Genomic DNA, 55186 nt, shown 5'->3' with positions numbered 1-55186 from the left:
CAACAGTCAGAAACCAGCCTAGTCCCTCCTCCTCCCTTCAAGTACCAGCATACAAGCCAGCCTGCTGGCGATGGCGGTCTGACAGCCGACCAGATCTTGTGAGAATGCAGCCCGGGACGCTCCGCGTTCCATTTTCGAATGTTTAAAGATGTGTGGGATTTACCGAACCTTCCCACATTGTTTTCAGGTTGTCCGTCGGAAGTGCGGTCTCTAGTCTTTGGTTGTCGCTGCCAATTCAGCGACCGGGAGTGAGATCCCGGCTATTCATTTGGATACTTGTGCGAGCCCCTTCATAATCGCCGCCAGCTTAGACTGTCAGCGATTCTCTATGGCGGCTGTGTACGGGTGGACGAATGTCCTGCCGGGTATCCATACCGGTGATCTCACCCCGTACATAGCTGCCACCTCTTCTTCGAGTGAGATCGGGAAAAGTGGCTCCATAACATGGAGAAATTGCTACATGGACAAGCTGATACCCCATCCACCCCTCGAATCAAACACACCCCTCGCAGAAGCCATGCGCGCCGAAGACCTCGCTCGCAACCGCGAAGCCATCAAACGCGCCCTCGATTTCTATCTCTGCCCCAATCCTTCCAAACCGAGCCCGAGCACGATGTATATGGTCACTCCCAACATCGACACCGAAAGCCTGCTGGCCAACGCCTGCGAGTCTCGGCGTCGGCCAGTACCATCGCCAGCAATTTCGCCAATGAGCTTTCGGGCCCGCAGCGCAGTACGGCGCTCGGTATCCAGCAGATCATCATGCTGGCCGAGCTCGCAGTGAACCGGGCGCTGGATCGGGTTGATCCGCAAACCTGACGACCGCGTCATCGTTCATCGCGGGCAAGCCCGCTCCCACAGGCTCCTGCGCACTTTCAGTAAATCTGGAGATCCTGTGGGAGCTGGCTTGCCAGCGATGGCGGTGGATCGTTCACCGCAAATCCCGGGCACAAAAAAACCGGCGATCATTCACTGATCGCCGGTTTCTTATCCAGCCGTCACTTAATCACTGCATCAACACTTCAATCGAGCCATCGGCGGTCAGGCTGACCTGGCTGGTGCCGGCTTCGACTTCAGGCGTGACGGGGGCTGCGTCCATGCCGGCGGCTTTCATCATCATCGGGGCGCGCATGTACGGTTGCGGGAAGCCGTTGCTGTTGAGGTTCAGGTTGACGATTTTGTAGCCCTTGCCGCCCAGGGCGTCGGTGGCCAGTTGGGCGCGGGCCTTGAAGGCGGTGACGGCTTCTTTCAGCAGTTTGTCTTCGCTGGCCTTGCGGGTCGGGTCGGCGATGGCGAAGTCCATGCCGCCCATTTTCAGGTCGGTCAGCAGTTCGCCGGTGAGTTTGGACAGGGCGGCGAAGTCGGCGCTTTCCAGGCGCAGTTCGGCGCGTTCGCGCCAGCCGGTGATTTTCTGGCCTTTGGTGTCGTAGATCGGGTAGCTGTTGCGGCTGCCCTGGCGCAGGGTGATGTCTTTGACTTGCTTGGCCTGGGCCAGGGCCTTGTTCATGGTGGTGCTGATGTCGGCGGCGAGTTTGGCCGGGTCGGTGTTCTGTTCTTCGGTGTAGAGGGTCACGATCATCAGGTCGTGGGCCACTTCCTGGCTGACTTCGGCGCGCAGGGAAATCTGGTTGTAGTGCAGCTCATCGGCGGCCAGGGCCGGAAGGCTGGCGATGCTGCCGACGGTCAGGGCGAGAAGGGCGGCGCTGCGGCGAAATGTGTGCATGAAAGCTCCTTGATGAGGGCGCAGGTGATGGTTCGGGGGCCTGCGTGAAACCATCAGACTCTAGCTTTTATGATCCGGTTCGCCCAGTTACAACTTCTATACAGATGGCCGGTGGCTGCTGCGCAGCCAATCGCGAGCAAGCTCGCTCCCACATTTGGGACGCGTTCCCTGTGGGAGCGAGCTTGCTCGCGAAGGGGCCCTTATAGCCGCAGAAAAACTTTGCGCCATGTGGTCGTTTGCCGCACTTTCGCCTCTCAAGCCCGTGGCTTGGTTATACTCCGTGCGATCCGCCTGGAGCGCTCATCAGGAGAGCTCATGCTCGCCCCCGTACAACTGACTTCCGCCACTCGCCAGAACCTCTGGCGGCTGACTTTCATCCGCACCCTGGTGCTCGCCGCGCAGGCCGGCTCCGTGGGCCTGGCCTATTGGCTGGAGCTGTTGCCGTTGCCGTGGGTGCAACTGGTAATGACCCTCGGCTGTTCGATTCTGCTGTGTGTGTTCACCGCCGTGCGCCTGCGCACTTCGTGGCCGGTCACCGAGCTCGAATACGCGCTGCAACTGGCCTGCGATCTGGTTATCCACAGTGCCTTGCTGTATTTCTCCGGTGGTTCGACCAACCCGTTCGTTTCGTATTATCTGGTGCCGCTGACCATCGCTGCGGTGACGCTGCCATGGCGTTATTCGGTGGTGCTGTCGGGCATTGCGCTGGCCTTGTATACGCTGATGCTCACGCATTTCTATCCGCTGGAAACCCTGCCGGTTGCCCGGGAAAACCTGCAGATCTACGGCATGTGGCTGAGTTTTGCCCTCGCGGCAGCGGTGATTACCTTCTTCGCCGCGCGCATGGCTGAAGAGCTGCGCCGCCAGGAAGAATTGCGCGCGATCCGCCGTGAAGAAGGCCTGCGCGATCAGCAATTGCTGGCCGTGGCGACTCAGGCCGCCGGTGCCGCTCATGAACTGGGCACTCCGCTGGCGACCATGAGCGTGTTGCTCAACGAAATGCAGCAGGATCACCATGACCCAATGCTTCAGGAAGACCTGAAGGTGCTGAAGGATCAGGTGAAGCTCTGCAAGGAGACCCTGCAACAACTGGTGCGCGCCGCCGAAGCCAATCGCCGGATGGCGGTGGAAATGCAGGACGTCACCGAGTGGCTCGACGAGGCGCTCAACCGCTGGCACCTGATGCGTCCCGAGGCCAGTTATCGCTTCCAACGTCTGGGCCAGGGCCCGCTGCCGCGTGTGGCGCCGCCGCCGGATCTGACCCAGGCCTTGTTGAATCTGTTGAACAACGCCGCCGACGCCTGCCCGGAAAACCTTCAGGTGACCCTGGACTGGACCGCCGAAGATCTGACCATCAGCATTCGCGACCATGGCGCCGGTGTGCCGCTGGCCATCGCCGAGCAGATCGGCAAACCGTTTTTTACCACCAAGGGCAAAGGTTTCGGCCTAGGCCTGTTTTTGAGCAAGGCCAGCGTGACACGCGCCGGCGGCTCAGTGAAACTCTATAGTCATGAGGAAGGCGGCACGCTCACCGAGCTGCGCCTGCCCCACGGCGCCCGAGGAGAGCAACATGAGTGACGAAATCCAAGTCGAAGGCGAAGAACTGCCGCATTTGCTGCTGGTCGATGACGACGCGACCTTCACCCGGGTGATGGCCCGCGCCATGGCCCGCCGTGGTTTCCGCGTCAGCACCGCCGGTTCCGCCGAGGAAGGCCTGACCATCGCCCAGGCTGATCTGCCGGACTACGCCGCGCTGGACCTGAAAATGGACGGCGATTCCGGTCTGGTCTTGCTGCCCAAACTGCTGGAACTGGACCCGGAAATGCGCGTGGTGATCCTCACCGGTTACTCGAGCATTGCCACCGCGGTCGAGGCGATCAAGCGCGGCGCCTGCAATTACCTGTGCAAACCGGCCGATGCCGACGACGTGCTGGCGGCGCTGCTGTCCGAACACGCCGACCTCGACAGCCTGGTGCCGGAAAACCCGATGTCGGTGGATCGCCTGCAATGGGAGCACATCCAGCGTGTGCTGACCGAGCACGAAGGCAACATCTCCGCCACTGCCCGCGCCTTGGGCATGCACCGCCGCACCCTGCAGCGCAAACTGCAGAAGCGCCCGGTTCGTCGCTGAACCTGCGCTGAACGACCATCGCCAGCCCTCGCGATAAAGCGCACCGATCATCTATGATCGGTGCGTGTCTGTTCTTTTCTTTATCGAGCCTTTTCCATGAATCAGAACGCTGAATATTCCGCGGTCAACGATACTGTGCGCGGGCAGTTTTTTCGCAAGGTGTGGGCCATGACCACGCCTTACTGGCGCAGCGAAGAGAAGGGCAAGGCCTGGACGTTGCTGATCGCCGTGATCGCGCTGACGTTGTTCAGCGTGGCGATCTCGGTGTGGATCAACAGTTGGTACAAGGATTTCTATAACGCCCTGCAAAAGAAAGACGAGGCGGCGTTCTGGCAGTTGATCCTGTATTTCTGCGGCATTGCGGCGGTGGCGATCCTCGGCGCGGTGTATCGCCTGTACCTGACGCAGATGCTGACCATCCGTTGGCGGGCATGGCTCACCGAGAACCATTTCAAACGCTGGCTCGGGCACAAGAATTACTACCAGCTGGAGCAGGGCGGCTACACCGACAACCCTGACCAGCGGATTTCCGAAGACCTCAATACCTTCACCAGCAACACCTTGAGTCTGGCCCTGGGCTTGATTCGCACGGTGGTCAGCCTGGTGTCGTTCTCGATCATCTTGTGGGGCGTCTCCGGCAGCATCGAGGTGTTCGGCATCGAGATTCCGGGCTACATGTTCTGGTGTGCGCTGCTGTATGCAGCGGTTGGCAGCTGGCTGACGCACCTGATCGGTCGACGCCTGATCGGCCTGAACAACCAACAACAACGCTTCGAAGCGGACCTGCGTTTTTCCATGGTGCGGGTACGTGAGAATGCGGAGAGCATTGCGCTGTACAACGGCGAGCCGAACGAGAATCGTCGTCTGAGCAACCGCTTCGGTCTTGTCTGGCACAACTTCTGGGACATCATGCGGGTGTCCAAGCGCCTGACGTTCTTCACCTCGGGTTACGGCCAGATCGCAATCATCTTCCCGTTCATCGTCGCGGCCCCGCGTTACCTGACCGGAAAGATCGAGCTGGGTGAGCTGATGCAGATCAACTCGGCATTCGGCAACGTGCAGGAGAACTTCAGCTGGTTCATCAACGCTTATGCGGATCTCGCCGCGTGGCGCGCCACGTGTGATCGTCTGCTGAGTTTCCGCCAGGCCATGACCGACAACGAAGAACGTGCGCCGGCCATTGACGTGCAGAATCAGGGCGATGAGCTGAAGGTTCATAACCTGGGTCTGGATCTGGCCGACGGTCGTCACCTGCTGACCAGCGCCGACATGACCGTGGAGCAGGGCGACCGCGTGATGCTCAGCGGTCGCTCCGGCAGCGGCAAATCCACGCTGCTGCGGGCGATGGGCCATTTGTGGCCGGCGGGGCATGGCAGCATTCGCTTGCCGGCTTCGCGTTATCTGTTCCTGCCGCAAAAACCGTATCTGCCGATCGGCACCCTGCGCGACGCCTTGAGTTATCCACAACCGGGCGACACGTACGCACCTGAGCGTTATGCACAAGTGCTGGAAACCTGCCGTCTGCCGCATCTGGTGGCTCGACTGGACGAGGCCAACCACTGGCAGCGCATGCTCTCGCCGGGTGAACAGCAACGTCTGGCCTTCGCCCGCGCGCTGCTCTATGCACCGCAATGGCTGTACATGGACGAAGCGACGTCGGCGATGGACGAAGAAGACGAGGCCACGCTGTATCAGGCGTTGATCGATCAGTTGCCGGGGCTGAGCATTGTCAGCGTTGGTCACCGCAGCAGCCTCAAGCGCTTCCATCCACGGCATGTGCGGATCGATGGCGGGCACTTGGTGGAACAGACCGTCACGGCCTGATCACACACCCTTTGTGGGAGCGAGCTTGCTCGCGAAGGCGTCATTTCAGACGACAAATCTGTTGCCTGAAAAACCGCTTCGCGAGCAAGCTCGCTCCCACAGAGATGGTGTGACAAGTGATCGTACAACCCGCTTGCGCTATCATGCTCCCCAAGCCGATTTTTCGAGACAAACGCACACCATGGAAAACCCGATCGACACCCCGCGTCTCCCTCGCAAGCGCCGCAGCCTGGCACAGGAACTGGTGACGGTGCTGACCGAGCAAATTCGCGACGGCCTGCTCAAGCGCGGTGACAAGTTGCCCACCGAATCGGCGATCATGGAAGCCCATGGCGTCAGCCGCACGGTCGTGCGCGAGGCGATTTCCCGGCTGCAGGCAGCAGGGCAGGTGGAAACCCGCCACGGCATCGGTACCTTTGTCCTCGACACGCCGAGCCCGAGCGGTTTTCGTATCGACCCGGCCACTGTGGTGACGCTGCGTGATGTGCTGGCGGTTCTCGAATTGCGCATAAGTCTGGAAGTCGAGTCCGCCGGTCTCTCGGCGCAACGCCGCAGTCCGGAGCAACTGGCCGCCATGCGTGCCGCCCTCGATGCACTGAATGAAAGTGTCGCCCATGCCAGCGATGCGGTGGCCTCGGACTTCCAGTTCCACCTGCAAATCGCGTTGTCCACCGGCAACCGCTACTTCACTGACATCATGACGCACCTGGGCACCAGCATCATTCCGCGCACGCGGCTGAACTCGGCGCGCCTGGCCCATGACGACCAGCAGCACTACATGAATCGCCTGAGCCGCGAGCACGAGGAAATCTACGACGCCATCGCCCGTCAGGATTCCGATGCCGCCCGTGCGGCCATGCGCCTGCACCTGACCAACAGCCGTGAACGGCTGCGTCAGGCCCATGAAGAGGCGCAGGCACAGGGTTGAGAAATCAGGCTTCGATGTAGAGTTTCAGCGGTTCCGAACACGGTTCCATACTGGACTCGTCGGCGAACTTGTAGCGCAGCTCAACGGTGCTGTTCAGGTACTTTTCCAGCTCGAATCTGGGGATGCTCAACTCGATTCCGGTCAGGCCGACCATGTCGTCGAGTGCGTCATCCCAGACGCCGGTCGGTTCCGACAAACCGTGCCATTCAGGCTCTTCAGGATCGTCACCGAGGATCGGGTACACATCCCAGTTCGGCGGTGTGTCCTGGCCATCGGGTACCTGAACGATCAGGTCGTCATCCAGATTCGATAACCGCAGGATGATCGAGTCGCTGGCGTGATCGGAGAATTGCGGAAGGTGTGCAGCGGCAAACGTCATGCTTCGTTCTCCTTGAAAGATCTGCCGCGATCCTTCGCGGCAGTCGTCGCACTTTACCCGGCGAATCGGTGAGGCGCGCCGGGGCAATCTTGTCCGGGCATTTCAGCTTTTGGGCAGAATCGAACGATCCACCCTGACGGCCAGTTTGCCCGGGGCGGGCGTAACGTCGAACGTCGCCTGGCCCTGAGCGTCAACCGACGTCCGGGCGATAGCCACGCCGTCGCACAGCAATTGCAGCGGTGCGCCTTTCAACGATTGGCCGGAGGCCAGTTCCAGCTTCAATTTGAGGGTCATCGAATCGCTCCTTGATTCGTGTTGCCGGTTGGGTGGTAGTCCTTGAGCAGCAAGTAAGTGCTCCAGCCCCACCAGTCGTCGACGGTGGCGGTGTCGTTGAGATTGTTGACGTCCTTGCGCCGCAGGACTTTGTTGCCTTGAAGGCGGAACAGTGGCGAGAAGTTGTTCGCCAGATTCATCACGAAAGTCAGATCCGGCAACCGTTGCAGCGCGTTGAAGGTGGTCGGCACATTGCCGCTTGAATACGCGGCATACACCTCGTCCGCCGAATCCTGTACCGCCCGATTCACCTGATTTCGGTTGTCGGCGTCCGTGGCATCGAAGTAGCGCTTGTCACCGAACGCGCGCCATTGCTCGCCATGTCCGTTGCGTACCTTGAGCCCGAATTTGCTGTCTTCGTCGTGCATGAAACGGGTGATCAACGAGCCCAGGTCACTCGGCGTCACGGCGGCGGCCATGGCCTTGCGCGGCACCCGCAGATGCCCGGAAGAGAACAGGTCGGTGAGGTAGTGGTCGGCGAATGCGTTCATCGCGTAGGCCCGCTCCAGTTGCAGCTCGTCCTGACTGGCGTGGGCGGCTGCGGCGGTTTGCAGGGCGGCGGTGTGCCCGGCGATGTAGGCCTGGCGAGCCCATTCGCCGAAGTGGTCGGCGTTGTTCGCCGCCAGTTTCAGGTAGCGACCGAGTGGGAACAGCGACGAGACAAAACTGCCGCCGCCGGTGATCTTGTTCCACTCTTCCGACAACGTATCTCCCAAAGCATCATAAGCCTCATGGGGTTGCTTGCCGTCCTTGATCGCGTGTTTAACCGCGTCGATCTCTTTTTGCATGATTGCGAGAATTTGAATCGCTTCAGCCTTTGAAGCGGGCAGTGCGGCGAGGCTGTCGAAGGCCGTCGTGAAGCGCTGAAGGCGATCAGCCGGGGTCGCGCCTTCGTTGATCGGACGGTCGACGATTCCATAGAAATCACCACCCAGCGCGAGCACCTGGCCGTAGGTCAGCGCTAACCCGTTCGGCAGATGCAGCGGCACATTTTGCGCGAGCACCGGATCGGCATTTTCAACGAAGCGCAGCCGGGTGTTGTCGCCGATAGCCGTGTGTTCCGAGCCTTCGAAGCGTAACTGCGGTTTTCCTTTCAGGGTTCGAACGGGCAGGGCGGTCACGGGTTCGACATCGCTGTGCGAGTCGGCGATGTGCAGCAGCAGATGCGGATTTTCAGCACTGAAGGCGATGCCGCCGGGGGTGAAAAGATCATCAAAACGGGCGATGACCGGTGTGGGTTTTTCAAGGCATTTTGTTTGTAGACCGGACATTTCTTTCTCCTTGATATGTCGTCGGTGGATTTTTATTTAGCTGTATGTATGTACAGTTAAATCGAGCCTAGTCGAGAAATCTCCTACGTCAAAAAGAAATCTTGTCCGACAAAAAATGCCCTCCAGCGATGAAATGCAGTTGACGGTTATCTTTTAAGTTGTACGATGACCTACAACTTCGGCGAAGGCTGAACGGTCCACTCACAAAAAAACGTTGCTACCAGGGTGTTCGAATAATGAATCCACAAGAACTGAAGTCCATCCTCTCCGCCGGCCTGCTGTCGTTCCCGGTGACCGATTTCAATGCTCAGGGCGATTTCAACCGCGCTGGCTACATCAAACGCCTGGAATGGCTGGCCCCGTATGGTGCTTCGGCCCTGTTCGCCGCCGGCGGCACCGGTGAGTTCTTCTCCCTGGCTGCCAGCGAATATTCGGAAATCATCAAGACTGCCGTCGACACCTGCGCCAGCAGCGTGCCGATCCTCGCCGGTGTCGGTGGTTCGACCCGTCAGGCCATCGAGTACGCACAGGAAGCCGAGCGTCTGGGCGCCAAAGGCCTGTTGCTGCTGCCGCACTACCTGACCGAAGCCAGCCAGGACGGCGTTGCCGCCCACGTTGAAGCGGTGTGCAAATCGGTCAACATCGGTGTGGTGGTTTACAACCGCAACGTCTGCCGCCTGACCGCGCCGCTGCTGGAACGTCTGGCCGAGCGCTGCCCGAACCTGATCGGCTACAAGGACGGTCTGGGCGATATCGAACTGATGGTGTCGATCCGTCGTCGCCTCGGTGATCGCTTCAGCTACCTGGGTGGTCTGCCGACCGCCGAAGTCTACGCCGCGGCCTACAAGGCACTGGGCGTGCCGGTCTACTCCTCGGCAGTGTTCAACTTCATCCCGAAAACCGCGATGGACTTCTACCACGCGATTGCCCGCGAAGATCACGCCACTGTCGGCAAGATCATCGACGACTTCTTCCTGCCGTACCTGGACATCCGCAATCGCAAGGCCGGTTACGCCGTGAGCATCGTCAAGGCAGGCGCCAAGATCGCCGGCTATGACGCAGGCCCGGTGCGTGCGCCACTGACCGACCTGACCCGCGAAGAGTACGAAATGCTCGCCGCGCTGATCGACAAGCAAGGTGCGCAGTAACACAAACCTATAAACAAGGCCGCTGAGCAATCAGCGGCTTTTTGCGTCAGGAGAATGATTCGTGACCAAGCGTTATGACAACTACATCAACGGTGAATGGGTCGCCGGCAACGATTACTCGGTCAACATCAACCCGTCCGAGCTGAGCGACACCATCGGCGATTACGCCAAGGCTGACCTGGCTCAGGTCAATGCCGCCATCGACGCCGCTCGCGCTGCGTTCCCGGCGTGGTCGACTTCGGGTATTCAGGCCCGTCACGACTCGCTGGACAAAGTCGGTACGGAAATCCTCGCCCGCCGCGAAGAACTCGGCACCCTGCTGGCCCGGGAAGAGGGCAAGACCCTGCCGGAAGCCATCGGTGAAGTGACCCGCGCCGGCAACATCTTCAAGTTCTTCGCAGGCGAGTGCCTGCGTCTGTCCGGCGACTACGTACCGTCGGTGCGTCCGGGCGTCAACGTTGAAGTCACCCGCGAAGCCCTCGGCGTGGTCGGCCTGATCACCCCGTGGAACTTCCCGATTGCCATCCCTTCGTGGAAAATCGCCCCGGCCCTGGCCTACGGCAACTGCGTGGTGTTGAAACCGGCGGATCTGGTGCCGGGTTGCGCCTGGGCGCTGGCCGAAATCATCTCCCGCGCAGGCTTCCCGGCCGGCGTGTTCAACCTGGTGATGGGCAGCGGTCGCGTAGTCGGTGAAGCGCTGGTCAACAGCCCGAAAGTCGACGGCATCAGCTTCACCGGCTCCGTCGGTGTGGGCCGTCAGATCGCCGTCAACTGCGTGTCGCGCCAGGCCAAGGTTCAGTTGGAAATGGGCGGCAAGAACCCGCAGATCATTCTCGACGACGCCGACCTCAAGCAGGCGGTCGAGCTGTCGGTGCAGAGCGCGTTCTACTCCACCGGCCAGCGTTGCACGGCATCGAGCCGACTGATCGTCACCGCCGGGATTCACGACAAGTTCGTCGAAGCCATGGCCGAACGCATGAAGTCGATCAAGGTCGGCCACGCTCTGAAGGCCGGCACCGACATCGGTCCGGTGGTCTCGCAAGCGCAGCTTGAACAGGACCTGAAATACATCGACATCGGTCAGTCCGAAGGTGCACGTGTGGTCAGCGGCGGCGGTCTGGTGACCTGCGACACCGAAGGCTACTTCCTTGCGCCCACCCTGTTTGCCGACAGCGAAGCGTCGATGCGCATCAGCCGCGAAGAGATCTTCGGCCCGGTGGCCAATATCGTCCGCGTCGCCGACTACGACGCCGCGCTGGCCATGGCCAACGACACCGAGTTCGGTCTGTCGGCGGGTATCGCCACCACGTCGCTGAAGTACGCCAACCACTTCAAGCGTCATTCCCAGGCCGGGATGGTGATGGTCAACCTGCCGACCGCCGGTGTCGATTACCACGTTCCGTTCGGTGGTCGTAAGGGTTCATCCTATGGCTCACGTGAGCAAGGCCGCTATGCGCAAGAGTTCTACACGGTCGTGAAGACCAGCTACATCGGTTCCTGATCCACGCAATACCTGTGGAAGCTGGCCTGCCAGCGATGGCATCACTGCGGTGTAACTGAAACACCGAGGTGGTTGCATCGCCGGCAGGCCAGCTCCCACAAAAAACCAAAGAAGATTCACCCGCGCATAAAAATAATCAGTGGGAGTACATCTACATGCAATCGTCCAAGCCGACTCACGTCCGCTATTTGATCTTGCTCATGCTGTTCCTGGTGACCACGATCAACTACGCCGACCGCGCCACCATCGCGATCGCCGGTTCCAGTTTGCAAAAAGACCTCGGCATCGACGCGGTCACCCTCGGCTACATCTTCTCTGCATTCGGTTGGGCCTACGTGGCCGGGCAAATTCCCGGCGGCTGGCTGCTCGATCGTTTCGGCTCGAAAAAAGTCTACGCGCTGAGCATTTTCACCTGGTCGCTGTTCACCGTGCTGCAGGGCTTCGTCGGTGAGTTCGGTATGTCCACGGCCATCGTCGCGCTGTTCATGCTGCGCTTCCTGGTCGGTCTGGCCGAGGCGCCATCATTCCCCGGTAACGCACGCATCGTGGCGGCCTGGTTCCCGACGGCTGAACGTGGCACCGCTTCGGCGATCTTCAACTCGGCGCAATACTTTGCGACCGTGCTGTTCGCGCCATTGATGGGCTGGATCGTTTACACCTTCGGCTGGGAACACGTGTTCATCGTCATGGGCCTGCTCGGCATCGTGTTCTCGCTGGTCTGGCTGAAGGTTATCCACAGCCCGCGCCAACACCCGATGGCCAACGAAGCAGAAGTGAAGTTCATCGCCGACAACGGCGGCATGGTCGACATGGACCAGAAACAAGGCAAAAAGGCAGACGGCCCGAAATGGGATTACATCCGCCAGCTGCTGACCAATCGCATGATGCTCGGCGTGTACCTCGGCCAGTACTGCATCAACGGCATCACCTACTTCTTCCTGACCTGGTTCCCGGTGTATCTGGTGCAGGAACGTGGCATGACCATTCTCAAGGCCGGTTTCATTGCCTCGCTGCCGGCGATTTGCGGCTTTATCGGCGGCGTCCTCGGCGGGGTGATTTCCGATTACCTGCTGCGCAAGGGCCATTCGCTGACTTTCGCTCGCAAGGCGCCGATCATTGCCGGCCTGCTGGTTTCGAGCAGCATCGTGGCGTGCAACTATGTCGACGTTGAATGGATGGTGGTCGGCTTCATGGCCCTGGCGTTCTTCGGCAAAGGCGTGGGGGCGCTGGGCTGGGCGGTGGTGTCCGACACCTCGCCGAAACAGATCGCCGGTCTCAGTGGCGGCCTGTTCAACACCTTCGGCAACATCGCATCGATCACCACCCCGATCGTCATCGGCTACATCATCAGCTCCACCGGTTCGTTCAAATGGGCGCTGGTGTTCGTCGGCGCCAATGCGCTGGTGGCGGTGTTCAGCTATCTGGTGATCGTCGGCCCGATCAAACGTGTGGTCCTCAAAGAGCCGCCAACCAATGGCGGTTCTGAAGCCACCGGTAAATTGTCTCAAGCGCATTCCTGAGGAGCGGCGTCATGCAGTTGATTGAACATTCCGACTCGCCGCGCTACATCCGCCTGCACGAGCGGGACAACGTAGTGGTAGTGGTCAACGACCAGGGCGTGCCTGCGGGCACTGAATTCGCCGATGGCCTGGTGACGGTGGACTTTGTTCCGCAGAGCCACAAGGTCACCCTCGAGGACATTCCCGAGGGCGGCACGGTGATTCGCTATGGCCAGATCATTGGCTACGCGTTGCAGCCGATTCCCCGTGGCAGTTGGGTCAAGGAAGATCAACTGCGCATGCCGACCGCGCCGCCGCTGGACAGCCTGCCGCTGTCCACCGATGTGCCGGACGCTCAGGCGCCGCTGGAAGGGTTCACCTTCGAGGGTTACCGCAATGCCGACGGCACCGTCGGCACGCGCAACATCCTCGGGATCACCACCACCGTGCAATGCGTCACCGGGGTGCTGGATCACGCGGTAAAACGGATCAAGGACGAGTTGCTGCCGAAATACCCGAACGTCGATGACGTGGTGGCGCTGACTCACAGTTACGGCTGCGGTGTGGCCATCACGGCCACCGATGCGTACATCCCGATCCGTACCGTGCGCAATCTGGCGCGCAACCCGAACCTCGGTGGCGAGGCGCTGGTGATCAGCCTGGGCTGCGAGAAATTGCAGGCCGGGCAGGTGATGCACGAGGACGATGCGTCGGTGGATCTCAGCGAGCCATGGTTGTATCGCTTGCAGGATTCCAGTCACGGTTTCACCGAGATGATCGAGCAGATCATGGAACTGGCCGAAGTCCGCCTGAAGAAACTCGACCAGCGCCGCCGGGAAACCGTGCCGGCGTCCGAGCTGATCCTCGGTATGCAGTGCGGTGGCAGCGATGCGTTTTCCGGGATCACTGCCAACCCGGCGCTGGGGTATGCCTCGGATTTGCTGCTGCGAGCGGGGGCGACGGTGATGTTTTCCGAAGTCACCGAAGTGCGCGATGCGATTTACTTGCTGACTTCACGGGCCCAGACCAAAACCGTTGCCGAAGAACTGGTGCGCGAGATGGACTGGTATGACCGTTATCTGGCCAAGGGTGAGGCGGATCGCAGCGCCAACACCACGCCGGGCAACAAGAAGGGCGGGTTGTCGAATATTGTCGAGAAGTCCCTGGGCTCGATCGTCAAATCCGGCAGCAGCGCGATCAGCGGTGTGCTTGGCCCTGGGGAACGGTTCAAGCAGAAGGGTTTGATTTTCTGTGCGACGCCAGCGAGTGATTTTGTCTGCGGTACGTTGCAACTGGCGGCGGGGATGAACCTGCACGTTTTCACTACCGGACGTGGCACGCCGTATGGGTTGGCCATGGCGCCGGTGGTGAAGGTTTCGACCCGTACCGAGCTGGCGCAGCGCTGGCCGGATCTGATCGATATCGATGCCGGGCGGATAGCAACCGGGCGCGCGACCATCGAGGAATTGGGCTGGGAGTTGTTCCACTACTACCTGGATGTGGCGAGCGGCAAGCAACAGACGTGGGCGGAGAAGCACAAGCTGCATAACGACATTACGTTGTTCAATCCGGCGCCTATCACCTGAGACCGAGTCGCCTGCATCGCGAGCAGGCTCGCTCCCACCGAGATCTTCTTCGTTGCACAAATTGTGTGTGCACCGAAGATCAATGTGGGAGCGAGCCCGCTCGCGATAGCGTTCGACCAGACGCCGGAGAACTTGTGGCTTATCATTAGCCCCCTAACGACGCTCACCTCCAAGGCTCCCCGGCATGCTGGCTATCTTCCTCGAAACCCTGAACATCACCGCGCCGGTGTTTGCCATGCTGTTTCTCGGTGTGCTGCTCAAGCGCATCGACTGGATCAACGACAACTTCATCCACACAGCTTCGTCGCTGGTGTTCAACGTCACCATGCCGGCGCTGCTGTTTCTCGGCATCCTGCATGCCGACCTGCACGCCGCGTTGCAACCGGCGCTGCTGATCTATTTCGCACTGGCCACGCTGGTCAGTTTTGCCGTGGCCTGGGGCTGGGCGATTTTCCGTTGTCCGCGTGAAGATCGCGGCATCTACACCCAAGGCGCGTTTCGCGGTAACAACGGGGTGATCGGCCTGGCGCTGGCGGCGAGCATGTACGGCGACTACGGGATTTCCCTCGGGGCGATTCTCGCGGCGCTGGTGATTCTGTTCTACAACACCCTGTCGACCATCGTACTGGCGGTGTACAGCCCGGTGATCAAGTCCGATCCGTGGAGCATCTGCAAAAGCGTGGTCAGCAATCCACTGATCATCAGTGTGATCGCGGCGGCGCCGTTCGCCTATTTCAAGATCGGTCTGCCGGGCTGGCTGGAAACCTCCGGCCAGTATCTGGCGCAGACCACGCTGCCGCTGGCCCTGATCTGCATTGGCGGCACGCTGTCGCTGGCGGCGCTGCGCAAGAGCGGCAACATGGCGCTCAGTTCGAGTCTGGTGAAGATGGTCGGCCTGCCGGTGATCGCCACGCTGGGTGCATGGCTGTGGGGCTTTCGCGGGGCGGAGCTGGGGATTCTGTTTCTGTACTTCGGCAGCCCGACTGCTGCCGCCAGTTTTGTCATGGCCCGTGCGGCGCAGGGCAACCATGAGCTGGCGGCGGCGATCATCGTGCTGACCACGTTGATGGCGGCGATCACCACCAACATCGGGATCTTCTTCTTGCAGTGGGGCGGGTGGATCTAGCCTGAGAACTGGTTTGATCTTTCGGGCCTCTTCGCGAGCAAGCCCGCTCCCACAGGGTTATCAGGTGTTATTGGAATCTGACTAACAACGCCAAAAACTGTGGGAGCGGGCTTGCCCGCGAAGGCGTCAGATCAGGCAGCGCAAATTTCAATCAGTCACTTGGGATTTTCGTAGGTATCGATCACTTCCTGCGCCGCGCGGAACGCATCGATTGCCGCCGGTACGCCGGCATACACCGCGCAATGCAGCAGCGCTTCGCGGATCTCATCGACAGTGCAGCCATTGTTCAACGCACCGCGCACGTGGCCCTTCAATTCCTGCGGGCACTTCAACGCGGTCAGCGCAGCGAGGGTGATCAGGCTGCGGGTCTTCAGCGGCAGACCTTCGCGATTCCACACGCCGCCCCAGGCGTGTTCGTTGACGAAATCCTGCAAGGGTTGAGTGAACTCGGTGGCGTTGCCCAGCGCGCGGTCGACAAACGCGTCGCCCATTACCTGACGGCGGACTTCAACCCCGGATTTCTTCGATTCGGTCATGGCACATCCCTCTTGTGGTGTTGGCGGCGCCAGGCGCGTACGGACGTGAAAAACAGAAACGCCAGCAGCGTCGGCAGCACATAAAACAGCATCAGTCGCTCGAGCTTGCCGGCCAGTGGCATGCCGGTGGTGAACGACACCACATGCAGCCCATAAGCCAGATACAAACCGAGTAGCAACAGGCCTTCAGCGCGGGTTACGCGGTAACCGGAATAGAACACCGGCAGGCACAACGCCGCGACGCCGAGCATCACCGGCAGGTCGAAATCCAGTGCGTTCGGCGAGACCGATAACGGCGTCGGCGCGATCAGCGCGGTGAGGCCCAGCACCCCGAGCAGGTTGAACAGGTTGGCGCCGATCACGTTGCCCACGGCAATGTCTCGCTGACCGCGCAGCGCGGCTATCAGCGAGGTGGCTAGTTCAGGCAGCGAGGTGCCGACCGCGACCACGGTCAGGCCGATCACCCGTTCGGAGAATCCCAGGTCGGTGGCGACGACCACGGCTGCACCCAGCAGCAAGTGCCCGGCGAACACCAGCATGCCCAGACCGCCGACAATCATCAGCAGGCTGGTGAACCACGGCGCCTGCGGATCGTGCGGTTGATCGGAGTGCGGGCGGGTCGAGTGCCGCGACTGGCGCAGCAACAATCCGAGGTAAAGCGCAAGGGCACCGAGCAGCAGAATGCCGTCGAGGCGCCCGAGTTCTTCATTCCAGGCCAGCACGAACACCAGCAGGCTGGCGCCGATCATCAACGGGATGTCGAGGCGCACCAGTTGCCGCGACACCCGCAGCGGGATGATCAGCGCCGACAGGCCGAGGGTGACAAGAATGTTGAAAATGCTGCTGCCGATCACGCTGCTGACGGCGATGTCCGGCGTGTGCGCCTGCACGGCTTGCAGGCTGACGGCCATTTGCGGGGCGCTGCTACCGAGGGCGACGATGGTCAGGCCGATGATCAGCGGTCGTACATGCAGGCGCGCGGCCAGGCGCACGGCGGCGCGCACCATCAGTTCGGCGCCGGCGATCAGCAGGAACAGCCCGCTGAGCAATTCGATCACGCTGATCAGGGGTAAGTCGGTCAGTCCGAAAATGGTGGACGCTCCATCAGTCGTCGAGGGCCTGGATCCTGACCCGTGCGGTTCCACTGCGCAGCATACCGAGCTGTTCGGCCGCCGCACGTGAAACATCGATCAGGCGGCCACGGGTGTGCGGGCCACGGTCGTTGATGCGGACCACGACGGATTCATCGTTTTTCAGGTTGGTGACCTTCACCCGCGTGCCGAACGGCAACTGGCGGTGGGCGGCGGTCAGGGAATTCTGGTTGAACGCTTCGCCGCTGGCGGTGCGTTTACCGTGGTGCTTGGCACCGTAATAGGAGGCGACGCCGGTCTGGTCGTAACCGTGCGGGTCGATGGTGTCGGTGCTGGCGCAACCGGCCAGCAAAGAGAGCAGGGCGCAGCTGATGAGTAGACGCTTCATTCAAAGGTTTCCCGAAACCATTGTGGGAGCGAGCTTGCTCGCGAAGGGGGCGTGACATTCAGCATTAATGTTGAATGTCACAACGCCTTCGCGGGCAAGCCCGCTCCCACAGGGATCAGAGCCAGGCTTTGGATCTGGCTCCATTGTGGTCAGCCTTCGAGCTTGCTTTTCAGCAGTTCGTTCACTTGCTGCGGGTTGGCCTTGCCTTTGGAGGCTTTCATGGCCTGACCGACGAAGAAACCGAACATCTTGCCGCGCTTGGCTTCGTCTGCCGCACGGTATTGCTCGACTTGCTCGGCGTTGGCCGCGAGCATTTCGTCCAGCACCGCCGAGATTGCGCCGGTGTCGGTAACCTGCTTCAGGCCGCGCTTTTCGATGATCTCGTCTGCGCTGCCTTCGCCGTTGGCCATTGCTTCGAACACGACCTTGGCGATTTTGCCGGAAATGGTGTTGTCCTTGATGCGCAACAGCATGCCGCCCAGTTGCTCGGCTGAAACCGGCGAATCCTCAATGTCCAGGTTCTGCTTGTTGAGCAGGCTGCCCAACTCGACCATCACCCAGTTCGCCGCCAGTTTGGCGTCGCCGCCGATGGCTGCGACCTTCTCGAAGTAGTCCGCCTGCTCACGGCTGGTGGCCAGCACGTTGGCGTCGTACGCCGACAGACCGAAAGCACTCTGGAAGCGCTCGCGCTTCTGCGGTGGCAGCTCCGGCAGGGTGGTGCGCACGTCATTGAGGAACGAATCCTCGATGACCACCGGCAGCAGGTCCGGATCGGGGAAGTAACGGTAGTCGTTGGCTTCTTCCTTGCTGCGCATCGGACGGGTCTCGTCCTTGTTCGGGTCGTACAGACGGGTCTGCTGGATCACTTTGCCGCCGTCTTCGATCAGGTCGATCTGACGCTGGATCTCGGAGTTGATCGCCTTCTCGATGAAACGGAACGAGTTGACGTTCTTGATCTCGCAGCGGGTGCCGAACTCGGCCTGGCCTTTTGGACGGATCGACACGTTGCAGTCGCAACGCAGCGAACCTTCGGCCATGTTGCCGTCGCAGATGCCCAGGTAACGCACCAGCGCGTGGATCGCCTTGACGTAAGCCACGGCTTCCTTGGCGCTGCGCATGTCAGGCTCGGACACGATTTCCAGCAGCGGCGTGCCGGCACGGTTCAGGTCGATGCCGGTGGCACCGCTGAATTCTTCGTGCAGGCTCTTGCCGGCGTCTTCTTCCAGGTGCGCACGGGTGATGCCGACGCGTTTGACCGTGCCGTCTTCCAGGGCGATGTCCAGGTGGCCCTTGCCGACGATCGGCAATTCCATCTGGCTGATCTGGTAACCCTTCGGCAGGTCCGGGTAGAAGTAGTTCTTGCGGGCGAACACGTTGTGCTGGCCGATCTCGGCGTCAATCGCCAGACCGAACATCACCGCCATGCGCACCGCTTCCTGGTTCAGCACCGGCAACACGCCGGGCATGCCCAGGTCGATCAGGCTGGCCTGGGTGTTCGGCTCGGAACCGAACGTGGTGGAACTACCGGAAAAGATTTTCGACCGGGTGGTGAGCTGGGTGTGAATCTCCAGCCCGATCACGACTTCCCATTGCATGTGTGTCTCCTCAGAAGCCGGTTGGGGTGCGGGTGTGCCAGTCAGTGTTCAGCTGATACTGGTGCGCAACGTTGAGCAAACGGCCTTCCTGGAAATACGGCGCGAGCAGCTGTACGCCAACCGGCAGACCGTCGACAAAACCGGCCGGCATCGACAGGCCCGGCAGGCCCGCGAGGTTGGCGGTGATGGTGTAGACGTCTTCCAGGTAGGCAGCGACCGGGTCGCTGTTCTTGGCGCCGAGTTTCCAGGCCGGGTTCGGCGTGGTCGGGCCGAGGATGATGTCGACTTCATTAAATGCCGTCATGAAGTCGTTCTTCACCAGGCGACGGATCTTCTGCGCTTTCAGGTAGTAGGCGTCGTAGTAACCGGCGGACAGCGCGTAGGCACCGACCATGATCCGGCGCTGTACTTCAGGCCCGAAACCTTCGCCGCGGGAGCGCTTGTACAGGTCTTCCAGGTTCTTCGGATCTTCGCAGCGGTGGCCGAAGCGCACGCCGTCGAAACGCGACAGGTTGGAGGAAGCCTCTGCCGGCGCGATCACGTAATACGCAGGAATCGCGTGCTGCATGTTCGGCAGGCTGATTTCCTTGATCACGGCACCGAGCTTCTGCAGCTCTTTGATGCTGTTCTGGATCAGGTCGGCGATGCGCGGGTCGAGACCGGCGCCGAAGTATTCCTTCGGTACGCCGATGCGCAGGCCCTGCAGCGAGCCGTTCAGACCGGCGGCGTAGTCCGGCACAGGCTCATCGATGCTGGTGGAGTCGTTCGGATCGAAGCCGGCCATACCTTGCAACAAAATCGCGCAGTCTTCGGCCGTGCGAGCCAGAGGGCCGCCCTGATCGAGGCTGGAGGCGTAAGCGATCATGCCCCAACGCGACACGCGACCGTAGGTCGGCTTCAGGCCGGTGAGGTTGGTGAACGCAGCCGGCTGGCGGATCGAGCCGCCAGTGTCGGTGGCTGTGGCGGCTGGCAGCAGACGTGCGGCAACAGCGGCAGCCGAACCACCGGACGAACCGCCCGGTACGTGTTCCAGGTTCCACGGGTTTTTCACCGCGCCGTACCAGCTCGACTCGTTGGCCGAGCCCATGGCGAATTCGTCCATGTTGGTCTTGCCCAGGGTCACGGTGCCGGCAGCAGCCAGTTTGGCGACCACGGTGGCGTCGTACGGGGCCTTGAAGTTGTCGAGCATCTTCGAGCCGCAGCTGGTGCGGATGCCCTGGGTGCAGAACAGGTCCTTGTGGGCGATCGGCGCACCGAGCAGGGCGCCGCTCTCACCATTGGCCCGGCGCGCGTCGGCGGCTTTCGCCTGCTCGAGGGCCAGCTCTTCGGTGAGGCTGATGAAACTGTTGAGCTGTGGATCGAGCTGGGTAATACGCGCCAGCAGGACTTTGGTCAGCTCTTCGGAGGAAAACTTTTTATCGGCGAGACCGCGGGCGATCTCGGCCAGAGTCAATTGATGCATTGCAGGCTCTTTCCCTTTAGTCGATGACTTTCGGAACCAGATACAGGCCGTTTTCGACCGCTGGTGCGATGGACTGATAAGCCTCGCGGTTATTGCTTTCGGTCACGACGTCGGCGCGCAGGCGCTGACTGGCTTCCAGCGGGTGGGCCAGCGGCTCGATACCGTCGGTATTGACCGCCTGCATTTCGTCGACCAGCCCGAGAATGCTGTTGAGGGCCGAAGTGATGTGTGGAAGATCGGCGTCATTCAGGCCAAGGCTGGCCAGATGAGCGATTTTTTCCACGTCGGAGCGTTCTAGCGCCATCGGGTTTCTCCAGTGGAAAACAGGACGGACGGCGTCCGTGTGTTAGATTGTCGGAACACTACCGCACTTCTACGGTCATAAGGCCGCGATTGTGGGGCTTGGTGCACAGAAAAGCGGCCAATTTAACATATTGGCGCCTTGCCCAAAATCCCTGTCGTTGTTAGAGTTTGCCGCACTTTTTTACCCACGCGTTGCCTAGGGTCCCTTTCCCATGTTCAAGAAACTGCGTGGCATGTTTTCCAGCGATCTCTCCATTGACCTGGGCACTGCCAACACCCTTATTTACGTGCGCGAGCGCGGTATCGTCCTGAATGAGCCATCGGTTGTGGCCATTCGGACACACGGTAACCAGAAAAGTGTCGTCGCTGTCGGCACCGAAGCCAAGCGCATGCTCGGTCGTACGCCGGGCAACATTGCTGCCATTCGTCCGATGAAAGACGGCGTGATCGCCGACTTCAGCGTCTGCGAAAAGATGCTGCAATACTTTATTAACAAGGTTCACGAAAACAGCTTCCTGCAGCCCAGCCCTCGTGTGCTGATCTGCGTTCCATGCAAGTCCACCCAGGTTGAGCGTCGTGCCATCCGTGAATCGGCCCTTGGTGCCGGTGCCCGTGAAGTGTTCCTGATCGAAGAGCCAATGGCTGCTGCGATCGGTGCCGGCCTGCCGGTTGAAGAAGCGCGCGGCTCGATGGTCGTGGATATCGGTGGTGGTACCACCGAAATCGCGCTGATCTCCCTGAACGGTGTGGTCTATGCCGAATCCGTACGCGTTGGCGGCGACCGCTTCGATGAAGCGATCATCACCTACGTGCGTCGCAACTACGGCAGCCTGATCGGCGAATCCACCGCCGAGCGCATCAAGCAGGAAATCGGTACGGCCTACCCGGGCGGCGAAGTTCGCGAAGTCGACGTTCGCGGTCGCAACCTGGCCGAAGGCGTTCCACGCGCATTCACCCTGAACTCCAACGAAGTGCTGGAAGCTCTGCAAGAGTCCCTGGCTACCATCGTTCAGGCCGTGAAAAGTGCGCTGGAGCAATCGCCGCCGGAACTGGCTTCCGACATCGCAGAGCGTGGCCTGGTGCTGACCGGTGGCGGCGCGCTGCTGCGTGACCTCGACAAGTTGCTGGCCCAGGAAACCGGTCTGCCGGTGATCGTTGCCGAAGATCCGCTGACCTGTGTCGCTCGCGGCGGTGGCCGTGCACTGGAAATGATGGACAAACACACCATGGACCTGCTCTCCAGCGAATAAGTCGCGGATAGCAATACGTGGGTGAGCGCACAGGCAGCACTTTGCAGTGCTGCCTGTTGGCGTTTATCTTCTGTCAGTCTTCATCCAGGCCGGTTTGATGCCGTATGAATAAACAGAACATTTGCCTGGGAGGAGCGGCTTATTAAACCGCTTTTCGCCAAGGGCCCCTCACTGGGCGTGCGCTTGTTGGTGCTGGCCGTGCTGTCGGTTGCGCTAATGGTCGTCGATGCGCGCTTCAGCCTGCTTAAACCCGTACGCAGCCAGGCCTCGCTGGTGCTGATGGACGCCTACTGGATCACTGACCTGCCTGGGCGGCTGTGGGACGGTATCGCCAGCCAGTTTGGCAGTCGCACCGAGCTCGTCGCCGAAAACGAAAAACTCAAATCCGAGAACCTGCTGTTGCAGGGGCGCATGCAGAAACTTGCAGCCCTCACCGAGCAGAATGTCCGGCTGCGCGAGTTGCTCAATTCCTCAGCGCTGGTCAACGAGAAGGTCGAAGTGGCCGAGCTGATCGGCATGGACCCCAACCCTTTCACCCATCGCATCATCATCAACAAAGGTGAGCGTGATGGCGTGGTGCTCGGTCAGCCGGTGCTTGATGCCCGGGGGCTGATGGGGCAGGTGGTCGAGTTGATGCCGTATACCTCCCGTGTGCTGCTGCTGACCGACTCGACTCACAGTATTCCTGTGCAAGTGAATCGTAATGGTCTGCGGGCGATTGCCAGCGGCACTGGTAACCCTGAGCGTCTGGAGCTGCGGCATGTTGCCGACACGGCCGACATCAAGGAAGGCGATCTGCTGGTCAGCTCCGGTCTGGGTCAGCGTTTCCCGGCCGGTTATCCGGTGGCGACGGTCAAGGAAGTGATCCACGATTCCGGCCAGCCATTCGCAATCGTCCGCGCCGTGCCGACCGCCGCATTGAACCGCAGCCGCTACCTTCTGCTGGTGTTCAGTGACAACCGCACCGCCGAAGAGCGTGCCAACGATGCCGCACAGGCGCAGGAAAACCTGGATGCCTTTGGTGGCGGACCGGTGATTCCGGCGACGGTGCCGAAAATCGTCACCCCGCCTGCCGCAGCAGCCCCTGCCACGGTGACACCGCCGGCTGCGCCTGCCGCCACCACTCCGGCCAGACCCGCTGCAAGCAAACCGCCTGCAGCCACACCAGCGGCCAGCAAACCACCGGCGAATCAGCCGGCAGCGAGACCTGCGGCCAAACCGCCTGCCACCGCGCCGGCGACCACCGGGAGGCAAGAGTAATGGTCGGGGCTACCGCATCGCGTAACGGCTGGATTGTATGGCTGACGTTTATTGTCGGCATTCTGCTCAGCGTGTCGCCACTGCCCATTTTCATGGAGATCCTGCGCCCACTGTGGCTGGCCTTGCTCCTGACCTTCTGGGCTTTGTATTTGCCGCATACGGTCGGCATGGTCACGGCGTTCTGCCTGGGACTGGCCGAAGACGTGCTGCAGGGCGATCTGCTCGGTCAGAATGCCTTGATCCTGACCCTGATCACGTTCCTGGTACTGTCATTGCAACAACGCCTGCGAATGTTCCCGATGTGGCAGCAGAGCCTGGTGATCCTGGTGATCTTCGGCCTCGCCCAGCTTGTACAGCTCTGGCTCAGTGCCTTGACCGGCAACCGTCAACCAACCCTCGCGCTGGTACTGCCGGCACTGGTCAGTGCCTTGCTCTGGCCTTGGGTCAGCTTCGCTTTGCGTGGATTGCGCCGACGCTACAAAATCAACTGATTCGGTCAGGTATGGGCCCCCACCGGTGCCATGAGGCAGGGCACTCAACAGGGAGATGTTTGGATGAAGCCGCTTTACCTCGCCTCAGGATCGCCGCGTCGGCGTGAATTGCTCACGCAGATCGGCATCCCGTTTACCGCCATCAGCGCGGATATCGATGAAACCCCTCTCGCCCATGAATCCCCATCGGCCTACGTCGAGCGCCTGGCGCGCGGCAAGGCCGAGGCCGGGCGGCGCACCGTCACCTTCGACCTTCCGTTTTGCGTACTGGGCGCCGACACCGCCGTGGTGCTGGACGGCAAAATTCTTGGCAAACCGGTGGACGAAGCCGATGCTTGCGCCATGCTGATGATGTTGTCCGGCAAGGAGCATGAAGTGCTGACGGCGATTGCCGTGCTCGACGGCGAGCGTTGCGAGTCTCGGGTGGTGCGCAGTCTGGTGCGGTTCCGGTCGATCAGCCGTGAAGAGGCCGCCGGCTACTGGGCCAGCGGCGAACCCCGGGACAAGGCGGGTGGCTACGGCATTCAGGGGCTAGGCGCGGTATTCGTCGCCGGCCTCAATGGCAGTTACTCGGCGGTCGTCGGCTTGCCGGTGTGCGAAAGCGCAGAACTGCTCGGCCATTTCGGCATACCCTGTTGGCAAACCCTGAACGCGCAATGAGCGTCGAACTGACAAGATGCGGCCATTATCGTGAACATGCCTGAACGAGACCCTGCCATGAGTGAAGAGATTCTGATCAACATCACGCCGATGGAATCGCGCGTGGCGGTGGTCGAAAACGGTGTGCTGCAAGAAGTGCACGTCGAGCGTACGCAAAAACGCGGGATCGTCGGCAACATCTATAAAGGCAAAGTGGTGCGAGTGCTCCCGGGTATGCAGGCGGCATTCGTCGATATCGGCCTGGATCGCGCAGCCTTCATTCACGCTTCGGAAATTTCCCTGCGGGAAGGCCCGGCGGTGGAAAGCATCAGTTCGCTTGTGCACGAAGGCCAGAGCCTGGTGGTGCAGGTCACCAAGGATCCGATCGGTTCCAAAGGTGCGCGGCTGACCACACAACTGTCGATCCCGTCGCGCTATCTGGTGTACATGCCGCGCACTGCCCACGTCGGCATTTCCCTGAAAATCGAAGACGAAGCCGAACGCGAGCGCCTCAAGCAGGTGGTCAGCGATTGCGTGGCCAAAGAAGGTATCAAGGAGGCCGGCGGTTTCATTCTGCGCACCGCCGCCGAAGGTGCCGGTGCCGATGAGATCCTGATGGACATCCGCTATCTGCGCCGCCTGTGGGATCAGATCAACGAACAGATCAAGACCATCGGCGCACCGAGTGTGATCTACGAAGACCTCGGCCTGGCGCTGCGCACCCTGCGCGATCTGGTCAGCCCGAAGATCGAGAAGATCCGCATCGACTCCCGGGAAACCTTCCAGAAGACCACGCAGTTCGTCGCCGAACTGATGCCGGAAATCGCCGATCGTCTGGAGCACTACCCGGGCGAACGGCCGATTTTTGACCTGTACGGCGTCGAAGACGAAATCCAGAAAGCCCTGGAGCGCAAGGTGCCGTTGAAGTCCGGCGGCTATCTGGTGATCGATCCGGCGGAAGCCATGACCACCATCGACGTGAACACCGGGGCGTTCGTCGGTCATCGCAACCTCGAAGAAACCATCTTCAAGACCAACCTCGAAGCCGCGACCGCGATTGCCCGGCAGATGCGCCTGCGCAACCTGGGCGGGATCATCATCATCGACTTCATCGACATGGAAGACGAAGAGCACCAGCGTCAGGTGCTGCGTACCCTGGAGAAACAACTGGAGCGCGATCACGCCAAGACCAACATCATCGGCATTACCGAGTTGGGCCTGGTGCAGATGACCCGCAAGCGCACCCGCGAAAGCCTAGAACAAGTGCTGTGCGAACCGTGCAGCAGCTGTCAGGGCCGGGGCAAGCTGAAAACCCCGGAAACCATTTGCTACGAGATTTTCCGCGAGATCCTGCGTGAAGCCCGGGCTTATCAGGCCGAGGGTTATCGGGTGCTGGCGAACCAGAAAGTGGTGGATCGCCTGCTCGATGAAGAGTCCGGTAACGTTGCCGAACTTGAAGGTTTCATCGGGCGCACCATACGCTTCCAGGTAGAAACCATGTATTCCCAGGAACAATATGACGTGGTGCTGCTCTGAACCCCTGCGTCACCCTTTTCCTGAAACGGCTGGCCTCAGCTTTTTGCAGTATTTTTGCCATGGGAGCCAACTGACATGGAACGTCTGACACGCATTTTGGCCGCACTGACCCGCTGGGGTCTGGGCCTGTGCGCGTTGGTTCTGGTATTGATGGCGTTGTACGTCAGTCTCGGCCGGGAACTCACGCCACTGGTGGCCGAATACCGCACCGATATCGAAGACAAGGCCAGTGCTGCCTTGGGCATGCCGCTGCAGATCGGCGAGCTGGAAGGCAACTGGAGCGGATTCGCGCCGATCCTGCTGGCTCACGACGTGATGGTCGGCAGCGGCGCCAATGCTCTGCGCCTGGATCGGGTGCGCGCAGTGCCGGATCTGTGGGCCAGTTTGCTGGCCCGTGAAGTGCGCATCGCCCATCTTGAACTCAACGGCCTGAAGATCAGCCTCAAGGAAGGCGAAGACGGAAAGTGGGCGCTGGAAGGGTTGCCGGTGCAACAGGATCAGCCCATGGATCCGGAGCAGTTGTTCAACCGCATGCAAATGATTCAACAACTGTCGGTGCTCGACAGTCAGGTGACGTTGCAACCGCTGGAGCAGAAGCCGCTGACCCTCACTTATGTCGGCCTCAATCTCAAGACCGGCACCAGCCGCCAGCGCCTCGATGCACGGTTGACCCTGCCTGACGGCCAGCCCGTGGCGCTGAGCCTGCGCACGCGGATTCGTCCGAGTCAGTTACAGAACAGCGAAGTGGAAGGTTATGTCAGCCTGCCGCAGAGCGACTGGTCGAAATGGCTGCCCGAGCGTCTGACCCAGCAATGGAATTTCTCCGAGATCAAGGCCGGTGGCGAGCTGTGGGTCAACTGGCGCGAGGGGGCGTTGCAGAGCGCTGCGATCCGTCTCAACGCGCCGCAATTGAACGGTGCCTATGCTGAACGCAAGCCGATCCAGATCAACAATCTGGCGCTCAACGGCTACTTCCAGCGCGGTCCCGAGGGGGCTACTGTCACGCTTGATTCGCTGGCGATGAATTTCGGCGAAACCCGTTGGGAATCGCATGTCCAGATCAAACAGACTGCCGCCACCGACAAGACCGAAGAGCTCTGGCATTTGCAGGCCGATCGACTTGACCTGACCCCGATCACTCCTTTGCTCAATGCCCTCGGCCCGTTACCCCAAGGTTTCGCCACAGTGGTCGAACGCCTGAAGGTGACCGGCGGCCTGCGTAACGTGCTGCTGGATTTCCGGCCGAACGCCACCGACGACAGCAAATTCAGCTTCGCCGCCAACCTTGATCAAGTCGGGTTCGACGCCTATCACGGCGCTCCGGCAGCGCGGAATGTCAGCGGCAGTCTCAGCGGCAATCTGGGCGGCGGCGAGCTGCGCATGGACAGCAAGGATTTCGTCCTGCACCTCGATCCGATTTTCGCCAAGCCGTGGCAATACATTCAGGCCAACGCCCGGTTGACCTGGAAGCTCGACAAAGAAGGTTTCACCCTGATCGCGCCGTACCTGAAAGTGCTGGGCGAGGAAGGCAAGATCGCCGGCGACTTCCTGATCCGGCTGCATTTCGATCACAGCCAGGAAGATTACATGGACCTGCGGGTCGGTCTGGTGGACGGCGACGGTCGCTACACTGCCAAGTACCTGCCGGAAGTCCTGAGCCCGGCTCTCGATGAATGGCTGCGCACGGCGATTCTCAAGGGCGCAGTGGATCAGGGCTTTTTCCAGTATCAGGGATCGTTGAACAAGAACGCCGGGGAAGCGGATCGCAGCATCAGTCTGTTCTTCAAGGTGCACGACGCCGAGCTGGCGTTCCAGCCGGGCTGGCCGCATGTGAGCAAGGTCAGCGGTGACGTGTTCATCGAAGACAGCGGGGTGCGGATTCTCGCCAGTAAGGGCCAGTTGCTCGACACGCAGGTCAGCGACGTCTTCGTCAACATTCCCCATGTGCCGAGCGGTGAGCACAGCCATATGTTCCTCGACGGCAGCTTTGCCGGCGGGCTGGGCGATGGTCTGAAGATTCTTCAGGAAGCGCCGATCGGCACCGCCGACACCTTCGCCGGCTGGGAGGGTGAGGGTGATCTGCAGGGCAAGCTCAAACTCGATGTGCCGCTGGCCAAGGGCGATCAGCCGAAAATCCTCGTCGACTTCAAAACCGCCAATGCGCGATTGAAACTGGCGGAGCCGAAACTCGAACTGAGCCAGCTCAAGGGTGATTTCCGCTTCGACAGCGCCAAGGGCCTGAGCGGGCAAAACATCAGTGCCCGGGCTTTCGACAAACCGGTCACCGCACAGATCTTTGCTGACGGCAGCCCCGGCAAACTCAAGACCCGGGTGGCCGCGTCGGGACAGGTTGAGGTCAAAAAGCTCACCGAGTGGCTGGGCGTGACTCAGCCGTTGCCGGTGTCCGGAACCGTCCCTTACCAACTGCAAGTCAATCTGGATGGCGCCGACAGCCAGTTGATGGTCAGTTCAAGTCTGAAGGGCGTGGCGGTGGATCTGCCGGCGCCATTCGGCATGGCGGCCGATGTGGGGCGAGACACAGTGTTCCGCATGACGTTGCAGGGGCCGGAGCGACGTTATTGGGTCAACTACGACCAACTGGCCAACTTTACCTTCGCTGCGCCACCGACCAGTTTTGCCGAGGGACGTGGGGAACTGTTCCTGGGCGCGGGTGAGGCGGTATTGCCCGGCAGCAAGGGTTTGCGAGTACGCGGCGCGCTATCCGAGCTGGACGTCAAACCCTGGCAGGATCTGGTAGACAAGTACGCCGGACAGGATCCGGGGGGCAACGCCAAGCAGTTGTTAAGCAGTGCGGACGTCAAGATCGGCAAGCTCACTGCCTTTGGCACCACACTGGATCAGGCGGCGGTACAACTCAACCGTAAGCCGGGGGCGTGGGCCTTGGCCCTCGACAGTCAGCAAGCCAAGGGGACCGTCGGGATTCCCGACGCCAAAGCTGCGCCAATAGCGGTCAATCTTCAATACGTGCGCCTGCCGGCGCCGGACCCGACGGTGCAGGCCGACGAAAATGCGCCCGATCCTCTGGCTTCGGTCGATCCGACGAAAATTCCGGCGCTGGATATCAGCATCAATCAATTGTTCCAGGGCCAGGATCTGGTCGGTGGCTGGTCGCTCAAGGTGCGACCGACCGCCAAGGGTATCGCCTTGAACAATCTCGATCTGGGCCTCAAGGGCATTCTCTTGCAGGGCAGTGGCGGTTGGGAAGGCACGCCGGGCGCCAGCAGCAGTTGGTACAAGGGGCGGATCGGCGGCAAGAATCTCGCTGATGTGCTCAAGGGCTGGGGTTTTGCTCCGAGTGTGACCAGCGAAGAGTTTCATATGGACGTAGACGGCCGTTGGCCGGGCTCGCCGGCGTGGCTGGCGACCAAACGCTTCTCCGGCACGCTTGATGCCTCGCTCAATAAAGGCCAGTTCGTCGAAGTCGAGGGTGGGGCCCAGGCGTTGCGGGTGTTCGGTCTGCTCAACTTCAACTCAATAGGCCGGCGCCTGCGTCTGGACTTCTCGGACCTGTTTGGCAAAGGTCTGAGCTACGACCGGGTCAAAGGCCTGCTTTCGGCGAACAATGGTGTTTACGTGACGAAAGAGCCGATCAAACTGACCGGGCCGTCGAGCAATATCGAGCTCGACGGCACACTGAATCTCGTCGGCGATCAGGTCGATGCGAAATTGCTCGTGACCTTGCCGGTGACCAACAACCTGCCGATTGCCGCGCTGATTGTCGGCGCGCCGGCAGTCGGAGGGGCGCTGTTCCTGATCGACAAGCTGATCGGTGATCGCGTGGCACGCTTCGCCAGCGTGAAGTACACCGTCAAAGGCCCTTGGAAAGAGCCGAAAATCACCTTCGACAAGCCTTTTTGATCAGCCAGTCTCTGAACCGATGGAGTAGCATGGCCGCATACCTCTTGCGGAGTGCGCCATGTCTTTAGCGGTGATTCAAATGGTCAGCCAGAGCGATGTTCTGGCCAATCTGCGCGATGCCCGGCGTTTGCTCGAACAAGCGGCCAACGCCGGCGCGAAGCTGGCGGTGCTGCCGGAGAACTTCGCCGCCATGGGGCGTCGCGACATCGCCGACATCGGTCGCGCCGAAGCGCTCGGCGAAGGCCCGATCCTGCCGTGGTTGAAACAGACCGCCCGCGACCTCAAGTTATGGATTGTGGCCGGAACCCTGCCGCTACCACCGTTGGGGCAACCCGAGGCCAAGTCCCATGCCTGTTCGCTGCTGGTAAACGAACAGGGCGAAATCGTTGCACGCTATGACAAGCTGCATCTGTTTGATGTGGATGTGGCGGACAATCGCGGCCGTTACCGCGAATCCGATGACTATGCTTATGGCAGTGGCGTAGTGGTCGCGGACACGCCGGTCGGGCGATTGGGCCTGACGGTGTGCTACGACCTGCGCTTCCCGGAGCTGTACAGCGAATTGCGCGCGGCCGGTGCTGAACTGATTACCGCACCGTCGGCTTTCACCGCAGTGACGGGGGCGGCGCACTGGGACGTGTTGATCCGCGCGCGGGCCATTGAAACCCAGTGCTACGTGCTGGCGGCAGCCCAGGGCGGAACGCATCCGGGGCCCCGGGAAACCTTTGGCCACGGGGCGATTGTCGATCCGTGGGGCCGTGTGCTGGCGCAGCAGGAACAGGGCGAAGCCGTGCTGCTGGCCGAGCGCGACAGCAATGAACAGGCGTCCATCCGGGCGCGAATGCCGGTGACCGGTCATCGGCGGTTTTTTTCGCAGGGCGCGCAGCGACCTGCTTCAGAACACGAATTTAAGGCGTAAAACCTATGAGCGAGTTGTTGTCCTCAGTCAGTGATCACCTGTTGGCACCCGGCGGCGTGACGATCGAAAGCCTGCAAGGTGTGCTCGGTGATCTGGCGGGTCCAGGCATCGATGCGGCCGACCTGTATTTCCAGGGGCAGATTTCCGAGTCCTGGTCGCTGGAAGACGGCATCGTCAAGGAAGGCAGTTTCAACCTCGACCAGGGTGTCGGCGTGCGTGCGCAGTCCGGGGAGAAAACCGGTTTCGCCTACAGCAACGCGATCACCCTCGAAGCCCTCGGCGCAGCGGCCCGTGCAGCTCGTTCGATTTCCCGCGCCGGGCAGAACGGCACGGTGCAGGCGTTCAGCACGCAGGACGTTGCCCAGTTGTATGCGCCGGACAACCCGCTGGAAGTGCTGAGCCGCGCTGAAAAAGTCGAACTGCTCAAGCGCATCGACGTTGCGACCCGCGCCCTCGATCCGCGTATCCAGCAGGTCAGCGTGAGCATGGCCGGGGTCTGGGAGCGGATTCTGGTGGCCTCGACCGACGGTGGCCTGGCTGCCGACGTGCGTCCGCTGGTGCGCTTCAACGTCAGCGTGATCGTCGAGCAGAACGGCCGTCGCGAGCGTGGCGGTCATGGCGGCGGCGGGCGTACCGACTACCGTTATTTCCTCGCCGAAGACCGCGCCATGGGTTATGCCCGTGAAGCGTTGCGTCAGGCGCTGGTGAATCTGGAAGCGATTCCGGCACCGGCCGGCACCTTGCCGGTGGTTCTGGGCTCGGGCTGGTCCGGCGTGCTGCTGCACGAAGCGGTCGGTCATGGTCTGGAAGGCGACTTCAACCGCAAGGGCAGTTCGGCTTACAGCGGGCGCATGGGCGAGATGGTTGCCTCGAAACTTTGCACCATCGTCGATGACGGCACCCTGAGCGGTCGTCGCGGCTCCCTGAGCGTCGACGACGAAGGCACGCCGACCGAGTGCACCACGCTGATCGAAAATGGCGTACTCAAGGGTTACATGCAGGACAAGCTCAATGCGCGGCTGATGGGCGTGGCCCGCACCGGCAACGGTCGCCGGGAATCCTATGCGCACCTGCCGATGCCACGGATGACCAACACTTACATGCTCGGCGGCCAGAGCGATCCGGCGGAAATCATCGCGTCGGTGAAGAAGGGCATCTACTGCGCCAACCTCGGCGGCGGTCAGGTCGACATCACCAGCGGCAAGTTCGTGTTCTCCACCAGTGAGGCTTATCTGATCGAAGACGGCAAGATCACCGCGCCGGTCAAAGGCGCGACGTTGATCGGCAACGGCCCGGAAGCGATGAGCCGGGTGTCGATGGTCGGTAACGATCTGGCGCTGGACAGCGGTGTGGGGACTTGCGGCAAGGACGGGCAATCGGTGCCGGTGGGCGTGGGTCAGCCGACACTGAAAATCGATGCGATCACCGTGGGTGGCACGGGCGCATAAGAAGGGATGGAGCTTCGGGTGGCGCGCGGTGCGGCCACCCGGTGGCGAATATCAACGCAGACCGCGTTGAGTCTCGTCCAGCTCACGGATGTACTTGAAGATCTTGCGGCTCGAGGCAGGAGGTTTGTTTTGCGCGACCTCATGCTGGGCCTGACGGATCAGGGAACGCAGTTGCTGGCGGTCGGCGTCCGGGTAATCGACGACGAATTTTTCCAGCACGGCATCGTCTCCGCCGATCAGGCGGTCACGCCAGCGTTCGAGGTTGTGGAAACGCTCGTTGTACTGACGGGTAGAGGCATCGAGTTGATCGAGCAAGGTGAGAATCGCGTCAGTGTCCTGATCGCGCATCAGTTTGCCGATGAACTGCAAATGCCGTTTACGCGCGATGTTCGCGGTGTGCTTGGGCGCATCGGCCAGGGCCCGGCGCAATGCGTCGGTCAATGGCAGTTTTGCCTGCAAGTCGGGCTTGAGCGTTGTAAGGCGCTCGCCAAGGTCAACCAGAGCATGCAGCTCGCGTTTGACCTGGGATTTGCTTTTTTCTCCCGTATCGAGGGAGTCGTCGTAAGAATCAACCATGGTGGCAGTCCGCAAAGAAACGCCGCCATGATAACCAGTCGGGGGCCGCTTGTCCGGCCCGGTCGCTCGAAGGCCCCAGCCGAAAGCAGAATTTGAGTGGAGATGAGCATGAGTGCAGTTGAAAGCGTCGGCCCGCAGGCATTGCCGGCACTGCAGGAACAGGTCGAGCAGATCATCGCCGAAGCCAAGCGTCAGGGCGCCAGTGCCTGCGAAGTAGCGGTGTCGCTGGAGCAGGGCCTGTCGACGTCGGTGCGTCAGCGTGAAGTCGAAACGGTCGAGTTCAACCGCGATCAGGGCTTTGGCATCACATTGTATGTCGGCCAGCGTAAAGGTTCGGCCAGCACCTCTGCCACCGGGCCGGATGCGATTCGCGAGACCGTCGCTGCGGCGCTGGCAATTGCCAAACACACTTCCGAAGACGAAGCCTCGGGGCTGGCCGATGCCGCGCTGATGGCCAGGGATATCCAGGATTTCGACCTGTTCCACCAATGGGACATTACCCCGGAGCAGGCCATCGAGAAAGCGTTGCTCTGCGAAGCCGCCGCGTTCGACGCTGATGTGCGCATCAAGAATGCTGATGGCACCACGTTGAGTACTCATCAGGGTTGCCGCGTGTACGGCAACAGCCATGGTTTCATCGGCGGTTACGCTTCGACCCGGCATAGCCTGAGCTGCGTGATGATCGCCGAGGCCGATGGCCAGATGCAGCGCGATTACTGGTATGACGTGAACCGTCAGGGCAGCTTGCTGGCGGATCCGGTGAGCATTGGCCAGCGCGCCGCACAGCGGGCGGCGAGCCGTCTGGGTGCGCGCCCGGTGCCGACCTGCGAAGTACCGGTGCTGTTTTCTGCCGAACTGGCGGGCGGGTTGTTTGGCAGTTTCCTCTCGGCGATTTCCGGCGGCAGCCTGTATCGCAAATCGTCCTTCCTTGAAGGGACGCTGGGGCAGAAGCTGTTTCCAGAGTGGCTGACCATCGACGAGCGTCCGCACCTGATGCGCGCCATAAGCAGTGCGTCGTACGACGGTGACGGGCTGGCGACCTATGCCAAACCGTTCGTCGAAAAGGGTGAGTTGGTCTCGTACATCCTCGGCACCTATTCCGGTCGCAAACTCGGCATGCCGAGCACCGCCAACGCGGGCGGCGTACATAACCTGTTCGTCACCCATGGGGATGAAGACCAGGCCGCATTGTTGCGACGCATGGGGCGTGGCCTGTTGGTCACCGAGTTGATGGGTCACGGTCTGAACATGGTGACTGGTGATTACTCGCGCGGTGCGGCGGGTTTCTGGGTCGAGAACGGTGAAATCCAGTTCGCGGTGCAGGAAGTGACCATCGCCGGCAACATGCGCGACATGTTCAAGCAGATTGTCGCCGTTGGTAACGATCTGGAACTGCGCAGCAACATTCGCACCGGCTCGGTGTTGATCGAGAAGATGACTGTCGCGGGCAGTTAAGCCTCCGTCAGGTAAACAAAGGCGCGCCACCCGATTGGGGTGGCGCGCCTTTTTTTGTGTCCGAAAATTTTTTGGCTGATAAGGTCAGCTAAAAAGCCGCCCTTGTTTTCGTTCTCATTATCATCTAATAATAAATCTCATTATCGGATGAGCCCAGAATCATGAGTTCTGCCTTGCACGAGCAGCCGTACCTCGAAAGCTGGCGCTGGATGAGTCGCCAGATCCGTTGCGCCATGGATCCCGACGAACCGCGTCTGATCGAACACTACCTGGCCGAAGGCCGGTATCTAGCCTGCTGCACGGCGACCTCGCCCTGGATGGTGGCTGAAACCTCTTTCCGTCTGCTGCTCGATACGGCCACCGATATCGCATTGCCGTGGCACTGGCGCAGCCTCTGCCTCGATCAAGCCTGGCGCCCGCTGCGTGAAATGGAGCGCCTTTCGCTGTGCAAATGCAGGCTCAAACGCTGGCAAAGCTACACCTGGCAGCTTGCCACTTGCGAGTTGCAACCCTCGATTCCTCTCATTGAATTAGTCCAAGGATTTACCGATGACCAAGACACGTATTGAGCGCGACAGCATGGGCGAACTGCAGGTGCCGGTGGACGCTCTCTACGGCGCGCAGACCCAGCGTGCAGTGGATAACTTCCCGATCAGCGGCAAACCGATGCCGACCCAGTTCATCCGCGCCCTGATTCTGGCCAAAGCGGCCGCTGCTCGCGCCAACGTTGAACTCAACCAGATCAGCGCCGCGCAAGGCAAAGCCATCAGCGATGCTGCGCAAGGGCTGCTGGAAGGCGACTTCATGCAGCATTTTCCGGTGGATATCTTCCAGACCGGCTCCGGCACCAGCTCCAACATGAACGCCAACGAAGTGATCGCCACGCTGGCCAGCCGCCTGCTTGATGAGCCGGTGAATCCCAACGATCACGTCAACTGCGGGCAGAGCAGCAACGACATCATTCCGACCACCATCCACGTCAGCGCCGCACTGGCCCTGCACGAACAACTGCTGCCGGCGCTGTTGCACCTGGTGCAGGTGATCGAGCGCAAGTCCGAGCAAGTCCATCACCACGTCAAGACCGGTCGCACCCACCTGATGGACGCGATGCCAGTGCGCATGAGCCAGGTGCTCAACGGTTGGGCGCAGCAGCTCAAGGCCAATATCGGTCACCTGCAGGATTTGCTGCCAAGCCTGCAATCCCTTGCGCAGGGCGGCACTGCGGTCGGCACCGGGATCAATGCGCATCCGGAGTTCGCTGCGCGTTTCAGCCGTCAGCTCAGTCAGTTGACCAACGTCCAGTTCACGCCGGGCAAGGATCTGTTCGCTCTGATTGGTTCGCAAGACACCGCCGTGGCGGTGTCGGGCCAGCTCAAGGCTACCGCCGTGTCGCTGATGAAAATCGCCAACGACCTGCGCTGGATGAATTCCGGTCCGCTCGCCGGCCTCGGTGAAATCGAGCTCGAGGGGCTACAACCGGGCTCGTCGATCATGCCAGGCAAGGTCAATCCGGTGATTCCGGAAGCCACCGCCATGGTTGCCGCACAAGTGATCGGCAACGACTCAGTGATCACCATCGCCGGGCTGTCAGGCAATTTCGAACTGAACGTAATGCTGCCGATCATCGCCCAGAACCTGCTGAGCAGCATCGAGTTGCTGGCCAACTCCAGCCGTCTGCTGGGCGACAAGGCGATTGCCAGCTTCAAGGTCAACGAGTCGCGCCTTAAGGAAGCGCTCTCGCGCAATCCGATTCTGGTGACCGCGCTCAACCCGATCATCGGTTACCAGAAGGCTGCCGAAATCGCCAAGCAGGCCTACAAACAGGGTCGCCCGGTGATCGACGTGGCGCTGGAACACACCGATCTGTCGCGCAGCCAGCTGGAAGAGTTGCTCAATCCCGAGAAACTCACCGCCGGCGGCGTGTAAGCACCGCAACCGCTTTGGAGGTTCACCATGGAGCACTGGAAACGCACGATCGAACGGGCCAATCACTGCTTCATCCTGGGCGAGCTGATCGATGCCCGCGAGGCTTACCTGCAAGCCCTGGCTTTGGCGCAGGTGTTGTTCGAGCGCTGGGCCGATGCCGACGAAGCGGTGGCGGCCTGCGTCATCTCCCATCACAACCTGGCCGACCTGCATCTGCGTCTGAATCAGCCGGAGGAGAGCGCCGAGTACCTCTGCGCGATCCATCAACGACTGTTGCAGACCATGCAGGACGAGCGCCTGCGACCGGCGCTGCGTGAAGCGGCACTGCGCCAGAGCAGCAAGACCTATGTCGAGCTGCTCAATTTCATCAGCGAACACGGCGAATACCCACGCACCCAGCGTTTGCTGCATCCGGATACCGGCAATGCGCGTCGAGCGCCTGCCCCACATCACCATGGAGTCCACTGAAATGGCTTTTACCCTGCCAGCCTTGCCTTACGCCTACGACGCACTGGAGCCGCACATCGATGCGCAAACCATGGAGATCCACTACACCAAGCATCACCAGACCTACATCAATAACCTGAACGCCGCGGTCGAGGGCACCGAATTCGCGGAATGGCCGGTGGAAAAACTGGTCGCCAGCGTCCAGCAACTGCCGGAAACACTCCGCGCGGCGGTGATCAACCAGGGCGGCGGTCACGCCAATCATTCGCTGTTCTGGGAAGTGATGGTGCCCAACGGTGGCGGCAAGCCCGATGGCGTTCTGGCCAAGGCAATCGATGAGCAACTGGGTGGCCTCGACAGTTTCAAGGAGGCCTTTACCAAGGCTGCGCTGACCCGTTTTGGCAGTGGCTGGGCGTGGCTCAGTGTCACCCCGGACAAAAAACTGGTTGTGGAAAGCAGCGGTAACCAGGACAGCCCGCTGATGAACGGCAACACGCCGATTCTCGGTCTCGACGTGTGGGAGCACGCGTACTACCTGCGGTATCAGAACCGTCGGCCGGAATACATCAGCGCGTTCTACAACGTGATCAACTGGCCGCAAGTCGCTGCGCGCTATCAGGCCGCGCTGGTTTAAGTCTCCTATAAAAACAATCCAAGGCTGACTATGGGCACTGAAACACTGGCGATCGGAAGTGGGCGTATGTTTCGTTACGCAATCGGTTCGCTGTTGCTGTTGGCGGGCATGACCTTGCTGGTCGCTCACGGACTGGAATGGCTGAATCTGGAGCCGAGGCTGTCGCGGGCGTTGCAGGGCGGCGCAATTTGCGCCCTCGGCACTGCACTTGGAGCCGTTCCGGTGCTGGTGATCCGCAACATGCCCCAGGCACTGGGCGATACGTTGCTGGGTTTTGGCGCCGGTGTGATGCTGGCAGCCACCGCGTTTTCGCTGATCGTTCCGGGAATCGCCGCCGCTGAAAGTCTGGGGATGAGCCCGTGGGGTGCCAGCGGCCTGATCTGCTTCGGCATCATGCTCGGGGCGTTCGGCCTGTATCTGGTTGATCGTCGGGTGTCGGGCGCCTCGCCGGAAATGCTCATCGGCACTTTCGAGCATCCGGTGATTCCGCCGCGGATCTGGCTGTTCGTGTTCGCCATCATTGCTCATAACATTCCGGAAGGCATGGCGGTCGGTGTCTCGGCCGGCGGTGGTATGCCGGACGCAGACAGTCTGGCGATGGGCATTGCCTTGCAGGATGTGCCGGAAGGGCTGGTGATTGCACTTGTGTTGGCGGGTGCCGGGATGTCGCGGTTCAAGGCGTTTTTGATTGGCGCTGCATCAGGTCTGGTCGAGCCGGTGTTCGCGCTGCTGTGTGCGTGGCTGGTCAGTCTTGCCGAGCTCTTGCTGCCCTTGGGCCTGGCGTTGGCGGCAGGTGCGATGCTGCTGGTGGTGACTCACGAGGTCATCCCAGAGTCGCGCCGCAATGGTCACGAGAAGCTGGCAAGTCTGGGATTGTTGATCGGTTTCTGTCTGATGATGGTGATGGATACTGCGCTGGGCTGAAGCAGGAGGAGGGAGCTGGCTCCCTCGATTCAAGCGTTTTCAACCACCTTCGTCGAAGTAGTTGTTGATCAGTGTCACCAGCGCGTCCATGGCTTCCTGTTCCTGGTGGCCATCGGTGCTCAGGTGGATCTTGGTGCCCTTGCCCGCAGCGAGCATCATCATTGCCATGATGCTTTTACCGTCAACCGTGGTTTCCGGGGTGCGGCCCACTCTGATCGTGCAATCGGGAAACTGACCCGCCACTCCGACGAATTTTGCCGATGCGCGGGCGTGCAGGCCCAGCTTGTTGATGATTTCGATTTCACGAGCAGGCATCGCGGTGTGAATCCTTTAGCTGAGGTCGCGGTGGCGAACCTGGACGTTCTTCAGGGTCTTCTGCAGCGCCTGGCCAATACGTTCGGTCAGGTAGACGGAACGGTGATGCCCGCCGGTGCAGCCGATGGCAATGGTGACATAAGCACGGTTGCTCGCCGCGAAGCGCGGCAACCATTTGTACAGATACGTGTAAATGTCCTGGTACATCTCCTCGACCTCAGGCTGCGCCGCCAGATACTCGGCGACCGGCTGATCGAGACCGGATTGCGCGCGCAGCTCCGGTTTCCAGTACGGGTTTGGCAGGCAGCGTACATCGAACACCAGATCCGCATCCACCGGCATGCCGCGTTTGAAACCGAACGACTCCACCAGAAACGCCGTGCCCGGCTCCGGCTGGTTCAGCAGACGCAGCTTGATGGTGTCGCGCAACTGGTAGAGATTGAGACTGGTTGTGTTGATCTTCAGGTCAGCCAGGTCGGCGATAGGGCCGAGCAAGGCCGTTTCGTCGTGAATGGCCTCGGCCAGCGAGCGGTTGGCATTGCTCAGCGGGTGGCGGCGGCGGGTCTCGGAGAATCGTTTGAGCAGGGTTTCCTCATCGGCATCCAGGTACAGGACGTCGCATTGGATGTGCTTGTTTCTGGCGTCCTCAAGCAGTTCCGGAAACCGTGACAGATGGCTTGGCAGGTTGCGTGCATCGATTGATACCGCTACCAATGGTTGCGCCAGTTCGGTGTGGATCAGTGCGCGCTCGGCCAGTTCTGGCAGAAGGCCGGCCGGCAGGTTATCGATGCAGTAGTAGCCGTTGTCTTCAAGGACATCCAGGGCAGTGCTTTTACCCGAGCCGGAGCGGCCACTGACGATGATCAAGCGCATGATTACGGCCTGTTCTGTTCTTCCAGGACGACCTGGTACAGCGCTTCATTACTCGGTGCGCTGCGCAACCTGTCGCGCACGTCCTTGCGGTCGAGCATGCTGGCGATCTGGCGCAGCAGCTCCAGATGCGCATCGGTGGCAGCTTCCGGCACGAGCAAGACGAACAGCAAATCGACCGGCGCGCCGTCGATGGCGTCGAAATCGATGGGGGCATCAAGGTGCATCAGCGCACTGATCGGCGCTTCGCAGCCCTTGAGGCGGCAGTGAGGGATGGCGATGCCGTTGCCAAAACCGGTGGAACCCAGTTTTTCACGGGCAATCAATGCCTCGAAGACATCTTGCATCTCCAGATCCGGAACTTCCCGGGCGATCAGGTTGGCAATTTGTTCGAGGGCTTTCTTTTTACTGCCGCCCGGCACGTTCACCAGGGAACGGCCGGGGGTCAGGATACTTTCAAGTCGGATCATGGGGGTGGGGGTTATCGACCGGTAGCGCCCTGGAGCAGGCTCTGGGTCTTTTCCTTATGCTTTTTGAGTTGTTTATCAAGCTTGTCGGTCAGCGCGTCGATCGCAGCGTACATATCGGTATGTTCCGCGTTTGCGACGACCTCATTGCCGGGAATATGCAGCGTGGCTTCGATTTTCTGCTTCAGCTTTTCGACGCACATGGTGACTTGTACGTTGGTGATCTTGTCGAAATGCCCCTCAAGCCTCTTGAGCTTTTGCTCAACGTATTCACGGAGAGGTTGGGTAACTTCCAGTTGGTGTCCACTGATGTTGACTTGCATACAGCTTCTCCTTCGTTGCCAGTGCATAAAGCGGCAGGCCGAAGAGCCTGCCACTGGAACGCTGTAACGTGGCTTACATCAACCGCTTGCGTTCGCTCGAAGGCGCGATCCCTAGGGATTCGCGGTACTTGGCGACGGTGCGGCGAGCCACCTGAATGCCTTGTGCCTCCAGTAAACCAGCGATCTTGCTGTCACTCAACGGCTTTTTCTGATTTTCCGCGGCAACCAGTTTCTTGATGATCGCGCGGATCGCCGTGGACGAGCATTCACCGCCTTCGGAGGTGCTTACATGGCTGGAGAAAAAGTATTTCAGTTCATAAATGCCCCGAGGGGTATGCATGAATTTTTGTGTGGTTACTCGGGAAATCGTCGACTCGTGCATGCCCACCGCTTCGGCAATGTCATGCAGGACCAGCGGTTTCATTGCTTCGTCGCCGTACTCCAGGAAGCCGCGCTGATGCTCGACGATCTGCGTGGCCACTTTCATCAGGGTTTCGTTGCGGCTCTGCAGGCTCTTGATGAACCAGCGGGCTTCCTGCAACTGGTTACGCATGAAGGTATTGTCGGCGCTGGTGTCGGCGCGTCGCACGAACCCTGCGTATTGGGCATTGACCCGCAGGCGTGGCACCGACTCCTGGTTCAGCTCGACCAGCCAGCGTTCGTTGTCCTTGCGCACTATGACGTCAGGCACCACGTATTCGGCTTCGGTCGACTCGATCTGCGAGCCGGGGCGCGGATTCAGACTCTGCACCAGTTCGATGACCTGACGCAGTTCGTCTTCCTTGAGCTTCATGCGCCGCATCAACTGACTGTAATCGCGGCTGCCGAGCAAGTCGATGTAATCGGTGACCAGGCGCTTGGCCTCGGCCAGCCAGGGGGTCTTGGCCGATAGCTGACGCAGTTGCAGCAACAGGCATTCACCCAGGTTGCGTGCGCCGATGCCAGCCGGTTCGAATTGCTGGATGCGATGCAGGACGGCTTCGATCTCGTCCAGCTCGATGTCGAGCTCCGGATCGAATGCGTCGAGAATCTCTTCCAGGGTTTCATCGAGGTAGCCCTGATTGTTGATGCAGTCGATCAGAGTCACCGCGATCAAGCGATCGGTGTCGGACATGGGTGCCAGGTTCAACTGCCAAAGCAAATGGCTTTGCAGGCTCTCGCCGGCGGATGTGCGCGTGGTGAAGTCCCACTCGTCGTCATCGCTACTCGGCAGGCTGCTGGCGCTGGTCTGGTAGACGTCTTCCCAGGCGGTATCGACCGGGAGTTCGTTGGGGATGCGCTCGTTCCAGTCGCCTTCTTCGAGGTTGTCGACCGTCGGGGCGGTTTCCTGATAGGACGGTTCCTGGATTTCGGTGTTGGGCTTCTGTTCGGCGTTGTCGGCCATGGGATCGGAATTGTCGAAGTCGTCGCCGTCTTCCTGGCGTTCGAGCATCGGATTGGATTCCAGAGCCTCCTGGATTTCCTGTTGCAGATCCAGGGTCGACAATTGGAGCAGGCGGATGGCCTGTTGCAGCTGCGGTGTCATCGTCAGCTGCTGGCCCATTCTCAAGACTAGCGATGGTTTCATGGCAGGGGCTTAACACCTTATTCGCCGGCGCTATGCGCCATCCACTACAGGGCGCCGAAACGCCAAACTTAAGCAAATTATATGCCCGAAACTGAAGTGTTTGCCTAGAGCGCTGTAACAATAAAACCCTATAAAAACAGTTTCATCTACACAGCGCCTGGCGCCCGGCCATGCAGCTCAATGCTTACAGGCGGAACTCGTGACCCAGATAGACTTCCTTCACCAGATCGTTGGCGAGGATGGTTTCCGAGTCGCCTTCAGCGATCAGTTGGCCGTCGTTGACGATGTAAGCGGTTTCGCAGATATCCAGTGTCTCACGGACGTTGTGGTCGGTGATCAGTACACCGATGCCCTTGGCCTTGAGATGGTGAATGATCTGCTTGATGTCGCCAACCGAGATCGGGTCGACGCCGGCAAACGGTTCGTCGAGCAGGATGAACTTCGGTGCGGTAGCCAGCGCTCGGGCGATTTCCACCCGGCGGCGCTCACCACCGGACAGGCTCATGCCGAGGTTGTCGCGGATGTGGCTGATATGGAATTCCTGCAGCAGGCTTTCCAGTTCCTTTTTGCGGCCGGCCTTGTCGAGTTCCTGGCGCGTTTCGAGGATGGCCATGATGTTGTCGGCCACCGACAGTTTGCGGAAGATCGACGCTTCTTGCGGCAGATAGCCGATACCGGCCTTGGCTCGACCGTGCATTGGCTGGTGGCTGACGTCGAGATCGTCGATCAGGACGCGCCCCTGATCGGCCTGGACCAGGCCGACAATCATGTAGAAGCAGGTGGTCTTGCCGGCGCCGTTCGGGCCGAGCAGGCCGACGATCTGGCCACTGTCGATCGACAGGCTGACGTCGCGCACGACCTGGCGGCTTTTATAGGCCTTGGCCAGGTGCTGAGCTTTCAGAGTTGCCATTACTGGGTTTTCTCGTCGGTTTTCTTCTTCGGCTGGATCACCATGTCGATGCGCGGACGCGACTCGGTGACCTTGTTGCCGGTAGCGCGACCAGCGCTGGCCAGTTTTTTCACCGTGTCATAGACGATTTTTTCGCCTTGAGTGGTGTTGTTGTCCTTGTCGACCACTTTGGCCTTGTCGATCAGCACGACGCGGTTTTGCTGCGCGTGGTACTGAATGGTCACGCCCCAGCCTTGCACGGGTTTGGCGTCGCCGGCAGTCTGCAGCTGTTCGAAATAGGCGAGATTGCCCACCGAAGTCACAACGTCGATGTCGCCGTTCGGCGCCCGGGTCATGGTCACGGTGTTGCCTTTAACAATCATGGAGCCTTGGGTGATGATTACATCGCCCTTGTAGGTCGCCACGCCGTTCTTGTCGTCGAGCTGGGCATCGTCGGCCTGGATGCGGATCGGTTGCTGGCTATCGTTCGGCAGAGCCCAGGCGCTCACGCTTCCCAGTGCTGCGCCCAGACCGAGCAAAATAGGGAGGGTTTTAACGAGCCTCATACTGTCCTCTTACGTTCGATAGCAGGTGTATCCTGCTTTCCTTCAAATACGCTTTCATTCCTACGCCAGTCGATACACCGCCAGCGCCGTCAATTCTAACGGGTTGCTGGGTCTGCGCATATTGTTGCTGCGGGAATACTGTCATGCGCGTGGAGGTGATCAGCGTATCGCGGTTCTTTTCATCGGTGCGCTTGACCCGAACCGAGTCGATCAGCTCGACTTCGGTGCCGCCTGAGTTCACTTCGCCGCGTTCACTGGTCACGTGCCACGGAAACTCGGTGCCGCGAAACATGTTCAGGTCAGGCTTGGTGACCAATGTGATGTCGGTCGCCTTGACGTGCTCCGCCTTGTCCGACGTCATTTCGTACTGCACTTTGCCGTCTTCGAGGTACTGGATCGTGTGGGTGTTGATCGCGTACCAGTCGATCGGGCTTTCCTCTGCCGAAACCGGCGGTTTGTCGAGGAAGCGTTCCGGGCTGATGTTCCAATAGCCGACTGCACCGAAAATCGCTGCGATGCAACCGAACAGCAGGATGTTGCGAAACTTTTTGCTAAACATGGTTTGACTCACAGGTACGCGTTGTTGGCGGCGTCGAGGCTGCCTTGGGCGCGCAGGATCAGTTCGCAGAATTCGCGGGCGGCACCTTCGCCGCCACGGGCGTGGGTGACGCCGTGGGCGTGTTCGCGCACGAAGGCGGCGGCGTTGGCTACTGCCATGCCCAGTCCGACACGGCGGATCACCGGCAGGTCTGGCAGGTCGTCGCCGAGATAGGCCACTTGTTCATAGCTTAGGCCCAGTTGCTCCAAAAGGCCGTCAAGTACCACCAGTTTGTCTTCGCGACCCTGAAACAGGTGCGGGATGCCGAGATTTTTTGCCCGGCGCTCGACCACCGGGGTCTTGCGACCGCTGATGATGGCGGTCTGTACGCCGGCGTTCATCAGCATTTTGATGCCTTGGCCATCGAGCGTATTGAAAGTCTTGAACTCGCTGCCGTCTTCAAGGAAGTACAAGCGCCCATCGGTGAGAACACCGTCGACGTCGAAAACTGCCAGTTTGATGGCTTTGCCGCGTTGCAGCAGATCGGTGCTCATTTACATCACTCCTGCGCGCAGCAGATCGGAGAGGTTGAAGGCGCCGATCGGACGATCCTCCTCGTCCACGACGACAAGCGCGTTGATTCGGTGGTCTTCCATGATTTTCAGGGCTTCGGCGGCGAGCATCTCGGCGCGGGCGGTCTTGCCGTGCACAGTCATCACCTGGTCGATGGTGGCGCTGTGGATATCGATGCTGCGATCCAGGGTGCGACGCAGGTCGCCGTCAGTGAAGATCCCGGCCAGTTTGCCATCGGCTTCAAGAATGACGGTCATGCCCAGGCCCTTGCGGGTCATTTCCATCAGTGCATCCTTGAGCAGGGTGCCGCGCTGTACCTGCGGCAGTTCCTGGCCGGCGTGCATGACATTTTCCACTTTCAGCAACAGGCGTCGGCCCAGTGCGCCACCCGGGTGGGAAAAGGCGAAGTCTTCGGCAGTGAAACCGCGCGCTTCCAGCAGCGCCACGGCCAGGGCGTCGCCCATGACCAGTGCGGCGGTGGTCGAGGAGGTCGGCGCCAGGTTCAGCGGGCAAGCTTCGTGTTCGACGTGAACGTTGAGGTTGACCTCGGCGGCCTTGGCCAGCGGCGATTGCGGATTGCCGGTCACGCTGATCAGCTGGATGCCCAGACGCTTGATCAACGGCAGAAGGGTGACGATTTCGTTGGTGGAGCCGGAGTTCGACAGGGCCAGGATTACGTCGTCGCGGGTAATCATGCCCATGTCGCCGTGGCTCGCCTCGGCCGGATGCACGAAAAACGCCGGTGTGCCGGTGCTGGCCAGGGTTGCGGCAATCTTGTTGCCGATGTGCCCGGACTTGCCCATGCCGACCACGACAACACGGCCCTTGCTGGCCAGAATCATCTCGCAAGCGCGTACGAAATCGGCGTCGATATGGGGCAACAAGCCTTGTACGGCTTCCACTTCGAGGCGGATGGTGCGTTGTGCCGATTGAATCAGGTCGCTGGTTTGGCTCATGTCAGAAATCGTATAGCCCGATGAAAAGGCGGCGATTATAGCGGTTATGTTGAAAAGCCTCACGCAAGTTCGTCGTGCTTTGTCATTCCTCGTTACCAAAACTCTGCAAATAAGGCTTAAAGCCCTTCAGCTCGCCGAATGCGAACCGGTGCAGGCCTTGGGCGGTTGCCCTTTGCAGTGATATAGTTCGCCGCCAGTTCGGCCTGCCCGGGATGTAGGGGCTTTCCTCAGAAAGCCAGGCGTCCGAGTGAGAGGCTGCATCGCAAGGAGTTTAGATGAGTGCCGATAACGCCTACGCGGTCGAGCTGAAGGGAGTCTCCTTCAAGCGCGGTGCGCGGAGCATTTTCAATAACGTCGATATCCGCATCCCGCGCGGCAAGGTCACCGGCATCATGGGGCCTTCCGGGTGTGGCAAGACCACGCTGTTGCGTCTGATGGGCGCCCAGCTGCGGCCATCCAAAGGCGAGGTCTGGGTCAACGGCCAGAACCTGCCGAAGCTGTCGCGCAGCGATCTGTTCGATGCGCGCAAGCACATGGGCGTGTTGTTTCAGAGCGGTGCTCTGTTCACCGATCTCGATGTGTTCGAGAACGTCGCCTTCCCGCTGCGTGTTCATACCGATCTGCCGGACGAGATGATCCGCGACATCGTTCTGCTCAAGTTGCAGGCCGTGGGGCTGCGCGGTGCCATCGAACTGATGCCCGACGAGCTGTCCGGCGGCATGAAGCGTCGTGTCGCCCTGGCGCGGGCCATTGCCCTCGATCCGCAGATCCTTATGTACGACGAACCGTTCGTCGGCCAGGATCCGATCGCCATGGGGGTGCTGGTGCGCCTGATCCGTCTGCTCAATGATGCCTTGGGGATCACCAGTATCGTGGTGTCCCACGACCTCGCTGAAACGGCAAGCATTGCCGACTACATCTATGTGGTCGGCGATGGCCAGGTATTGGGGCAGGGCACGCCGGACGAACTGATGAGCTCGGATGATCCGCGTATCCGCCAGTTCATGACCGGTGAACCTGACGGCCCGGTGCCGTATCACTTTCCAGCGCCGGATTACCGCGCAGATCTTCTGGGGAAGCGCCGCTGATGCGCAGAATTACATTAATGGAGCGTGTGCGTCGATTCGGCCTCGCCGGAATCGACAGTGTCGCAGTGTTCGGACGTTCGACCCTGTTCCTGTTTCATGCCTTGCTCGGGCGTGGCGGCATCGGCGGCGGTTTTGGCCTGCTGGTCAAGCAGTTGCATTCCGTCGGCGTGATGTCGCTGGTGATCATCGTGGTGTCGGGGATCTTCATCGGCATGGTGCTGGCGCTGCAGGGCTTCAACATCCTGTCGAGTTACGGCTCGGAACAGGCTGTCGGCCAAATGGTCGCACTGACCCTGTTGCGTGAGCTGGGACCGGTGGTGACCGCACTGTTGTTTGCCGGTCGTGCCGGTTCGGCGCTGACGGCGGAAATCGGCAACATGAAATCCACCGAACAGCTGTCCAGCCTGGAAATGATCGGGGTCGACCCACTCAAGTACATCATCGCCCCGCGTCTGTGGGCCGGTTTCATTTCCCTGCCAGTGCTGGCGATGATCTTCAGCGTGGTCGGCATCTGGGGCGGCTCGTGGGTGGCCGTCGACTGGCTGGGCGTCTACGAAGGCTCCTACTGGTCGAACATGCAGAACAGCGTGAGCTTCGGTGACGATGTGCTCAACGGCATCATCAAAAGTGCAGTATTCGCTTTTGTCGTCACCTGGATCGCCGTATTTCAAGGCTATGACTGCGAACCCACTTCCGAGGGGATCAGCCGTGCCACCACCAAGACCGTGGTTTACGCCTCGCTGGCAGTACTCGGCCTGGACTTTATTCTGACCGCTTTGATGTTTGGAGATTTCTGATGCAAAACCGCACCCTGGAAATCGGTGTCGGCCTGTTCCTGCTGGCAGGGATCCTGGCCTTGTTGCTGCTGGCCCTGCGGGTCAGTGGCCTGTCTCCGACTTCGACCACCGATACCTACAAGCTTTACGCGTATTTCGACAATATCGCCGGTTTGACGGTCAGAGCCAAAGTGACCATGGCGGGTGTGACCATCGGCAAGGTCACCGCGATCGATCTGGACCGTGACAGCTTCACCGGTCGGGTGACCCTGCAAGTGGATAAAAGCGTCGACAACCTGCCGACCGACTCCACAGCATCTATCCTGACAGCGGGTCTGCTGGGCGAGAAATACATCGGTATCAGCGTAGGCGGCGAAGACACCCGCCTGAAGGATGGTGGAACCATCCACGACACGCAGTCGTCTCTGGTACTGGAAGACCTGATCGGTAAATTCCTGCTCAATACCGTTAGCAAAGACGCCAAATGAGGAGCTTTTGAATGATCTCTACCTTGCGACGTGGCCTGTTGGTGTTGCTTGCGGCACTGCCGCTGGTGGCCAATGCCGTGGCAGCGCCTTCGGCGCATGACCTGGTTCAGGACACCACCAACCGGATGCTGGCTGATCTGGCCGCCAACAAAGAGAAGTACAAGCAGGATCCGGCTGACTTCTACACCGCGTTGAACACCATCGTCGGGCCGGTCGTGGATGCCGAGGGCATTTCCAAGAGCATCATGACGGTCAAGTATTCGCGCAAGGCAACCCCGGCGCAGATGAAGACCTTCGAGGAAAACTTCAAGCGCGGCCTGTTCCAGTTCTATGGCAACGCGCTGCTCGAGTACAACAACCAGGGCATCACCGTTGATCCGGCCAAGGATGAGTCGGGCGACCGCACCAGCGTCGGCATGACCGTCAAGGGCAACAACGGCGCGATCTACCCGGTGTCGTACACCCTGGAGAAGGTCAACGGCGAGTGGAAACTGCGTAACGTGATCATCAACGGCATCAACATCGGCAAGCTGTTCCGCGATCAGTTCGCCGACGCCATGCAGCGCAATGGCAACGACCTGGACAAGACCATCAACGGCTGGGCCGGGGAAGTCGCCAAGGCCAAGCAGTCGGCCGAGCAGAACGAGAAACCTGCCCAATGACCGAGTCGGCCATTCGTCTGGACGAAGCCAGTGAGCTGCAGCTCAGCGGCGTGCTGGATTACCGCACCGGCCCTGATCTGCGTGAGCAGGGCCGGGCGCTGATCAAGTCGTGCAATGCCCCGGCATTGGTGATCGATTGTTCGGCGGTGGAGAAGTCCAGCAGCGTCGGTCTGTCGCTGCTGCTGTGCTTCATTCGCGATGCAAAGGCCGCCGGCAAGGCGGTCAGCATCCGCGGGATGCCCGAAGACATGCGCGAAATTGCTCAGGTCAGCGAACTGACCGAGCTGTTGGCGCAACCCTGAACCCGCATCAATAGAGAAGCCCCCCGTCAGAGTCCTGCGCAGCGGGGTTCGCAGGCGCGGGGCTTTTTTGTATGATGTCCGACCCGTGCGCACAGGGCGCCGATTGAGGTTGAGCATGCAGGCCGTAGAAGTGAAGAGCTTCCTTGAAGGAAAGCTGCCAGGAACGCTGGTGGAAGTTGAAGGCGAAGGCTGCAACTTTCAGCTGAACGTGATTAGTGATGAACTGGCGGCGTTGAGCCCGGTCAAGCGTCAGCAAAGCATCTATGCCCATTTGAACCCTTGGATCGCCGATGGCAGCATCCACGCGGTCACTATGAAATTTTTCAGCAGCGCGGCCTGGGCCGAGCGCACCTGAGCCCTAGGGCGTCGAGATTCTTATGGATAAATTGATTATTACCGGTGGCGCTCGTCTTGATGGCGAGATCCGCATCTCCGGGGCGAAGAACTCCGCCCTGCCGATCCTGGCCGCCACCCTGCTGTGCGATGGCCCGGTTACCGTAGGCAACCTGCCGCACCTGCACGACATCACCACCATGATCGAGCTGTTCGGTCGCATGGGCATCGAGCCTGTGATCGACGAGAAGCTCAGCGTCGAAATCGACCCGCGCACCATCAAGACCCTGATCGCTCCGTACGAACTGGTGAAAACCATGCGTGCCTCGATCCTGGTACTGGGCCCGATGGTTGCCCGTTTCGGTGAAGCCGAAGTCGCACTGCCTGGCGGCTGCGCCATCGGTTCGCGTCCGGTCGACCTGCACATCCGTGGCCTGGAAGCCATGGGCGCGGTCATCGACGTCGAAGGCGGCTACATCAAGGCCAAGGCGCCTGAAGGCGGCCTGCGCGGTGCGCATTTCTTCTTCGATACCGTCAGTGTGACCGGTACCGAGAACATCATGATGGCTGCCGCTCTGGCCAAGGGCCGCAGCGTGTTGCAGAACGCTGCCCGCGAGCCGGAAGTGGTCGACCTGGCGAACTTCCTCAACGCCATGGGCGCCAAGGTGTCCGGTGCCGGCACCGACACCATCACCATCGATGGCGTCGAGCGTCTGGGTTCGGCCTTCTACAAGGTCATGCCTGACCGTATCGAAACCGGCACCTACCTGGTGGCCGCGGCGGTTACCGGTGGCCGCGTGAAGGTCAAGGACACCGATCCGACCATCCTCGAAGCCGTACTGGAAAAACTCCGTGAGTCCGGCGCAGAAATCACCACCGGTGAAGACTGGATCGAGCTGAACATGCACGGCAAGCGCCCGAAAGCGGTCAACGTGCGCACTGCGCCGTACCCGGCGTTCCCGACCGACATGCAGGCGCAGTTCATCTCGCTCAACGCCATTGCCGAAGGCACTGGTGCAGTCATCGAGACGATCTTCGAAAACCGTTTCATGCACGTGTACGAACTGCACCGCATGGGCGCACACATCCAGGTCGAAGGCAACACCGCCATCGTGACCGGCATCGAAACACTCAAGGGCGCGCCAGTGATGGCAACCGACCTGCGTGCTTCGGCGAGCCTGGTGATTTCGGCACTGGTGGCACAGGGCGATACCCTGATCGACCGCATCTACCACATCGACCGTGGTTACGAGTGCATCGAGGAAAAACTGCAGATGCTGGGCGCCAAGATCCGTCGCGTTCCGGGCTAGTCGCTGCATCTGGACACAGGGAAGTGTCCGTTGAATTCGTTTTGATCGGGGGTGGCAACACCCTCGATGTATGTCCGGCGCCGATTGCGACCGGACATGAGTACCTTGATAAGGACTGACGTTTCCCATGTTGACCATCGCACTGTCCAAGGGCCGCATCCTTGACGACACCCTGCCGCTTCTCGCCGAAGCGGGCATCGTGCCGACCGAGAATCCGGACAAGAGCCGCAAGCTGATCATCCCCACGACCCAGGAAGACGTTCGCCTGTTGATCGTGCGGGCCACCGACGTGCCGACCTATGTCGAGCATGGCGCGGCCGACCTCGGCGTTGCCGGTAAAGATGTGCTGATGGAATACACCGGCCAAGGCCTGTACGAGCCGCTGGATCTGCAGATTGCCCAGTGCAAGCTGATGACTGCCGGCAAGGTCGGCGCGGTCGAGCCCAAGGGCCGCCTGCGCGTCGCCACCAAATTCGTCAACGTTGCCAAGCGTTACTACGCCGAGCAGGGCCGTCAGGTCGATATCATCAAGCTGTACGGCTCGATGGAACTGGCACCGCTGATCGGTCTGGCCGACAAGATCATCGACGTGGTCGACACCGGCAATACCCTGCGTGCCAACGGCCTGGAACCCCAGGAACTGATCGCCACGATCAGCTCGCGTCTGGTGGTCAACAAGGCTTCGATGAAAATGCAACACGCCCGTATCCAGGCGTTGATCGACACCCTGCGCAAGGCAGTGGAGTCTCGACACCGCGGCTGATGTACCTGCGCGACGTTAAGTCGCGCCCGTCTATCCGCCTCATAGCCAGAATCTCAGGTGCCCAAGCGGAAACGACTGCTAAGTTAGGGCGCCTGAGTTTTTGCCATTCCTATGAGGCTCTCGCTATGACCGCACCGACTGCAATTCGCCGACTCAACGCTGCTGACCCGGATTTCGCGCATCATCTGGATCATCTGCTGAGCTGGGAAAGTGTGTCTGACGACTCGGTCAATCAGCGGGTGCTGGACATTATCAAGGCTGTGCGCGAGCGCGGTGACGCGGCGCTGGTCGAGTTCACCCAGAAGTTCGACGGCCTCGAAGTCGCTTCGATGGCGGACCTGATCCTGCCGCGCGAGCGTCTGGAGCTGGCCCTGACCCGAATCACCGTACCGCAACGCGAAGCGCTGGAAAAAGCCGCCGCCCGCGTGCGCAGCTATCACGAAAAACAGAAGCAGGACTCCTGGAGCTACACTGAAGCCGACGGCACGGTGCTGGGCCAGAAAGTCACGCCACTGGATCGCGCCGGTCTGTATGTGCCGGGTGGCAAGGCGTCGTATCCGTCGTCGGTGTTGATGAACGCGATTCCAGCCAAGGTCGCCGGTGTGACCGAAGTGGTCATGGTGGTGCCGACCCCGCGTGGTGAAGTCAACGAACTGGTGCTGGCGGCGGCGTGCATTGCCGGTGTCGACCGTGTGTTCACCATCGGTGGCGCACAAGCCGTTGCCGCGCTGGCCTACGGTACTGAAAGCGTGCCGCAGGTTGATAAGGTCGTTGGTCCGGGCAACATCTATGTCGCCACTGCCAAGCGCCACGTGTTCGGTCAGGTCGGCATCGACATGATCGCCGGCCCGTCTGAAATCCTTGTGGTGTGCGACGGCCAGACCGATCCGGACTGGATCGCCATGGACCTGTTCTCCCAGGCCGAACACGACGAAGATGCCCAGGCGATCCTGGTCAGCCCGGACGCCGAGTTCCTCGACAAGGTTGCCGCGAGCATCGACAAACTGCTGCCGACCATGGATCGCGCGACCATCATCGAAACCTCGATCAACGGTCGTGGTGCGCTGATCCACGTGCGCGACATGGCCCAGGCCATCGAAGTCGCCAACCGCATCGCCCCGGAACACCTTGAGCTGTCGGTCGCTGACCCGCAGGCCTGGCTGCCGCAGATCCGCCACGCCGGCGCGATCTTCATGGGTCGCCACACCTCCGAAGCGCTGGGCGACTACTGCGCAGGTCCGAACCACGTGTTGCCGACGTCCGGCACCGCGCGTTTCTCCTCGCCGCTGGGCGTGTATGACTTCCAGAAACGTTCGTCGATCATCTTCTGCTCCGAGGCCGGTGCCTCCGAGCTGGGCAAGACTGCGTCGATCCTGGCCCGAGGCGAATCGCTGAGCGCCCACGCGCGCAGCGCCGAATACCGCATCAAAGACGAAGTGAAGGGGAACTGAGCATGAGCAAATTCTGGAGCCCGTTCGTCAAGGATCTGGTGCCGTATGTGCCGGGCGAGCAGCCGAAGCTGACCCGTCTGGTAAAACTCAACACCAACGAAAACCCGTACGGCCCGTCGCCAAAAGCCCTGGCGGCGATGCAGACCGAACTCAATGACAACCTGCGCCTGTACCCGGATCCGAACAGCGATCGGCTGAAAAACGCCGTCGCCAACTACTACGGCGTGCAGAGCAATCAGGTGTTCCTCGGCAACGGTTCGGACGAAGTGCTGGCACACATCTTCCACGGTCTGCTGCAACACGATCAGCCGTTGCTGTTCCCGGACATCAGCTACAGCTTCTATCCGGTTTACTGCGGCCTTTACGGCATTAAATTCGACGCGGTGCCGCTGGATGCGCAATTCCGGATCAATCCGGCTGACTACGCCAAACCGAACGGCGGGATCATCTTCCCGAACCCGAACGCGCCGACCGGTTGCCTGCTTGCACTGGAAGCCGTCGAGCAGATCCTCAAGGCCAGCCCGGATTCGGTCGTGGTGGTTGACGAGGCTTATATCGACTTCGGCGGCGAAACCGCGATCAGTCTGGTCGACCGTTATCCGAACCTGCTGGTGACCCAGACCCTGTCCAAATCCCGTTCGCTGGCAGGCCTGCGGGTCGGTCTGGCGGTAGGCCATCCGGATCTGATCGAGGCGCTGGAGCGGATCAAGAACAGCTTCAACTCCTACCCGATCGATCGCATGGCCAATGTCGGCGCGGCAGCAGCGTTCGAGGATCGCGAGTATTTCGACAAGACTTGCGCACTGGTCATCGAGAGTCGCGAATGGGTGGTTGCGAAGTTGCAGGCCAAAGGCTTTGAAGTGCTGCCGTCAGCGGCGAACTTCATTTTCGCCCGGCATCCGCAACACGATGCGGCAGGGCTGGCGGCCAAACTGCGAGAGCACGGTGTGATCGTTCGCCACTTCAAACAGGAGCGGATTGCCCAGTTCCTGCGGATCTCGATCGGTACGCCGGAGCAGAATCAGGCGTTGATCGACGGACTTGGCGACCTGTAAGAAATGAAGCGATGGCCCCCGATTCTGAGCTTTTCGGAAGCGGGGGCATTTTGTCGACGCTTAAACGGCATTGATGTCGAACTCGCCTTCGACGTTGATCCCGTCTAGTGTTGTAAAGCGGTAGGTACCTTTCGCTGTTGTTAGCGGATCATCCACTGTCAGGTCCATCTCCCCGCTTTGGGCAACGTATGACACTCCGTTGATAGAGGTGCGCGCATCACCGTTGCCGAACGTTACCGTATGAGTACCTGCTGCGAGTTTAGGGTGGTTGAGCAATACGTTGCTGGTGCCGTTAACACCCAAAAGGATACCGCCGCCATCAGCAGTCGGAACGTTGTTGACCAAAACTGCATCAAAACCTTCGCCGTTGCTGAGCCGAACACCGAACGAGCCGCTGCCTTTTGCGTTTTTAAGCGCTGTGGAAATGTCCATTTCGCTGATCCCTGTGTTGATAAATGAAAGTGTTCAACAACAGGGATCAGGCTATGGGTAATGCGAAAGCCGTACTACTGACAGAAATGACAGGTATCAATACCGTTTCTGCGGTGAGCGCGCCCTTCATCCTGCTTAAAGGAAATTAGAGCGCGGGTTGCAACGTCCTATTCTTCTTTTTCCTTCATCGGTGCCGGCGGCGGACGCAGACCGATTTCAGCGGTCAGCTTCAATTCCTTGCCATTGCGCATCACCTGTATCGTGACCTTGTCGGTCGGCTTGATCCGCGCCACCTGGTTCATCGATTTGCGGCCATCGCCAGCCGGTTCGCCGTCGATGCTCAGGATCACGTCGCCCAGTTGCAGGCCGGCCTTCTGTGCCGGGCCGTCGCGGAAAATCCCCGCCACCACGATTCCCGGACGCCCGGACAGGCCAAACGACTCGGCCAGTTCCTGGGTCAGCGGTTGCACTTCAATCCCCAGCCAGCCGCGAATCACCTGACCGTGCTCGATGATCGACTTCATGACTTCCATCGCCAGTTTCACCGGGATCGCAAAACCAATGCCTTGCGAGCCGCCGGACTTGGAGAAGATCGCGGTGTTGATGCCGGTGAGGTTGCCGTTGGCATCCACCAGCGCGCCGCCGGAGTTGCCCGGGTTGATCGCCGCGTCGGTCTGGATGAAGTCTTCGTAGTTGTTCAGGCCCAACTGGTTGCGGCCGGTGGCGCTGATGATGCCCATGGTCACGGTCTGCCCGACGCCGAACGGGTTACCGATGGCCAATGCGACGTCGCCGATGCGGATGTTGTCGGAACGGCCGACGGTGATTGAAGGCAAGGTTTTCAGATCGATTTTGAGGACGGCCAGGTCGGTTTCCGGATCGCTGCCGATCACTCGGGCCAGGGTTTCGCGACCGTCCTTGAGCGCCACGACGATCTGGTCGGCGCCGCTGGTGACGTGGTTGTTGGTCAGAATGTAGCCTTCCGGGCTCATGATCACGCCGGAGCCGAGGCTCGACTCCATGCGCTTCTGCTTCGGCGAATTGTCACCGAAGAAACGGCGGAACTGCGGATCCTCGAACAGCGGATGGCTTGGCTTGTTGATGACTTTGGTGGTGTAGAGGTTGACTACCGACGGCGCGGCGATGGTCACCGCGTCCGCATAGGACACCGGCCCCTGCTGCACGCTGGTGGTCTGCGGGGCCTGTTGCAGGTTGACGTCGAGGCTCGGAAGCCCGACCCACTGCGGGTAACGC

The 55186-nt window shown here is 60.5% G+C and carries 56 protein-coding genes and 1 pseudogene (1 of these 57 only partly in view); 34 read left to right on the top strand and 23 right to left on the bottom strand.

Annotation, left to right across the window (positions count from 1 at the left end):
* The first annotated feature begins 460 nt into the window (after positions 1-460).
* A pseudogene (locus tag N8H71_RS16460) lies at positions 461-819 on the top strand (DUF6124 family protein).
* A 187-nt stretch (positions 820-1006) separates the two neighbouring features.
* On the opposite strand, the gene N8H71_RS16455 reads toward N8H71_RS16460, so the two are convergent.
* Complete coding sequence (locus tag N8H71_RS16455) at positions 1007-1723, bottom strand: SIMPL domain-containing protein (RefSeq protein WP_262194788.1); 717 nt, start codon at positions 1721-1723, stop codon at positions 1007-1009.
* A gap of 315 nt (positions 1724-2038) precedes the next feature.
* Between N8H71_RS16455 and N8H71_RS16450 the strand changes: the two genes are divergently transcribed.
* The 4 genes from N8H71_RS16450 (at position 2039) to N8H71_RS16435 (ending at position 6606) form a co-directional block, all read left to right on the top strand.
* On the top strand, positions 2039-3301 hold the full coding sequence (locus N8H71_RS16450; RefSeq protein ID WP_007953651.1) for an ATP-binding protein: 1263 nt from the start codon (positions 2039-2041) through the stop codon (positions 3299-3301).
* On the top strand, positions 3294-3854 hold the full coding sequence (locus N8H71_RS16445; RefSeq protein ID WP_003221630.1) for a response regulator transcription factor: 561 nt from the start codon (positions 3294-3296) through the stop codon (positions 3852-3854). The genes N8H71_RS16450 and N8H71_RS16445 overlap by 8 nt, the downstream gene beginning before the upstream one ends.
* Before the next feature lie 96 nt (positions 3855-3950).
* Complete coding sequence (locus N8H71_RS16440; RefSeq protein WP_085685681.1) at positions 3951-5678, top strand: ABC transporter ATP-binding protein/permease; 1728 nt, start codon at positions 3951-3953, stop codon at positions 5676-5678.
* Between the two features lie 181 nt (positions 5679-5859).
* Positions 5860-6606 (top strand): FadR/GntR family transcriptional regulator, encoded by a 747-nt coding sequence (locus N8H71_RS16435; protein WP_262194787.1) that lies wholly within the window; start codon positions 5860-5862, stop codon positions 6604-6606.
* 4 nt (positions 6607-6610) lie between these two features.
* On the opposite strand, the gene N8H71_RS16430 is transcribed toward N8H71_RS16435, so the two are convergent.
* The 3 genes from N8H71_RS16430 to N8H71_RS16420 form a co-directional block, all read right to left on the bottom strand.
* Positions 6611-6985, bottom strand: a complete 375-nt coding sequence (locus N8H71_RS16430; RefSeq protein WP_262194786.1) for a hypothetical protein — start codon at positions 6983-6985, stop codon at positions 6611-6613.
* 102 nt (positions 6986-7087) lie between these two features.
* On the bottom strand, positions 7088-7279 hold the full coding sequence (locus N8H71_RS16425) for a hypothetical protein (protein ID WP_262194785.1): 192 nt from the start codon (positions 7277-7279) through the stop codon (positions 7088-7090).
* On the bottom strand, positions 7276-8589 hold the full coding sequence (locus tag N8H71_RS16420; protein ID WP_262194784.1) for a phospholipase: 1314 nt from the start codon (positions 8587-8589) through the stop codon (positions 7276-7278). Before N8H71_RS16420 ends, N8H71_RS16425 begins: the two co-directional genes overlap by 4 nt.
* 236 nt (positions 8590-8825) lie before the next feature.
* Here N8H71_RS16420 and kdgD point away from each other — a divergent pair, with 236 nt between their 5' ends.
* The 5 genes from kdgD to N8H71_RS16395 all read left to right on the top strand — a co-directional run bounded on the left by kdgD (position 8826) and on the right by N8H71_RS16395 (position 15449).
* Positions 8826-9737 (top strand): 5-dehydro-4-deoxyglucarate dehydratase, encoded by a 912-nt coding sequence (gene kdgD / locus N8H71_RS16415; protein ID WP_007953624.1) that lies wholly within the window; start codon positions 8826-8828, stop codon positions 9735-9737.
* 61 nt (positions 9738-9798) lie between these two features.
* Positions 9799-11238 carry an aldehyde dehydrogenase family protein gene (locus N8H71_RS16410; protein WP_221534374.1) on the top strand — a complete coding sequence of 480 codons (1440 nt, stop codon included), beginning with the start codon at positions 9799-9801 and terminating at the stop codon, positions 11236-11238.
* Between the two features lie 155 nt (positions 11239-11393).
* On the top strand, positions 11394-12758 hold the full coding sequence (locus tag N8H71_RS16405) for an MFS transporter (protein WP_179692642.1): 1365 nt from the start codon (positions 11394-11396) through the stop codon (positions 12756-12758).
* A gap of 11 nt (positions 12759-12769) precedes the next feature.
* The gene (garD, locus tag N8H71_RS16400) at positions 12770-14323 is read left to right on the top strand and encodes a galactarate dehydratase (RefSeq protein WP_262194783.1); all 1554 of its coding nucleotides are present in this window, start codon (positions 12770-12772) and stop codon (positions 14321-14323) included.
* A 184-nt stretch (positions 14324-14507) separates the two neighbouring features.
* Positions 14508-15449, top strand: coding sequence for an AEC family transporter (locus N8H71_RS16395; protein WP_007953620.1), 942 nt, complete (start codon positions 14508-14510; stop codon positions 15447-15449).
* Between the two features lie 155 nt (positions 15450-15604).
* On the opposite strand, the gene N8H71_RS16390 is transcribed toward N8H71_RS16395, so the two are convergent.
* The 6 genes from N8H71_RS16390 to gatC all read right to left on the bottom strand — a co-directional run bounded on the left by N8H71_RS16390 (position 15605) and on the right by gatC (position 20825).
* Entirely contained in the window at positions 15605-15985 is a 381-nt protein-coding gene (locus N8H71_RS16390) for a carboxymuconolactone decarboxylase family protein (protein WP_262194782.1), read from the bottom strand.
* Positions 15982-17043 carry a calcium/sodium antiporter gene (locus tag N8H71_RS16385; RefSeq protein WP_262194781.1) on the bottom strand — a complete coding sequence of 354 codons (1062 nt, stop codon included), beginning with the start codon at positions 17041-17043 and terminating at the stop codon, positions 15982-15984. The genes N8H71_RS16390 and N8H71_RS16385 overlap by 4 nt, the downstream gene beginning before the upstream one ends.
* A 46-nt stretch (positions 17044-17089) precedes the next feature.
* Positions 17090-17464, bottom strand: coding sequence for a septal ring lytic transglycosylase RlpA family protein (locus N8H71_RS16380; RefSeq protein ID WP_262194779.1), 375 nt, complete (start codon positions 17462-17464; stop codon positions 17090-17092).
* 149 nt (positions 17465-17613) lie between these two features.
* Positions 17614-19059 (bottom strand): Asp-tRNA(Asn)/Glu-tRNA(Gln) amidotransferase subunit GatB, encoded by a 1446-nt coding sequence (gatB, locus tag N8H71_RS16375; protein ID WP_262194778.1) that lies wholly within the window; start codon positions 19057-19059, stop codon positions 17614-17616.
* A gap of 10 nt (positions 19060-19069) precedes the next feature.
* Complete coding sequence (gene gatA, locus N8H71_RS16370) at positions 19070-20521, bottom strand: Asp-tRNA(Asn)/Glu-tRNA(Gln) amidotransferase subunit GatA (RefSeq protein WP_262194776.1); 1452 nt, start codon at positions 20519-20521, stop codon at positions 19070-19072.
* A 16-nt stretch (positions 20522-20537) separates the two neighbouring features.
* On the bottom strand, positions 20538-20825 hold the full coding sequence (gatC, locus tag N8H71_RS16365) for an Asp-tRNA(Asn)/Glu-tRNA(Gln) amidotransferase subunit GatC (RefSeq protein ID WP_007953612.1): 288 nt from the start codon (positions 20823-20825) through the stop codon (positions 20538-20540).
* A 211-nt stretch (positions 20826-21036) separates the two neighbouring features.
* Between gatC and mreB the strand changes: the two genes are divergently transcribed.
* The 8 genes from mreB to tldD all read left to right on the top strand — a co-directional run bounded on the left by mreB (position 21037) and on the right by tldD (position 32246).
* The gene (mreB, locus tag N8H71_RS16360) at positions 21037-22074 is read left to right on the top strand and encodes a rod shape-determining protein MreB (RefSeq protein WP_002555108.1); all 1038 of its coding nucleotides are present in this window, start codon (positions 21037-21039) and stop codon (positions 22072-22074) included.
* A gap of 141 nt (positions 22075-22215) precedes the next feature.
* Positions 22216-23334, top strand: coding sequence for a rod shape-determining protein MreC (mreC, locus tag N8H71_RS16355; protein WP_262194796.1), 1119 nt, complete (start codon positions 22216-22218; stop codon positions 23332-23334).
* The gene (gene mreD, locus N8H71_RS16350; RefSeq protein WP_064593386.1) at positions 23334-23825 is read left to right on the top strand and encodes a rod shape-determining protein MreD; all 492 of its coding nucleotides are present in this window, start codon (positions 23334-23336) and stop codon (positions 23823-23825) included. Before mreC ends, mreD begins: the two co-directional genes overlap by 1 nt.
* Before the next feature lie 63 nt (positions 23826-23888).
* Positions 23889-24485, top strand: coding sequence for a Maf family protein (locus tag N8H71_RS16345; protein ID WP_262194774.1), 597 nt, complete (start codon positions 23889-23891; stop codon positions 24483-24485).
* Positions 24486-24542: 57 nt separating this feature from the next.
* Positions 24543-26000 carry a ribonuclease G gene (gene rng / locus N8H71_RS16340; RefSeq protein ID WP_085685711.1) on the top strand — a complete coding sequence of 486 codons (1458 nt, stop codon included), beginning with the start codon at positions 24543-24545 and terminating at the stop codon, positions 25998-26000.
* A gap of 75 nt (positions 26001-26075) precedes the next feature.
* Entirely contained in the window at positions 26076-29879 is a 3804-nt protein-coding gene (locus tag N8H71_RS16335) for a YhdP family protein (RefSeq protein ID WP_262194772.1), read from the top strand.
* Positions 29880-29937: 58 nt separating this feature from the next.
* Positions 29938-30798 (top strand): carbon-nitrogen hydrolase family protein, encoded by an 861-nt coding sequence (locus N8H71_RS16330; RefSeq protein ID WP_262194771.1) that lies wholly within the window; start codon positions 29938-29940, stop codon positions 30796-30798.
* A 5-nt stretch (positions 30799-30803) separates the two neighbouring features.
* Positions 30804-32246, top strand: coding sequence for a metalloprotease TldD (gene tldD / locus N8H71_RS16325; protein ID WP_007953601.1), 1443 nt, complete (start codon positions 30804-30806; stop codon positions 32244-32246).
* A 51-nt stretch (positions 32247-32297) separates the two neighbouring features.
* Here the strand turns inward: tldD and yjgA are convergent, their stop codons facing one another.
* The gene (gene yjgA, locus N8H71_RS16320; protein ID WP_262194770.1) at positions 32298-32822 is read right to left on the bottom strand and encodes a ribosome biogenesis factor YjgA; all 525 of its coding nucleotides are present in this window, start codon (positions 32820-32822) and stop codon (positions 32298-32300) included.
* Between the two features lie 108 nt (positions 32823-32930).
* On the opposite strand from yjgA, the gene pmbA reads away from it, so the two are divergent.
* The 6 genes from pmbA (at position 32931) to N8H71_RS16290 (ending at position 38208) form a co-directional block, all read left to right on the top strand.
* Positions 32931-34277: a metalloprotease PmbA gene (pmbA, locus tag N8H71_RS16315; RefSeq protein WP_431768314.1), complete on the top strand. Its 1347-nt coding sequence runs from the start codon at positions 32931-32933 to the stop codon at positions 34275-34277.
* Positions 34278-34438: 161 nt separating this feature from the next.
* Positions 34439-34846 carry a FagA protein gene (locus N8H71_RS16310; RefSeq protein WP_262194768.1) on the top strand — a complete coding sequence of 136 codons (408 nt, stop codon included), beginning with the start codon at positions 34439-34441 and terminating at the stop codon, positions 34844-34846.
* Positions 34827-36203 (top strand): class II fumarate hydratase, encoded by a 1377-nt coding sequence (locus N8H71_RS16305; protein WP_262194767.1) that lies wholly within the window; start codon positions 34827-34829, stop codon positions 36201-36203. Before N8H71_RS16310 ends, N8H71_RS16305 begins: the two co-directional genes overlap by 20 nt.
* A gap of 27 nt (positions 36204-36230) precedes the next feature.
* Positions 36231-36671, top strand: coding sequence for a hypothetical protein (locus tag N8H71_RS16300; protein ID WP_262194766.1), 441 nt, complete (start codon positions 36231-36233; stop codon positions 36669-36671).
* A gap of 1 nt (position 36672) precedes the next feature.
* Entirely contained in the window at positions 36673-37284 is a 612-nt protein-coding gene (locus tag N8H71_RS16295) for a superoxide dismutase (protein ID WP_262194794.1), read from the top strand.
* A gap of 30 nt (positions 37285-37314) precedes the next feature.
* Positions 37315-38208 carry a ZIP family metal transporter gene (locus N8H71_RS16290; RefSeq protein WP_262194765.1) on the top strand — a complete coding sequence of 298 codons (894 nt, stop codon included), beginning with the start codon at positions 37315-37317 and terminating at the stop codon, positions 38206-38208.
* A 39-nt stretch (positions 38209-38247) separates the two neighbouring features.
* Here N8H71_RS16290 and N8H71_RS16285 read toward each other — a convergent pair whose 3' ends face one another.
* The 10 genes from N8H71_RS16285 to N8H71_RS16240 all read right to left on the bottom strand — a co-directional run bounded on the left by N8H71_RS16285 (position 38248) and on the right by N8H71_RS16240 (position 45272).
* The gene (locus tag N8H71_RS16285) at positions 38248-38523 is read right to left on the bottom strand and encodes an HPr family phosphocarrier protein (RefSeq protein WP_007953585.1); all 276 of its coding nucleotides are present in this window, start codon (positions 38521-38523) and stop codon (positions 38248-38250) included.
* A 15-nt stretch (positions 38524-38538) separates the two neighbouring features.
* Positions 38539-39396 (bottom strand): RNase adapter RapZ, encoded by an 858-nt coding sequence (gene rapZ / locus N8H71_RS16280; RefSeq protein WP_262194764.1) that lies wholly within the window; start codon positions 39394-39396, stop codon positions 38539-38541.
* Positions 39397-39398: 2 nt separating this feature from the next.
* Positions 39399-39863, bottom strand: coding sequence for a PTS IIA-like nitrogen regulatory protein PtsN (gene ptsN, locus N8H71_RS16275; protein ID WP_007953580.1), 465 nt, complete (start codon positions 39861-39863; stop codon positions 39399-39401).
* Positions 39864-39874: 11 nt separating this feature from the next.
* Positions 39875-40183: a ribosome hibernation-promoting factor, HPF/YfiA family gene (gene hpf / locus N8H71_RS16270; RefSeq protein ID WP_007953578.1), complete on the bottom strand. Its 309-nt coding sequence runs from the start codon at positions 40181-40183 to the stop codon at positions 39875-39877.
* Between the two features lie 73 nt (positions 40184-40256).
* Positions 40257-41750, bottom strand: a complete 1494-nt coding sequence (locus N8H71_RS16265) for an RNA polymerase factor sigma-54 (RefSeq protein ID WP_262194763.1) — start codon at positions 41748-41750, stop codon at positions 40257-40259.
* 184 nt (positions 41751-41934) lie between these two features.
* Positions 41935-42660, bottom strand: a complete 726-nt coding sequence (gene lptB / locus N8H71_RS16260; RefSeq protein WP_262194762.1) for an LPS export ABC transporter ATP-binding protein — start codon at positions 42658-42660, stop codon at positions 41935-41937.
* Complete coding sequence (gene lptA, locus N8H71_RS16255) at positions 42660-43205, bottom strand: lipopolysaccharide transport periplasmic protein LptA (protein ID WP_262194761.1); 546 nt, start codon at positions 43203-43205, stop codon at positions 42660-42662. The genes lptB and lptA overlap by 1 nt, the downstream gene beginning before the upstream one ends.
* On the bottom strand, positions 43192-43764 hold the full coding sequence (gene lptC / locus N8H71_RS16250) for an LPS export ABC transporter periplasmic protein LptC (RefSeq protein ID WP_262194793.1): 573 nt from the start codon (positions 43762-43764) through the stop codon (positions 43192-43194). The genes lptA and lptC overlap by 14 nt, the downstream gene beginning before the upstream one ends.
* A gap of 8 nt (positions 43765-43772) precedes the next feature.
* Positions 43773-44297, bottom strand: coding sequence for a KdsC family phosphatase (locus N8H71_RS16245; RefSeq protein ID WP_074691813.1), 525 nt, complete (start codon positions 44295-44297; stop codon positions 43773-43775).
* A complete protein-coding gene (locus N8H71_RS16240) occupies positions 44298-45272 on the bottom strand; it encodes a KpsF/GutQ family sugar-phosphate isomerase (RefSeq protein ID WP_011332477.1) in 975 nt (324 codons plus the stop codon).
* Between the two features lie 275 nt (positions 45273-45547).
* Between N8H71_RS16240 and N8H71_RS16235 the strand changes: the two genes are divergently transcribed.
* The 10 genes from N8H71_RS16235 to hisC all read left to right on the top strand — a co-directional run bounded on the left by N8H71_RS16235 (position 45548) and on the right by hisC (position 53500).
* Positions 45548-46360, top strand: a complete 813-nt coding sequence (locus N8H71_RS16235) for an ATP-binding cassette domain-containing protein (RefSeq protein ID WP_007953564.1) — start codon at positions 45548-45550, stop codon at positions 46358-46360.
* On the top strand, positions 46360-47157 hold the full coding sequence (mlaE, locus tag N8H71_RS16230) for a lipid asymmetry maintenance ABC transporter permease subunit MlaE (protein WP_007953561.1): 798 nt from the start codon (positions 46360-46362) through the stop codon (positions 47155-47157). Before N8H71_RS16235 ends, mlaE begins: the two co-directional genes overlap by 1 nt.
* On the top strand, positions 47157-47624 hold the full coding sequence (mlaD, locus tag N8H71_RS16225) for an outer membrane lipid asymmetry maintenance protein MlaD (protein ID WP_007953559.1): 468 nt from the start codon (positions 47157-47159) through the stop codon (positions 47622-47624). The genes mlaE and mlaD overlap by 1 nt, the downstream gene beginning before the upstream one ends.
* An 11-nt stretch (positions 47625-47635) precedes the next feature.
* Positions 47636-48286 carry an MlaC/ttg2D family ABC transporter substrate-binding protein gene (locus N8H71_RS16220; RefSeq protein WP_262194760.1) on the top strand — a complete coding sequence of 217 codons (651 nt, stop codon included), beginning with the start codon at positions 47636-47638 and terminating at the stop codon, positions 48284-48286.
* Positions 48283-48588, top strand: coding sequence for an STAS domain-containing protein (locus N8H71_RS16215; RefSeq protein WP_007953557.1), 306 nt, complete (start codon positions 48283-48285; stop codon positions 48586-48588). Before N8H71_RS16220 ends, N8H71_RS16215 begins: the two co-directional genes overlap by 4 nt.
* Positions 48589-48703: 115 nt before the next feature.
* Positions 48704-48943 carry a BolA family protein gene (locus N8H71_RS16210; protein WP_039769303.1) on the top strand — a complete coding sequence of 80 codons (240 nt, stop codon included), beginning with the start codon at positions 48704-48706 and terminating at the stop codon, positions 48941-48943.
* A 22-nt stretch (positions 48944-48965) separates the two neighbouring features.
* Positions 48966-50231 carry a UDP-N-acetylglucosamine 1-carboxyvinyltransferase gene (gene murA, locus N8H71_RS16205; RefSeq protein ID WP_115076563.1) on the top strand — a complete coding sequence of 422 codons (1266 nt, stop codon included), beginning with the start codon at positions 48966-48968 and terminating at the stop codon, positions 50229-50231.
* A 127-nt stretch (positions 50232-50358) separates the two neighbouring features.
* A complete protein-coding gene (gene hisG / locus N8H71_RS16200; protein WP_007953554.1) occupies positions 50359-50994 on the top strand; it encodes an ATP phosphoribosyltransferase in 636 nt (211 codons plus the stop codon).
* Between the two features lie 125 nt (positions 50995-51119).
* On the top strand, positions 51120-52445 hold the full coding sequence (hisD, locus tag N8H71_RS16195) for a histidinol dehydrogenase (protein WP_007953552.1): 1326 nt from the start codon (positions 51120-51122) through the stop codon (positions 52443-52445).
* A gap of 2 nt (positions 52446-52447) precedes the next feature.
* A complete protein-coding gene (gene hisC, locus N8H71_RS16190; RefSeq protein WP_262194759.1) occupies positions 52448-53500 on the top strand; it encodes a histidinol-phosphate transaminase in 1053 nt (350 codons plus the stop codon).
* A gap of 60 nt (positions 53501-53560) precedes the next feature.
* Here the strand turns inward: hisC and N8H71_RS16185 are convergent, their stop codons facing one another.
* Together N8H71_RS16185 and algW are read right to left on the bottom strand one after the other, a co-directional pair.
* Complete coding sequence (locus N8H71_RS16185) at positions 53561-53932, bottom strand: hypothetical protein (protein WP_262194758.1); 372 nt, start codon at positions 53930-53932, stop codon at positions 53561-53563.
* A gap of 167 nt (positions 53933-54099) precedes the next feature.
* Positions 54100-55186: the 3' portion of a Do family serine endopeptidase AlgW gene (gene algW / locus N8H71_RS16180; RefSeq protein ID WP_192563541.1), read on the bottom strand. The gene runs 71 nt beyond the window's last position; 1087 of the gene's 1158 nt are visible here — the last part of the coding sequence; its start codon lies beyond the right edge, outside the window — the gene reads right to left on this strand; the stop codon is at positions 54100-54102.

This window comes from Pseudomonas koreensis, from assembly GCF_025447595.1.
In the GTDB taxonomy this organism is placed as follows: Bacteria; Pseudomonadota; Gammaproteobacteria; order Pseudomonadales; family Pseudomonadaceae; genus Aquipseudomonas; species Aquipseudomonas koreensis_H.
Note: the sequence above shows the minus strand (reverse complement) of the source record. Positions and strands in the feature narration are given on the sequence as shown.

What these genes read in the sequence shown, in the direction of transcription:
- garD (WP_262194783.1), top strand. Translation starts at nt 12,770, where the DNA reads ATGCAGTTGATTGAACATTCCGACTCGCCGCGCTACATCCGCCTGCAC.
- mreD (WP_064593386.1), top strand. Translation starts at nt 23,334, where the DNA reads ATGGTCGGGGCTACCGCATCGCGTAACGGCTGGATTGTATGGCTGACG.
- N8H71_RS16345 (WP_262194774.1), top strand. Translation starts at nt 23,889, where the DNA reads ATGAAGCCGCTTTACCTCGCCTCAGGATCGCCGCGTCGGCGTGAATTG.
- N8H71_RS16455 (WP_262194788.1), bottom strand. Translation starts at nt 1,723, where the DNA reads ATGCACACATTTCGCCGCAGCGCCGCCCTTCTCGCCCTGACCGTCGGC.
- N8H71_RS16305 (WP_262194767.1), top strand. Translation starts at nt 34,827, where the DNA reads ATGACCAAGACACGTATTGAGCGCGACAGCATGGGCGAACTGCAGGTG.
- N8H71_RS16390 (WP_262194782.1), bottom strand. Translation starts at nt 15,985, where the DNA reads ATGACCGAATCGAAGAAATCCGGGGTTGAAGTCCGCCGTCAGGTAATG.
- N8H71_RS16215 (WP_007953557.1), top strand. Translation starts at nt 48,283, where the DNA reads ATGACCGAGTCGGCCATTCGTCTGGACGAAGCCAGTGAGCTGCAGCTC.
- rng (WP_085685711.1), top strand. Translation starts at nt 24,543, where the DNA reads ATGAGTGAAGAGATTCTGATCAACATCACGCCGATGGAATCGCGCGTG.
- N8H71_RS16300 (WP_262194766.1), top strand. Translation starts at nt 36,231, where the DNA reads ATGGAGCACTGGAAACGCACGATCGAACGGGCCAATCACTGCTTCATC.
- N8H71_RS16220 (WP_262194760.1), top strand. Translation starts at nt 47,636, where the DNA reads ATGATCTCTACCTTGCGACGTGGCCTGTTGGTGTTGCTTGCGGCACTG.
- N8H71_RS16245 (WP_074691813.1), bottom strand. Translation starts at nt 44,297, where the DNA reads ATGAGCACCGATCTGCTGCAACGCGGCAAAGCCATCAAACTGGCAGTT.
- N8H71_RS16210 (WP_039769303.1), top strand. Translation starts at nt 48,704, where the DNA reads ATGCAGGCCGTAGAAGTGAAGAGCTTCCTTGAAGGAAAGCTGCCAGGA.
- gatA (WP_262194776.1), bottom strand. Translation starts at nt 20,521, where the DNA reads ATGCATCAATTGACTCTGGCCGAGATCGCCCGCGGTCTCGCCGATAAA.
- gatC (WP_007953612.1), bottom strand. Translation starts at nt 20,825, where the DNA reads ATGGCGCTAGAACGCTCCGACGTGGAAAAAATCGCTCATCTGGCCAGC.
- N8H71_RS16445 (WP_003221630.1), top strand. Translation starts at nt 3,294, where the DNA reads ATGAGTGACGAAATCCAAGTCGAAGGCGAAGAACTGCCGCATTTGCTG.
- N8H71_RS16310 (WP_262194768.1), top strand. Translation starts at nt 34,439, where the DNA reads ATGAGTTCTGCCTTGCACGAGCAGCCGTACCTCGAAAGCTGGCGCTGG.
- mreB (WP_002555108.1), top strand. Translation starts at nt 21,037, where the DNA reads ATGTTCAAGAAACTGCGTGGCATGTTTTCCAGCGATCTCTCCATTGAC.
- mlaE (WP_007953561.1), top strand. Translation starts at nt 46,360, where the DNA reads ATGCGCAGAATTACATTAATGGAGCGTGTGCGTCGATTCGGCCTCGCC.
- hisC (WP_262194759.1), top strand. Translation starts at nt 52,448, where the DNA reads ATGAGCAAATTCTGGAGCCCGTTCGTCAAGGATCTGGTGCCGTATGTG.
- N8H71_RS16450 (WP_007953651.1), top strand. Translation starts at nt 2,039, where the DNA reads ATGCTCGCCCCCGTACAACTGACTTCCGCCACTCGCCAGAACCTCTGG.
- ptsN (WP_007953580.1), bottom strand. Translation starts at nt 39,863, where the DNA reads ATGATCCGACTTGAAAGTATCCTGACCCCCGGCCGTTCCCTGGTGAAC.
- N8H71_RS16405 (WP_179692642.1), top strand. Translation starts at nt 11,394, where the DNA reads ATGCAATCGTCCAAGCCGACTCACGTCCGCTATTTGATCTTGCTCATG.
- N8H71_RS16335 (WP_262194772.1), top strand. Translation starts at nt 26,076, where the DNA reads ATGGAACGTCTGACACGCATTTTGGCCGCACTGACCCGCTGGGGTCTG.
- N8H71_RS16185 (WP_262194758.1), bottom strand. Translation starts at nt 53,932, where the DNA reads ATGGACATTTCCACAGCGCTTAAAAACGCAAAAGGCAGCGGCTCGTTC.
- lptA (WP_262194761.1), bottom strand. Translation starts at nt 43,205, where the DNA reads ATGAGGCTCGTTAAAACCCTCCCTATTTTGCTCGGTCTGGGCGCAGCA.
- N8H71_RS16395 (WP_007953620.1), top strand. Translation starts at nt 14,508, where the DNA reads ATGCTGGCTATCTTCCTCGAAACCCTGAACATCACCGCGCCGGTGTTT.
- N8H71_RS16440 (WP_085685681.1), top strand. Translation starts at nt 3,951, where the DNA reads ATGAATCAGAACGCTGAATATTCCGCGGTCAACGATACTGTGCGCGGG.
- lptC (WP_262194793.1), bottom strand. Translation starts at nt 43,764, where the DNA reads ATGTTTAGCAAAAAGTTTCGCAACATCCTGCTGTTCGGTTGCATCGCA.
- N8H71_RS16435 (WP_262194787.1), top strand. Translation starts at nt 5,860, where the DNA reads ATGGAAAACCCGATCGACACCCCGCGTCTCCCTCGCAAGCGCCGCAGC.
- N8H71_RS16295 (WP_262194794.1), top strand. Translation starts at nt 36,673, where the DNA reads ATGGCTTTTACCCTGCCAGCCTTGCCTTACGCCTACGACGCACTGGAG.
- hisG (WP_007953554.1), top strand. Translation starts at nt 50,359, where the DNA reads ATGTTGACCATCGCACTGTCCAAGGGCCGCATCCTTGACGACACCCTG.
- N8H71_RS16430 (WP_262194786.1), bottom strand. Translation starts at nt 6,985, where the DNA reads ATGACGTTTGCCGCTGCACACCTTCCGCAATTCTCCGATCACGCCAGC.
- hisD (WP_007953552.1), top strand. Translation starts at nt 51,120, where the DNA reads ATGACCGCACCGACTGCAATTCGCCGACTCAACGCTGCTGACCCGGAT.
- N8H71_RS16425 (WP_262194785.1), bottom strand. Translation starts at nt 7,279, where the DNA reads ATGACCCTCAAATTGAAGCTGGAACTGGCCTCCGGCCAATCGTTGAAA.
- lptB (WP_262194762.1), bottom strand. Translation starts at nt 42,660, where the DNA reads ATGGCAACTCTGAAAGCTCAGCACCTGGCCAAGGCCTATAAAAGCCGC.
- pmbA (WP_431768314.1), top strand. Translation starts at nt 32,931, where the DNA reads ATGAGTGCAGTTGAAAGCGTCGGCCCGCAGGCATTGCCGGCACTGCAG.
- tldD (WP_007953601.1), top strand. Translation starts at nt 30,804, where the DNA reads ATGAGCGAGTTGTTGTCCTCAGTCAGTGATCACCTGTTGGCACCCGGC.
- gatB (WP_262194778.1), bottom strand. Translation starts at nt 19,059, where the DNA reads ATGCAATGGGAAGTCGTGATCGGGCTGGAGATTCACACCCAGCTCACC.
- N8H71_RS16330 (WP_262194771.1), top strand. Translation starts at nt 29,938, where the DNA reads ATGTCTTTAGCGGTGATTCAAATGGTCAGCCAGAGCGATGTTCTGGCC.
- mlaD (WP_007953559.1), top strand. Translation starts at nt 47,157, where the DNA reads ATGCAAAACCGCACCCTGGAAATCGGTGTCGGCCTGTTCCTGCTGGCA.
- N8H71_RS16265 (WP_262194763.1), bottom strand. Translation starts at nt 41,750, where the DNA reads ATGAAACCATCGCTAGTCTTGAGAATGGGCCAGCAGCTGACGATGACA.
- murA (WP_115076563.1), top strand. Translation starts at nt 48,966, where the DNA reads ATGGATAAATTGATTATTACCGGTGGCGCTCGTCTTGATGGCGAGATC.
- kdgD (WP_007953624.1), top strand. Translation starts at nt 8,826, where the DNA reads ATGAATCCACAAGAACTGAAGTCCATCCTCTCCGCCGGCCTGCTGTCG.
- N8H71_RS16235 (WP_007953564.1), top strand. Translation starts at nt 45,548, where the DNA reads ATGAGTGCCGATAACGCCTACGCGGTCGAGCTGAAGGGAGTCTCCTTC.
- yjgA (WP_262194770.1), bottom strand. Translation starts at nt 32,822, where the DNA reads ATGGTTGATTCTTACGACGACTCCCTCGATACGGGAGAAAAAAGCAAA.
- hpf (WP_007953578.1), bottom strand. Translation starts at nt 40,183, where the DNA reads ATGCAAGTCAACATCAGTGGACACCAACTGGAAGTTACCCAACCTCTC.
- N8H71_RS16240 (WP_011332477.1), bottom strand. Translation starts at nt 45,272, where the DNA reads ATGAGCCAAACCAGCGACCTGATTCAATCGGCACAACGCACCATCCGC.
- N8H71_RS16420 (WP_262194784.1), bottom strand. Translation starts at nt 8,589, where the DNA reads ATGTCCGGTCTACAAACAAAATGCCTTGAAAAACCCACACCGGTCATC.
- N8H71_RS16380 (WP_262194779.1), bottom strand. Translation starts at nt 17,464, where the DNA reads ATGAAGCGTCTACTCATCAGCTGCGCCCTGCTCTCTTTGCTGGCCGGT.
- rapZ (WP_262194764.1), bottom strand. Translation starts at nt 39,396, where the DNA reads ATGCGCTTGATCATCGTCAGTGGCCGCTCCGGCTCGGGTAAAAGCACT.
- N8H71_RS16290 (WP_262194765.1), top strand. Translation starts at nt 37,315, where the DNA reads ATGGGCACTGAAACACTGGCGATCGGAAGTGGGCGTATGTTTCGTTAC.
- N8H71_RS16285 (WP_007953585.1), bottom strand. Translation starts at nt 38,523, where the DNA reads ATGCCTGCTCGTGAAATCGAAATCATCAACAAGCTGGGCCTGCACGCC.